The sequence below is a fragment of the Halarchaeum rubridurum genome (assembly GCF_014647115.1).
In the GTDB taxonomy this organism is placed as follows: Archaea; Halobacteriota; Halobacteria; order Halobacteriales; family Halobacteriaceae; genus Halarchaeum; species Halarchaeum rubridurum.
In genome coordinates, this window is sequence record NZ_BMOO01000001.1 from 326,218 (window position 1) to 378,283 (window position 52,066).

The 52,066-nt window shown below is 70.9% G+C and carries 64 protein-coding genes, 3 tRNA genes and 1 riboswitch (2 of these 68 running past the window's edge); of the genes, 34 read left to right on the forward strand and 33 right to left on the reverse strand.

The window, feature by feature from the left end:
- Together IEX84_RS01755 and IEX84_RS01760 are read right to left on the reverse strand one after the other, a co-directional pair.
- Positions 1 to 179: the 5' end (the start) of a TrmB family transcriptional regulator gene (locus tag IEX84_RS01755; RefSeq protein WP_188869254.1), read on the reverse strand. The gene continues 625 nt to the left of window position 1, outside the view; 179 of the gene's 804 nt are visible here — the first part of the coding sequence; the start codon lies at positions 177 to 179; its stop codon lies off the left edge, out of view.
- Between the two features lie 120 nt (positions 180 to 299).
- Entirely contained in the window at positions 300 to 1,919 is a 1,620-nt protein-coding gene (locus IEX84_RS01760; protein WP_188869255.1) for a DUF255 domain-containing protein, read from the reverse strand.
- 129 nt (positions 1,920 to 2,048) lie between these two features.
- Between IEX84_RS01760 and IEX84_RS01765 the strand changes: the two genes are divergently transcribed.
- Together IEX84_RS01765 and IEX84_RS01770 are read left to right on the forward strand one after the other, a co-directional pair.
- A complete protein-coding gene (locus IEX84_RS01765) occupies positions 2,049 to 2,636 on the forward strand; it encodes an FxsA family protein (protein ID WP_188869256.1) in 588 nt (195 codons plus the stop codon).
- Between the two features lie 99 nt (positions 2,637 to 2,735).
- Positions 2,736 to 2,809, forward strand: a tRNA-Ile gene (locus tag IEX84_RS01770).
- Here the strand turns inward: IEX84_RS01770 and IEX84_RS01775 are convergent.
- Positions 2,791 to 3,315 (reverse strand): hypothetical protein, encoded by a 525-nt coding sequence (locus tag IEX84_RS01775; protein WP_188869257.1) that lies wholly within the window; start codon positions 3,313 to 3,315, stop codon positions 2,791 to 2,793. The two genes, IEX84_RS01770 and IEX84_RS01775, sit on opposite strands and share 19 nt — an antisense overlap.
- A 55-nt stretch (positions 3,316 to 3,370) precedes the next feature.
- Here IEX84_RS01775 and IEX84_RS01780 point away from each other — a divergent pair, with 55 nt between their 5' ends.
- Positions 3,371 to 3,616: a hypothetical protein gene (locus IEX84_RS01780; protein WP_188869258.1), complete on the forward strand. Its 246-nt coding sequence runs from the start codon at positions 3,371 to 3,373 to the stop codon at positions 3,614 to 3,616.
- Positions 3,613 to 4,017, forward strand: coding sequence for a PIN domain-containing protein (locus IEX84_RS01785; protein WP_188869259.1), 405 nt, complete (start codon positions 3,613 to 3,615; stop codon positions 4,015 to 4,017). Before IEX84_RS01780 ends, IEX84_RS01785 begins: the two co-directional genes overlap by 4 nt.
- 156 nt (positions 4,018 to 4,173) lie before the next feature.
- On the opposite strand, the gene IEX84_RS01790 is transcribed toward IEX84_RS01785, so the two are convergent.
- Positions 4,174 to 4,425: a hypothetical protein gene (locus IEX84_RS01790; protein WP_188869260.1), complete on the reverse strand. Its 252-nt coding sequence runs from the start codon at positions 4,423 to 4,425 to the stop codon at positions 4,174 to 4,176.
- Between the two features lie 146 nt (positions 4,426 to 4,571).
- Between IEX84_RS01790 and IEX84_RS01795 the strand changes: the two genes are divergently transcribed.
- The 6 genes from IEX84_RS01795 to IEX84_RS01820 all read left to right on the forward strand — a co-directional run bounded on the left by IEX84_RS01795 (position 4,572) and on the right by IEX84_RS01820 (position 7,755).
- A complete protein-coding gene (locus tag IEX84_RS01795) occupies positions 4,572 to 4,769 on the forward strand; it encodes a hypothetical protein (protein ID WP_188869261.1) in 198 nt (65 codons plus the stop codon).
- 49 nt (positions 4,770 to 4,818) lie between these two features.
- On the forward strand, positions 4,819 to 5,886 hold the full coding sequence (locus IEX84_RS01800; RefSeq protein WP_188869262.1) for an anthranilate phosphoribosyltransferase: 1,068 nt from the start codon (positions 4,819 to 4,821) through the stop codon (positions 5,884 to 5,886).
- A 153-nt stretch (positions 5,887 to 6,039) separates the two neighbouring features.
- Positions 6,040 to 6,591: a peptidylprolyl isomerase gene (locus IEX84_RS01805; RefSeq protein WP_188869263.1), complete on the forward strand. Its 552-nt coding sequence runs from the start codon at positions 6,040 to 6,042 to the stop codon at positions 6,589 to 6,591.
- Between the two features lie 37 nt (positions 6,592 to 6,628).
- Positions 6,629 to 6,967: a ferredoxin gene (locus IEX84_RS01810; protein WP_188869264.1), complete on the forward strand. Its 339-nt coding sequence runs from the start codon at positions 6,629 to 6,631 to the stop codon at positions 6,965 to 6,967.
- Between the two features lie 46 nt (positions 6,968 to 7,013).
- Positions 7,014 to 7,096: transfer RNA gene (locus tag IEX84_RS01815), tRNA-Leu, on the forward strand.
- A 227-nt stretch (positions 7,097 to 7,323) separates the two neighbouring features.
- Positions 7,324 to 7,755 carry a universal stress protein gene (locus IEX84_RS01820; RefSeq protein ID WP_188869265.1) on the forward strand — a complete coding sequence of 144 codons (432 nt, stop codon included), beginning with the start codon at positions 7,324 to 7,326 and terminating at the stop codon, positions 7,753 to 7,755.
- Between the two features lies 1 nt (position 7,756).
- On the opposite strand, the gene IEX84_RS01825 is transcribed toward IEX84_RS01820, so the two are convergent.
- Both IEX84_RS01825 and IEX84_RS01830 read right to left on the reverse strand, forming a co-directional pair.
- Complete coding sequence (locus tag IEX84_RS01825) at positions 7,757 to 8,113, reverse strand: fluoride efflux transporter FluC (protein ID WP_188869266.1); 357 nt, start codon at positions 8,111 to 8,113, stop codon at positions 7,757 to 7,759.
- Positions 8,114 to 8,165: 52 nt separating this feature from the next.
- Positions 8,166 to 8,570 carry a CrcB family protein gene (locus IEX84_RS01830; protein ID WP_188869267.1) on the reverse strand — a complete coding sequence of 135 codons (405 nt, stop codon included), beginning with the start codon at positions 8,568 to 8,570 and terminating at the stop codon, positions 8,166 to 8,168.
- Positions 8,571 to 8,574: 4 nt separating this feature from the next.
- Positions 8,575 to 8,639: riboswitch (Fluoride riboswitch) on the reverse strand.
- A gap of 79 nt (positions 8,640 to 8,718) precedes the next feature.
- Between IEX84_RS01830 and IEX84_RS01835 the strand changes: the two genes are divergently transcribed.
- Positions 8,719 to 9,198, forward strand: a complete 480-nt coding sequence (locus tag IEX84_RS01835) for a DUF5813 family protein (protein WP_188869268.1) — start codon at positions 8,719 to 8,721, stop codon at positions 9,196 to 9,198.
- A gap of 13 nt (positions 9,199 to 9,211) precedes the next feature.
- On the opposite strand, the gene tmk is transcribed toward IEX84_RS01835, so the two are convergent.
- A complete protein-coding gene (tmk, locus tag IEX84_RS01840; RefSeq protein ID WP_188869269.1) occupies positions 9,212 to 9,799 on the reverse strand; it encodes a dTMP kinase in 588 nt (195 codons plus the stop codon).
- A 187-nt stretch (positions 9,800 to 9,986) separates the two neighbouring features.
- On the opposite strand from tmk, the gene IEX84_RS01845 reads away from it, so the two are divergent.
- From IEX84_RS01845 to IEX84_RS01885, 9 genes are all read left to right on the forward strand, one after another.
- Entirely contained in the window at positions 9,987 to 10,874 is an 888-nt protein-coding gene (locus IEX84_RS01845) for a complex I NDUFA9 subunit family protein (protein ID WP_188869270.1), read from the forward strand.
- Between the two features lie 186 nt (positions 10,875 to 11,060).
- Complete coding sequence (locus IEX84_RS01850) at positions 11,061 to 12,242, forward strand: tubulin/FtsZ family protein (protein ID WP_188869888.1); 1,182 nt, start codon at positions 11,061 to 11,063, stop codon at positions 12,240 to 12,242.
- Positions 12,220 to 13,005, forward strand: a complete 786-nt coding sequence (locus IEX84_RS01855) for a hypothetical protein (RefSeq protein ID WP_188869271.1) — start codon at positions 12,220 to 12,222, stop codon at positions 13,003 to 13,005. The genes IEX84_RS01850 and IEX84_RS01855 overlap by 23 nt, the downstream gene beginning before the upstream one ends.
- A gap of 46 nt (positions 13,006 to 13,051) precedes the next feature.
- Entirely contained in the window at positions 13,052 to 13,669 is a 618-nt protein-coding gene (gene cofC, locus IEX84_RS01860; protein WP_188869272.1) for a 2-phospho-L-lactate guanylyltransferase, read from the forward strand.
- Positions 13,670 to 13,694: 25 nt separating this feature from the next.
- A complete protein-coding gene (locus IEX84_RS01865) occupies positions 13,695 to 14,105 on the forward strand; it encodes a hypothetical protein (RefSeq protein ID WP_188869273.1) in 411 nt (136 codons plus the stop codon).
- Between the two features lie 68 nt (positions 14,106 to 14,173).
- Complete coding sequence (gene cofG, locus IEX84_RS01870) at positions 14,174 to 15,262, forward strand: 7,8-didemethyl-8-hydroxy-5-deazariboflavin synthase subunit CofG (protein WP_188869274.1); 1,089 nt, start codon at positions 14,174 to 14,176, stop codon at positions 15,260 to 15,262.
- Between the two features lie 201 nt (positions 15,263 to 15,463).
- Complete coding sequence (locus tag IEX84_RS01875; RefSeq protein WP_188869890.1) at positions 15,464 to 17,164, forward strand: nitrite/sulfite reductase; 1,701 nt, start codon at positions 15,464 to 15,466, stop codon at positions 17,162 to 17,164.
- Entirely contained in the window at positions 17,157 to 18,704 is a 1,548-nt protein-coding gene (locus IEX84_RS01880; RefSeq protein WP_188869275.1) for a Coenzyme F420 hydrogenase/dehydrogenase, beta subunit C-terminal domain, read from the forward strand. The genes IEX84_RS01875 and IEX84_RS01880 overlap by 8 nt, the downstream gene beginning before the upstream one ends.
- Positions 18,705 to 18,843: 139 nt before the next feature.
- Positions 18,844 to 19,224 (forward strand): tautomerase family protein, encoded by a 381-nt coding sequence (locus IEX84_RS01885; protein ID WP_188869276.1) that lies wholly within the window; start codon positions 18,844 to 18,846, stop codon positions 19,222 to 19,224.
- Here the strand turns inward: IEX84_RS01885 and IEX84_RS01890 are convergent, their stop codons facing one another.
- From IEX84_RS01890 to IEX84_RS01915, 6 genes are all read right to left on the reverse strand, one after another.
- Positions 19,225 to 19,701 carry a hypothetical protein gene (locus tag IEX84_RS01890; RefSeq protein ID WP_188869277.1) on the reverse strand — a complete coding sequence of 159 codons (477 nt, stop codon included), beginning with the start codon at positions 19,699 to 19,701 and terminating at the stop codon, positions 19,225 to 19,227.
- A 48-nt stretch (positions 19,702 to 19,749) separates the two neighbouring features.
- Positions 19,750 to 20,301, reverse strand: a complete 552-nt coding sequence (locus IEX84_RS01895; RefSeq protein WP_209590274.1) for a metal-dependent hydrolase — start codon at positions 20,299 to 20,301, stop codon at positions 19,750 to 19,752.
- A gap of 36 nt (positions 20,302 to 20,337) precedes the next feature.
- Positions 20,338 to 21,690, reverse strand: coding sequence for a 7,8-didemethyl-8-hydroxy-5-deazariboflavin synthase subunit CofH (cofH, locus tag IEX84_RS01900; RefSeq protein ID WP_188869279.1), 1,353 nt, complete (start codon positions 21,688 to 21,690; stop codon positions 20,338 to 20,340).
- Between the two features lie 78 nt (positions 21,691 to 21,768).
- Positions 21,769 to 22,107, reverse strand: coding sequence for a hypothetical protein (locus IEX84_RS01905; RefSeq protein ID WP_188869280.1), 339 nt, complete (start codon positions 22,105 to 22,107; stop codon positions 21,769 to 21,771).
- A 51-nt stretch (positions 22,108 to 22,158) separates the two neighbouring features.
- Positions 22,159 to 22,473, reverse strand: a complete 315-nt coding sequence (locus IEX84_RS01910; RefSeq protein WP_188869281.1) for a hypothetical protein — start codon at positions 22,471 to 22,473, stop codon at positions 22,159 to 22,161.
- Positions 22,474 to 22,965: 492 nt separating this feature from the next.
- On the reverse strand, positions 22,966 to 23,619 hold the full coding sequence (locus tag IEX84_RS01915; protein WP_188869282.1) for a bifunctional 4-hydroxy-2-oxoglutarate aldolase/2-dehydro-3-deoxy-phosphogluconate aldolase: 654 nt from the start codon (positions 23,617 to 23,619) through the stop codon (positions 22,966 to 22,968).
- Between the two features lie 137 nt (positions 23,620 to 23,756).
- Between IEX84_RS01915 and IEX84_RS01920 the strand changes: the two genes are divergently transcribed.
- Positions 23,757 to 24,791 (forward strand): phosphoribosylaminoimidazolesuccinocarboxamide synthase, encoded by a 1,035-nt coding sequence (locus IEX84_RS01920; protein WP_188869283.1) that lies wholly within the window; start codon positions 23,757 to 23,759, stop codon positions 24,789 to 24,791.
- On the opposite strand, the gene IEX84_RS01925 is transcribed toward IEX84_RS01920, so the two are convergent.
- Positions 24,788 to 25,024 (reverse strand): hypothetical protein, encoded by a 237-nt coding sequence (locus IEX84_RS01925; RefSeq protein ID WP_188869284.1) that lies wholly within the window; start codon positions 25,022 to 25,024, stop codon positions 24,788 to 24,790. The genes IEX84_RS01920 and IEX84_RS01925 overlap by 4 nt on opposite strands.
- A gap of 117 nt (positions 25,025 to 25,141) precedes the next feature.
- Between IEX84_RS01925 and IEX84_RS01930 the strand changes: the two genes are divergently transcribed.
- The 3 genes from IEX84_RS01930 (at position 25,142) to purQ (ending at position 26,968) form a co-directional block, all read left to right on the forward strand.
- Positions 25,142 to 25,960, forward strand: a complete 819-nt coding sequence (locus IEX84_RS01930) for a DUF3891 family protein (RefSeq protein WP_188869285.1) — start codon at positions 25,142 to 25,144, stop codon at positions 25,958 to 25,960.
- A gap of 85 nt (positions 25,961 to 26,045) precedes the next feature.
- Complete coding sequence (purS, locus tag IEX84_RS01935) at positions 26,046 to 26,300, forward strand: phosphoribosylformylglycinamidine synthase subunit PurS (RefSeq protein WP_188869286.1); 255 nt, start codon at positions 26,046 to 26,048, stop codon at positions 26,298 to 26,300.
- Entirely contained in the window at positions 26,297 to 26,968 is a 672-nt protein-coding gene (gene purQ, locus IEX84_RS01940; RefSeq protein ID WP_188869287.1) for a phosphoribosylformylglycinamidine synthase I, read from the forward strand. Before purS ends, purQ begins: the two co-directional genes overlap by 4 nt.
- 470 nt (positions 26,969 to 27,438) lie before the next feature.
- On the opposite strand, the gene IEX84_RS01945 is transcribed toward purQ, so the two are convergent.
- Entirely contained in the window at positions 27,439 to 28,518 is a 1,080-nt protein-coding gene (locus tag IEX84_RS01945) for an archaeosine biosynthesis radical SAM protein RaSEA (protein ID WP_188869288.1), read from the reverse strand.
- Positions 28,519 to 28,614: 96 nt separating this feature from the next.
- Here IEX84_RS01945 and IEX84_RS01950 point away from each other — a divergent pair, with 96 nt between their 5' ends.
- Complete coding sequence (locus IEX84_RS01950; RefSeq protein WP_188869289.1) at positions 28,615 to 29,196, forward strand: CoxG family protein; 582 nt, start codon at positions 28,615 to 28,617, stop codon at positions 29,194 to 29,196.
- Between the two features lie 119 nt (positions 29,197 to 29,315).
- Here IEX84_RS01950 and IEX84_RS01955 read toward each other — a convergent pair whose 3' ends face one another.
- From IEX84_RS01955 to IEX84_RS01965, 3 genes are read right to left on the reverse strand one after another with little or no spacing between them, the layout of a single operon-like run.
- Complete coding sequence (locus IEX84_RS01955) at positions 29,316 to 29,684, reverse strand: VanZ family protein (RefSeq protein ID WP_188869290.1); 369 nt, start codon at positions 29,682 to 29,684, stop codon at positions 29,316 to 29,318.
- The gene (locus IEX84_RS01960) at positions 29,681 to 30,034 is read right to left on the reverse strand and encodes an AzlD domain-containing protein (RefSeq protein WP_188869291.1); all 354 of its coding nucleotides are present in this window, start codon (positions 30,032 to 30,034) and stop codon (positions 29,681 to 29,683) included. Before IEX84_RS01960 ends, IEX84_RS01955 begins: the two co-directional genes overlap by 4 nt.
- A complete protein-coding gene (locus IEX84_RS01965) occupies positions 30,031 to 30,705 on the reverse strand; it encodes an AzlC family ABC transporter permease (protein ID WP_188869292.1) in 675 nt (224 codons plus the stop codon). Before IEX84_RS01965 ends, IEX84_RS01960 begins: the two co-directional genes overlap by 4 nt.
- Before the next feature lie 130 nt (positions 30,706 to 30,835).
- Here IEX84_RS01965 and IEX84_RS01970 point away from each other — a divergent pair, with 130 nt between their 5' ends.
- Together IEX84_RS01970 and IEX84_RS01975 are read left to right on the forward strand one after the other, a co-directional pair.
- Positions 30,836 to 31,351 carry a cation:proton antiporter regulatory subunit gene (locus tag IEX84_RS01970; protein WP_188869293.1) on the forward strand — a complete coding sequence of 172 codons (516 nt, stop codon included), beginning with the start codon at positions 30,836 to 30,838 and terminating at the stop codon, positions 31,349 to 31,351.
- A gap of 1 nt (position 31,352) precedes the next feature.
- Positions 31,353 to 32,528, forward strand: a complete 1,176-nt coding sequence (locus IEX84_RS01975) for a cation:proton antiporter (RefSeq protein ID WP_188869294.1) — start codon at positions 31,353 to 31,355, stop codon at positions 32,526 to 32,528.
- A 16-nt stretch (positions 32,529 to 32,544) separates the two neighbouring features.
- Here IEX84_RS01975 and IEX84_RS01980 read toward each other — a convergent pair whose 3' ends face one another.
- The 7 genes from IEX84_RS01980 to IEX84_RS02010 all read right to left on the reverse strand — a co-directional run bounded on the left by IEX84_RS01980 (position 32,545) and on the right by IEX84_RS02010 (position 40,238).
- The gene (locus tag IEX84_RS01980; protein WP_188869295.1) at positions 32,545 to 32,886 is read right to left on the reverse strand and encodes a hypothetical protein; all 342 of its coding nucleotides are present in this window, start codon (positions 32,884 to 32,886) and stop codon (positions 32,545 to 32,547) included.
- A gap of 4 nt (positions 32,887 to 32,890) precedes the next feature.
- Positions 32,891 to 34,651 (reverse strand): archaeosine synthase subunit alpha, encoded by a 1,761-nt coding sequence (gene arcS / locus IEX84_RS01985; protein WP_188869296.1) that lies wholly within the window; start codon positions 34,649 to 34,651, stop codon positions 32,891 to 32,893.
- A gap of 169 nt (positions 34,652 to 34,820) precedes the next feature.
- On the reverse strand, positions 34,821 to 36,317 hold the full coding sequence (tgtA, locus tag IEX84_RS01990; protein ID WP_188869297.1) for a tRNA guanosine(15) transglycosylase TgtA: 1,497 nt from the start codon (positions 36,315 to 36,317) through the stop codon (positions 34,821 to 34,823).
- A 162-nt stretch (positions 36,318 to 36,479) separates the two neighbouring features.
- On the reverse strand, positions 36,480 to 37,037 hold the full coding sequence (locus IEX84_RS01995) for an NUDIX hydrolase (protein ID WP_188869298.1): 558 nt from the start codon (positions 37,035 to 37,037) through the stop codon (positions 36,480 to 36,482).
- Between the two features lie 117 nt (positions 37,038 to 37,154).
- Entirely contained in the window at positions 37,155 to 37,907 is a 753-nt protein-coding gene (locus IEX84_RS02000; RefSeq protein WP_229732286.1) for a hypothetical protein, read from the reverse strand.
- Positions 37,908 to 37,949: 42 nt separating this feature from the next.
- The gene (locus IEX84_RS02005; protein WP_188869299.1) at positions 37,950 to 38,699 is read right to left on the reverse strand and encodes a histidine kinase; all 750 of its coding nucleotides are present in this window, start codon (positions 38,697 to 38,699) and stop codon (positions 37,950 to 37,952) included.
- A gap of 93 nt (positions 38,700 to 38,792) precedes the next feature.
- Entirely contained in the window at positions 38,793 to 40,238 is a 1,446-nt protein-coding gene (locus IEX84_RS02010) for a sensor histidine kinase (protein WP_188869300.1), read from the reverse strand.
- 198 nt (positions 40,239 to 40,436) lie between these two features.
- On the opposite strand from IEX84_RS02010, the gene IEX84_RS02015 reads away from it, so the two are divergent.
- The 3 genes from IEX84_RS02015 (at position 40,437) to IEX84_RS02025 (ending at position 42,139) form a co-directional block, all read left to right on the forward strand.
- A complete protein-coding gene (locus tag IEX84_RS02015) occupies positions 40,437 to 40,922 on the forward strand; it encodes a type IV pilin (protein WP_188869301.1) in 486 nt (161 codons plus the stop codon).
- A 269-nt stretch (positions 40,923 to 41,191) separates the two neighbouring features.
- A complete protein-coding gene (locus tag IEX84_RS02020; RefSeq protein ID WP_188869302.1) occupies positions 41,192 to 41,656 on the forward strand; it encodes a type IV pilin in 465 nt (154 codons plus the stop codon).
- 6 nt (positions 41,657 to 41,662) lie between these two features.
- Complete coding sequence (locus IEX84_RS02025) at positions 41,663 to 42,139, forward strand: type IV pilin (RefSeq protein ID WP_188869303.1); 477 nt, start codon at positions 41,663 to 41,665, stop codon at positions 42,137 to 42,139.
- Between the two features lie 223 nt (positions 42,140 to 42,362).
- Here IEX84_RS02025 and IEX84_RS02030 read toward each other — a convergent pair.
- The 3 genes from IEX84_RS02030 to IEX84_RS02040 all read right to left on the reverse strand — a co-directional run bounded on the left by IEX84_RS02030 (position 42,363) and on the right by IEX84_RS02040 (position 44,115).
- A tRNA-Pro gene (locus tag IEX84_RS02030) sits at positions 42,363 to 42,435 on the reverse strand.
- Positions 42,436 to 42,485: 50 nt separating this feature from the next.
- Positions 42,486 to 43,082: a tRNA (pseudouridine(54)-N(1))-methyltransferase TrmY gene (trmY, locus tag IEX84_RS02035; protein ID WP_188869304.1), complete on the reverse strand. Its 597-nt coding sequence runs from the start codon at positions 43,080 to 43,082 to the stop codon at positions 42,486 to 42,488.
- A 46-nt stretch (positions 43,083 to 43,128) separates the two neighbouring features.
- The gene (locus IEX84_RS02040; RefSeq protein ID WP_188869305.1) at positions 43,129 to 44,115 is read right to left on the reverse strand and encodes a DUF7544 domain-containing protein; all 987 of its coding nucleotides are present in this window, start codon (positions 44,113 to 44,115) and stop codon (positions 43,129 to 43,131) included.
- An 83-nt stretch (positions 44,116 to 44,198) separates the two neighbouring features.
- On the opposite strand from IEX84_RS02040, the gene IEX84_RS02045 reads away from it, so the two are divergent.
- From IEX84_RS02045 to nucS, 3 genes are read left to right on the forward strand one after another with little or no spacing between them, the layout of a single operon-like run.
- On the forward strand, positions 44,199 to 45,485 hold the full coding sequence (locus IEX84_RS02045; protein WP_188869306.1) for a tRNA pseudouridine(54/55) synthase Pus10: 1,287 nt from the start codon (positions 44,199 to 44,201) through the stop codon (positions 45,483 to 45,485).
- Positions 45,485 to 46,135, forward strand: a complete 651-nt coding sequence (rnhB, locus tag IEX84_RS02050; protein ID WP_188869307.1) for a ribonuclease HII — start codon at positions 45,485 to 45,487, stop codon at positions 46,133 to 46,135. The genes IEX84_RS02045 and rnhB overlap by 1 nt, the downstream gene beginning before the upstream one ends.
- A 34-nt stretch (positions 46,136 to 46,169) precedes the next feature.
- Entirely contained in the window at positions 46,170 to 46,949 is a 780-nt protein-coding gene (gene nucS, locus IEX84_RS02055; RefSeq protein WP_188869308.1) for an endonuclease NucS, read from the forward strand.
- Positions 46,950 to 47,027: 78 nt separating this feature from the next.
- On the opposite strand, the gene IEX84_RS02060 is transcribed toward nucS, so the two are convergent.
- The 5 genes from IEX84_RS02060 to IEX84_RS02080 all read right to left on the reverse strand — a co-directional run bounded on the left by IEX84_RS02060 (position 47,028) and on the right by IEX84_RS02080 (position 51,132).
- Positions 47,028 to 48,617: a preprotein translocase subunit SecD gene (locus IEX84_RS02060; protein WP_188869309.1), complete on the reverse strand. Its 1,590-nt coding sequence runs from the start codon at positions 48,615 to 48,617 to the stop codon at positions 47,028 to 47,030.
- The gene (gene secF, locus IEX84_RS02065) at positions 48,618 to 49,493 is read right to left on the reverse strand and encodes a protein translocase subunit SecF (RefSeq protein ID WP_188869310.1); all 876 of its coding nucleotides are present in this window, start codon (positions 49,491 to 49,493) and stop codon (positions 48,618 to 48,620) included.
- Between the two features lie 76 nt (positions 49,494 to 49,569).
- Entirely contained in the window at positions 49,570 to 50,181 is a 612-nt protein-coding gene (locus IEX84_RS02070) for a metal-dependent hydrolase (protein ID WP_188869311.1), read from the reverse strand.
- Between the two features lie 49 nt (positions 50,182 to 50,230).
- A complete protein-coding gene (locus IEX84_RS02075) occupies positions 50,231 to 50,611 on the reverse strand; it encodes a hypothetical protein (protein WP_188869312.1) in 381 nt (126 codons plus the stop codon).
- Between the two features lie 50 nt (positions 50,612 to 50,661).
- Positions 50,662 to 51,132 carry a DUF5812 family protein gene (locus tag IEX84_RS02080; protein ID WP_188869313.1) on the reverse strand — a complete coding sequence of 157 codons (471 nt, stop codon included), beginning with the start codon at positions 51,130 to 51,132 and terminating at the stop codon, positions 50,662 to 50,664.
- 112 nt (positions 51,133 to 51,244) lie between these two features.
- On the opposite strand from IEX84_RS02080, the gene IEX84_RS02085 reads away from it, so the two are divergent.
- Positions 51,245 to 52,066, forward strand: partial view of a glucose-6-phosphate isomerase gene (locus IEX84_RS02085; RefSeq protein ID WP_188869314.1) — the 5' portion only. Its footprint extends 462 nt past the window's final position; only the first 822 of its 1,284 coding nucleotides appear in the window; its start codon is at positions 51,245 to 51,247; its stop codon lies beyond the right edge, outside the window.

Sequence of the window (52,066 nt, forward strand, 5' to 3'; positions counted from 1 at the left end):
GCGTCCTGGGAGCGCGCGAGCTGGCGGGATTCGATGCTCCCGAGGACGTCGTAGATACGTCCCATCGGGACGTCGCTCGTCTCGGACAACTCGCGTGCGGTTGCCGGGCCGGCGTCGACGAGCGCGCGATAGGCCTCGGCCTCGTACTTCGAGAGCCCGAGGTCCGTCAGGTCCGACATACGGGAATACTGAGTCGGACCGGGGTTAAACCTGTCGAGTGTTTGTATCGCCACGCCCCGCCGGCTCGACGGGCGACGGATGCGGTGGGGCGTGGCGCGGTGTCGCCGGGCAAGTGTGAATCAGACGTGCTCGGCGACGAGCGCCGTCAGCTCCTCGGGGTCGGTCGCGGGGCCGTGGAGGTCGCCGCCGATGGCGACGAACGCGGCGCCGTCCTCGACGCCGTCGGCGTCGGGAACGACGACCTTCTCGTGGTCGGCGACGCGGAGCGCCGCGCGGTGGAGGTCGGTGCCGGGGGCGTCACCCACGCGGACGGTGAGGGGGCGCTCGACGGCGCGGGAGGCGGCGGCGGCGTAGTCCGCGACCTGCACGCCCATCCGGTCGGCCGCGCCGGCGAACGCGCCGATGGCGTCGCGGGCGGCCGCGCGGTACGCGTCGTCGTCCGTGAGCGCCGCGAGGTCGAGGAGACCGTGGGCCATCGTCGCGTTGTCGTCGATGGGGTGGAGCGGCTTGTCGAGGAGACCGACGGCCTCCTCGGGGCCGTCGCGGAACGCCGCGTCCTGCAGGGTCTCGACGGCGTGGTCGGCGACCGCGGTGGCGACGTCGAGGTAGTCGGGGTCGACGGTCTGCGCGCCGCGGGCGAACGCGACCGTGAGCGCCGCGTGGTCCGTGAGGATGCCGCGGGGCGCGTCCGGGTCGTCGTAGCGCGCGACGACGCCGTCCGCCACGAGCGTCTCGGCGAGGTAGTCGAGGGTGCGCTCCGCGTAGCGCTCGGCCGTCCGGTCGTCCGTGTACGCGTAGTAGGTGAGGAGGGCGTCGGCCGCGCGGGCGTTGTTGCCGGCGTACGCCGTCGCGTCGACGCCGGGTTCGTCGTCCGCGGCGCGCTCCGACGGCGGGCGCTCGAAGTAGTCGCCGGGGTGTTGGCTCCCCGCGAACGCCTCGCCCGTCCAGAGCGTCGAGGTGAGGTAGTCGACGGCGTTCGACGCCGGCCCCTCGTACGTCTCGCGGCCCGTGTAGAGGTAGGCGTTGGCGAACGCCCGCAGGAGTCCCGCGTTCGTCGAGAGCAGTTTCTCGCGCTGCGGGTCGCTCCAGTCGCGGGCGTGCGCGAAGCGGTAGAAGCCCCCGTCGTAGTCGTCCGCGAGGTTGCGGCTCACGGCCTCCAGCGTCCGCAGGGCCTGCTGGCGCTCACGTTTCAGCGCGAAGTCGATGGTCCGCGGGAGCGGGAACTTCTCGTTCGTCGCCCACCCGCCGAAGCGGTCGTCGTACTGCTCGCCGAGCTGGCCGGCGACGAGCGCCTCTATCTCGTCGGTGACGGGGCCCGCGGGCGGCTCCTGCCCGCGGAGGGCGCGCGGGACGCGACCCGCCTCCTCGCCCTTCTCGTCCCACGTCTCGCGAACACGGTCGAGGACGCCGCGGAGGCTCTCCGCCTCCAGGTAGGTCGCGCCCGCGATGAGGTCGCCCGAGGGCGTGAGGAACACCGTCGAGGGGAACCCGCCCATGTTGTAGCGCTCGCGGACGCGCGGGTGTCGGTCGGCGTCGGCGCGAACGGGCACGAACTCCTCGTTGACGTTCGCGGCGACGGTGGGCACCGAGAACGCGCCGCGGTCCATCTCCCGACAGCGCGCCGACCACGACGCGACGAGCGAGAGCAACACGGGCGTGCCCGATTCCGCGGCCTCGTCGAACGCCGCCGGCCCCCACGGTCGCCACTCCACCTTCGTCCGTTCGGCGGACTCGTCCATACCGACGCGTCGCGCGGCCCGCGGGAAAGCGCTTCGGAGACGGCGGAACGCGAAGACGGACGCGTCGCGGCGCGACGACGCGAAACCTCGAAAAGCCCATAACGCGCGAGCGGCCTAGTCCGAGCAGAGATGGCAAAGCGCCTCATCGCGGGACTCCTGTTGATCCCGCTCGCGGACGCGCTCCTCCTCGTCGCGTCGAGCGCGTTCCTCGACTGGCGGCTCATCGTCGCCCTCGTCGTGCTCACCGGCCTCCTCGGGATGCTGGCCGTGCGCGCCGAGGGCCGACACACCCTGCGGCGCATCCAGCGCTCGCTCGCGCGGGGCGAGCCGCCGACGGACGAACTCGTCGACGGCGGCCTCCTCGTCGCCGCCGGCGCGTTCCTCCTCACGCCGGGGTTCGTCACCGACGCCGTCGGCTTCCTCCTCGTCTTCCCGCCGACGCGCCGCCTCGTTCGGGGCGTCGTCAAATCCCGGTTCGTCGTCCCCAAGATGGACGAGATGACCGGCGGCTTCGCCACTGGGAACGTCTACACCTTCGGCTTCCCGAACGACGACGGCGGGATGGGCCCGATGGGCGGGAACGGCCCCGAACCCGGCGCGGGCGGCTCCGGTTCGAGTGGAACCGGGAGCGCCGGCGCGGGCCGCGACGGCGACACCGTCGACATCGACGAGGACGCCTACGACGTCGAGTTCGACGACGACGATACGAGAGCGTAGAGAGACCGCCCGACGGCGTGGCAACCGATGTCTCGCTCCCCCCGAAAGGAAACTCTTAACCTTCCCACCCGGCAACGAAGTGATGGACGCAGCGGACGCGGGCTAGTAGCTCAACTAGGTAGAGCGCCACTCTGATAAGGTGGAGGCTTGCGGTTCAAATCCGCACTGGCCCATCCGAAAAGAAGTCGCGGTCGTCGCCGTCGTCGATATTCGCTGTGCTGTCCTCGTCGGTACTCCCGTCTACTGGTGGCTGTGGTGGTGGACTCATCGTGTTCGTCGACTTCGTCGTTTCAGCGAGTAGCTCACTCCGCGTGAGCATGCTCTCGCGCGCTCTCCTGACGTCGTAGTGCTTCCTGATGACCTTCGGCGTCGCGTTCACGCGCTCCGCGAGTTCTTGGATCGGCCAGCCACGTCGGAGGTGGTCGCTAATCGACCCGCGGCGGATGTCGTGCGGTGGCCGGACACTCGGGCATTTCGAGGCGTACTCGCGTCCGTCTGCGGCGTCGCACGTCGCCGGGTCACGGTCGTGGGGACAGTCGCCGATGAGGCAGGGTTGGGTGAGATTGTAGCTCGTCGTTCGAAGCCAGCCCGTGTTACTCGTGGAGAGGTACACGTCGACCGGGAGGAGAAGCGTATTCAGGGTGAGAAGAAGGAGATCGGTTCGACCGGGTCGGGTCATACGTGTTCTTGGGGTTCGAGCATTCTAGTTCTACTGTCCTACTACTGGGGAAGGGGTGAAGTGTGTCGACGGCGTAAACGAGAGTATGGGAACGAGACAGATGCGGGTGAGTGAGGACCTGTACGCTCGAGTGCAGTCCGAGAACCGGGAGGATGAGACGCTGGCGGAGACGCTCGATCGTCTCGTCGGCGGCTACGGCCTCACCGACTTCGCGGACGACGTCGCCGAACTCGACATCGACGTAAGCGTCGAAGAAGCGACCGACGGGTCGGTCGGAGCGACGCCGCCGACCCACGAATGATACTCGACACGCAGTACCTCGGCGCGCTCGCGGATGGGAACGCTGCGGCCCGGGAGAAAGCGGCTGAACTCGACGAGGAGGTCGTCCCCACCCGCATCCCGGCCGCCGTCATCTGGGAGGTGTTCACCGGGATCGGGAACGCGCCGCTCGAAGAGCACGGAAACGAGTTGCGCGCGCTCTACGAGAAGCTGATCGCAAGTCGCTCCACCGTCGCCCTTACGCCCGAAGTGGCGCGTCGCGCGGGCGAGCTGAACGGGACCCACCTGAAGTCGGATGTCGTGACGGAGCTCGATGGCGCTGACTCGGTCGTCGCTGCGCACGGATTACTGCTCGACGAGCCGGTGCTCTCGAACGACGCTGATTTTCTGGATGTCGACGGCCTCGACGTCGAGACGTACTAACTGTCGACGGCTTCAGAAAGAGCGGGGGGTATCTCGCGTCGACGTCGGGGATGTGGACGGCGAGCGAGAGCGACGTCGCCAGCTCGTGCGTTCCGAGCTCGGACGGCGATGGTTCCGACTTCCGCGTCCGCGTCGTCCCCTTTCGCCAGTTGATGGTCAGCCAGCTCTCGATCTGCTTCTCGCGCTCGCTCGTGCCGACCGCCCCCGGTCGTCGGCGACGTCGTCCTCGACGACCGCCTCGGCGTCGACACCGAGGTTCGACTCGAGGACGTCCGTCTTCCCGTTCTTCTCCCGCCGGTCGACGCGGACGCGCCCCGGCCGACTACCGAGGCCGCCCCGGTCGATCACGCCGCGCCCGTACACCGGATGGGGGACCGGCTGGCCGTCCGACCACTCTTCCGCGCTCACGCTGCGACACCTCGGCTGAAGAGCAGTCGACCCCGACGGACCCGCACTGGCCCACTCCTCTTCCCGACGTTCCGTCCGCCGTCGCCGATACGCTTCTGTCGCCGTCGAACCGAACCGTTGACCCTCGGGGCCGTCCAAGCGGTCGTATGGGCGAGACGTACTCGCGGTGGACGCTGGCCGCCCTGGCCGTCGTCGGAATCCTCGGGCCGGGGATGGCGCACTACTACCTCAATCGGGCGGGCTACCCGCTGGTGGCGAACGTCGTCTTCGTCGTCGGCTACCTCGGCGCGGCGTTCCTCCTCTGGAACGGCTGGCTCCGGCACGTCGACATCGGCGCGAACTGAGCCGGCGCGGAGGGGAGCGTTTACGGCCGTCGCGTCCCACTCGGCGTGCATGGCGAGCGAACAGGAGTCGGGGGAGTGGCCGCTGAAGCGACTGATGAGCGAGGTCGTCGGGTCGGGGCCGAAGTCCGCGGAGGACATGACGGGCGCACAGGCGACGGCGGCGTTCGAGCGCATCCTGCGCGGCGAGCCGGACCCGACGACGCTCGGGGCGTTCTGGCTGGCGAACCGCTGGAAGAAGAACACGCCGACGGAGCTCGCGGCGTACCGCGACGCGATGGCGCGGTGCTCGGTGGCGTCGATGGCCCCGGACTGCGACCCCGTGGACTGCGGGGCGAACTACGACGGGAAGGGCCGGACGGCGCTGCTCGGCGTCGCCGCGGGGCTCGTCGCGGCGGGCGCGGGCACGCCCGTCGTCGTCCACTCGGCCGACCGGGTGCCCTCCGGGGAGGGCGTCGCGTACAAGCACGTCCTCGACGAACTCGGCGTGGAGACCGACTGCTCCCCCGGCGCGTCGGCGGCGATGACGGACGAGGTCGGCTTCGGGTTCTACTACCAGCCGAACTTCAACCCGGGCGTCCACGACCTGCTCGACCGGCGCGAGCAGATGGGCGTGCGGACGTTCCTCAACACCGTGGAGACGCTGGCGAACCCCGCGAACGCGGACGTCCACCTCGGGAGCTTCTACCACCTCTCCTTCGCGACGAAGCTCACCGAGACGGTCGCGGCGAGCGAGACCGCGAGCTTCTCGCGCGTCCTCCTCTTCCAGGGGCTGGAGGGGTACGACGACGTCCGGCCGGGCTCGACGACGGTCGCGGAGTGGGACGGCGACGACCTCGACGACTTCACCATCGAGACCGCGGCGTACGGGATGGCGATGGAGGAGGCGGACCTCGAAGTCGCGGACGTCGCCGCGGACTCCGCGCGCATCACGGAGGCGGTGTTGACGGGCGAGCGGACGGACGGCTTCGCGGACGCCGTCGCGCTCAACGCCGCGCTCCGCCTCTACGCCGCGGAGGACGTCGCGGACATCGAGGAGGGCCTCGCCGTCGCGCGCGAGACCATCGAGAGCGGTGCGGCCGCGGACGCGCTCGCCGACCTGCGGGCGTTCGAGGCGTAAGCGGGGGCCACCGAGGGCCGACGAGGACCGAGGGGCCGAGGGACCGAGGACCGCCGCGCCCGCGGGACCGGCCGCGTCCGACCGTCGCCGCGTCCGTGGGCCCGAGCGCCCGCGCACCGGTGGCGTTTTCCGTTCTTGCGCCCACCCTCGGGTATGAGCGACCTGACGGCGACGCTGCACACGAGCGAGGGCGACATCGAGATCGAACTCTACCCGGAGAAGGTGCCGACGACGGTCGGGAACTTCGTCGGGCTCTCGAACGGGAAGATCGCGTGGGAGGACCCCGAGACGGGCGAGGTCGTCGAGAACGAGGCCTACTACGACGACGTGCCGTTCCACCGCATCATCAGCGACTTCATGATCCAGACGGGCGACCGGACGGGAACGGGTCGGGGCGGCCCGGGCTACCAGTTCGACGACGAGTTCCACGAGGACCTCCGCCACGACGACGCGGGGACGGTCTCGATGGCGAACTCCGGGCCGAACACGAACGGCTCGCAGTTCTTCATCACCCTCGACGCCCAGCCGCACCTCGACGACCGGCACGCGGTCTTCGGGCAGGTGGTCGACGGGATGGACGTCGTCGAGGAGATCGGGAACGTCCCGACGGACCGCAACGACGAGCCGATGAAGGACGTCACGCTGGAGTCCGTCTCGATGAACGGCGACACGCGCGACGTCGACTACTCGGGCCTCGGCGTCTAGAGCGAAGCCTCAAGCGCCCGCGGAACGGAGACGACGTATGAGCGACTCGGACGAGCTCGACCCGGCGCGAATCGGCGAGGGGGACGCCCCGCCGGTCGAGGAGGCGCCCTACAAGGTGCTCTTCGAGGCGAACAAGTGCTTCGGCGCGGGGAAGTGCGCCGCCGTCTCGGAGAACTGGGAGATGGACCTGGCGAGCGGGATGGCGCGCCCCGCGACATATTTCTTCGGCGAGGACGACCTCGCACACAACGTCGCCGCCGCGGAGGCCTGTCCCGCGAAGAAGGGCCGCGGCGTCATCCACGTCGTCGACCGGCGGACGGACGAGGAGATCGCGCCCGACCCCGAGGGCGACGGGACGATCACCGTCGACTGGTGAGGGAGTAAGCGAAAACGGTTTGCGACGGCCACGCGAAACGACGGCCGCGAGAGTGGCCGAGTGGCCAAAGGCGGCGGGCTTAAGACCCGCTCCCGTAGGGGTACGTGGGTTCGAATCCCACCTCTCGCATGCTGTCGCGAACGAACGTGAGCGACGCATCGAGGCCGTGGGATTCGAAGCAGTGAGTGAAGCGAAGCGGAACGACCGCGGCTCGAATCCCGCCGCTCGCGGGCTGTCGGGGAAGGTCGCGGTTCGTCCCGCCTCGCATTGGCATCGCTCTCGGCGGCCGTCGACCCCCGCGCCGTCGCCCGCTTCGGGGACCACGTTCTTGTGTGAGGCGGATGAAGCGAGTGTGTATGTACGACCGAATCTTGGTGCCGACGGACGGCAGTCCGGAGAGCGAGGACGCAATCGACGAGGCGATGGAGCTCGCCGAGCTGACGGGCGCGACGGTGGTCGCGCTGTACGTCGTGGACACCCGCGACTACAGTTCGCTGCCGGAGTCGAAGTGGTCGACGCTGCAGGACGAACTCTACGCGGAGGGCGAGGAGGCGGTCGCGGCGGTCGCCGAGCGCGGCGACGAGGCGGGCGTCGCGGTCGAGGAGGTCGTCGCGGAGGGCTCGCCCCACGAGGTCATCCTCGACACGGCGACCGAGGAGGAGTGCGACGCGGTCGTGATGGGGACGCACGGGCGCTCGGGCGTCGAGCGCTTCCTCCTCGGGAGCGTGACGGAGCGCGTCGTCCGCCACGCCGAGATTCCGGTGATGGTCGTGCGAGTCGAGGGGTAGCTCACCCGAGGAGGAGCCACGCGAGCGCGATGGCGAGGCCCGCGCCGACGAGGTTCGCGGCGGCGTTGAACGCGGCGACGACGCGCTCGCCGTCCTCCCAGAGTCGCACGGTCTCGACGGCGAACGAGGAGAACGTGGTGAACGAACCGCACGCGCCGGTGCCGAGGAGGAGGGCGAGGCGGTGCTCCGCGCCGAGGACGGTGAGCGCGGCGAGGCAGAAGCTCCCGAGGACGTTGACGAGGAGCGTGCTCGCCGGGTAGTTCCGGACGGTGATGAGTTCGCCGACGAGCGTCCGGAGGAGCGCGCCGAGCACGCCGCCGAGGCCGACGAGGTAGGCGGGGTCGACGAGTGGGGTCACGCGAGCCACCCCCGGCGGGCGCGACGCGGTCGGGCCGGCGGGCCGGTGTGGCTCACGCGGACGCACCCCCGGCGGTGCGGCGGGCGAGCGCGCGGCCGGCGACGACGGCGGCGAAGCCGAGCGCGTACGTGGCGACGACGTTCCCGACGAGGGGGAGCACCGCGGACTGCGCGCTCTGGAGGGCGAACGTGCTGTACGTCGTGAACGAGGAGAGGAAGCCGGTGGCGACGACGAGGCGTGTCTCGGCGGAGAGCGCGCCGGCGTAGCGGGACTCGTAGAAGACGAAGCCGAGGAGGAAGGCCCCGACGACGTTGGCGAGCAGGGTGCCGCCGAGTCCGGGGACGAGGAGGCTCGCCACGTAGCGGCAGTTCGCGCCGGCGAAGCCGCCGAGGGCGACGAGCGCGAGGGTTTCGAGGCGGGCGAGGAGCGGACCGGAGGTGAGCGTGCCTGTGGACATGACTGTCTGGGCAGGCGTCATCAGCCGGCGTATCCGGCGGTTCGGGCGGACGCCATCGCCGCGGTCACGTCGTCGGTCGTCGCGCACCCACTTACGCTTCGGGATTCGGTAGCGCAACGCCCATTTCCGTCGCGGCCCTTCTCCCCCCATGAGCGACGGAGACATCCGGGGCGCGTTCGCCGCGCACCCGAAGTTCGAGGACGCGGGCGACGACGCGTACGCGCCGACGACGAACGACTGGGACGCGACGGTGACGGTCGCAGAGGGGTCGGTGACGGTGACGGTGCGCGTCCCGACGCTGTCGGCGTCGGTGACCGCGCACGACGAGGTGGCGGACGTCGTCGAGGAGGGGTGGTTCGAGACGCTGGAGCTCCGACTCGACGACGCGACGAACGTGACGCGGGCCGAGGCGAAGGGCGAGCCGATGGTGGAGCGCGACGACGGCGAAGTCGTCTTCGAGGCGACTATCGACGCGCGCCGGGAAAACGTCGCGGACGACGCGCTCGCGGTCGTGAACTACGTCGAGGGGACGTGGTTCGAGGGTATCATCCCGGGGTACGACTACCGCGAGGACGTTCAGGACCTCCGGGACCGGGCGGCCGGGAACGCGCAGGCCGACCGGCTCTGAGGAAGCGAGCGAATCACGCGACGCGCTCGTCGATAGCGGCCGCGACGCGCGCGCGGACCTCGTCGAGGGGGCGTTCGGCGTCGATGCGGACGAAGCGCTCGGGGTCGGCGTCGATGAGGCGCTCGTAGTTCTCGCGGACGCGTTCGAGGAACGCGACCTGCTCGAACTTGTTCGTCGCGCCGGCGCGCTCGGCGGCGACCTCGGGGTCGACGTCGAAGTAGAGCGTGCAGTCGGGGGGGCGAGTCCAGGGCTCGTGGACGCGCCGCACGAAGTCGATGGGGTCCTCGACCGTGCCGTCGAGGGCGACGCCCTGGTAGGCGTAGCGCGAGTCCGAGTAGCGATCCGAGACGACGACGTCCCCCCGTTCGAGGGCGGGCCGAATCGTCCGCGAGAGGTGGGCTGCGTGGTCGGCGGTGTAGAGGAAGGCCTCTGCGAGCGGGTCGGCGTCGTCGTCGCGGACGGAGCGCAGGACGGCCTCGCCGTACCACGAGTCGGTGGGTTCGCGGGTGAACGTGTAGCCGTCGCCACCGCGGGCCTCCCGGAGCGCCCCCCACGCGGTCGTCTTGCCGCTCCCGTCGATGCCTTCGAGCGTGACGAGCATACGCGTCGTTCCCGGCGGGCCGGTTTAGGCGTGCCGTCTCGACCGTCGACCGTCGAGCGCGGAGGAGGGGGACGGACGGGGGCGACGGGACGCGGCAGGCCGGCGAGCGGCGACCGGCGGGGCAGCGGCGATACGCGGCGCCGATACGGGGGGTAGCTTTAGGGTGGCTTCGTGCGAAACGCAGGGTATGAAGGTCCTCGTGACGGGCGGCACGGGATTCATCGGGACGCACCTCTGCCGTGAACTCGACGCGCGCGGCCACGACGTGACGGCGCTCTCGCGCTCGCCTGGCGACGCGGGGCTCGGCGACGGCATCGAGACGGCGACGGGCGACGTCACGGCGTACGACTCCATCGCCGGCGCCTTCGAGGGGCAGGACGCCGTGGTCAACCTCGTCGCGCTCTCGCCGCTGTTCAAGCCCCGCGGCGGCGACGAGAAACACTTCGCGGTCCACCTGGAGGGGACGCGGAACGTCGTGAACGCCGCCGAGGAGCACGGCGTCGAAGCGCTCGTCCAACTGTCGGCGCTCGGGGCCGACCCGGAGGGCGAGACGGCGTACATCCGGGCGAAGGGGCAGGCGGAGGACGTCGTGCGGGAGTCCGACCTCGCGTGGACCATCTTCCGGCCCTCCGTCGTGTTCGGCGAGGGCGGGGAGTTCGTCTCCTTCACGGAGACGCTGACGACGCCGTACGTGACGGCGCTCCCGGGCGGCGGGGAGACGCGCTTCCAGCCCATCTGGGTGGGCGACCTCGTCGGGATGATTGCCGACTCGCTCGACGGCGAGCACGACGGGGAGACCTACGAGGTCGGCGGCCCCGAGGTGCTGTCGCTCGCGGACGTGGCGAAGGCCGTCTACCGGGAGAAGGGCCAGTCGCTGACGGTGCTCTCGGTGCCGATGGCGCTCGCGGGGGTCGGGATGTCGCTCGCCGACCCCCTGCCGTTCGTCCCGTTCGGCTCCGACCAGTACCGCTCGCTGCGCTTCGACAACACCGTCGCGACGAACGACGTGACGGCGTTCGGGCGCGACCCCGACGACCTGAAGCGCCTCGACGACTACCTCCGGGAGCGACGCTGACGCGCGCCTCGCGCGCGGCGACGCGGACGTGGTGAAGCGGTCGCCGTCGGGAGCCGTGCGACTGAGTCACGCTCGCGTATCAGCGCGTGAAACGCCCGGTATCGTCGCGTATCGCCCGACAGTCCGACGGCCGTCACACCAACACTTATCCGTCTGATGGCACTCGATACAGCAACGGCCACCAGCATGAAACTCGCAATGATCGGCTTCGGACAAGCCGGTGGGAAGATACTCGATACGTTCCTCGAACACGACGAGCAGGCGGGGAGCAACATCGTCCGGGCGGCGGTGGCGGTGAACACGGCGAAGGCCGACCTGATGGGGTTGGAGCACGTCCCGGAGGAGAACCGGGTGCTCATCGGCCAGTCGCGGGTGAAGGGCCACGGCGTCGGCGCGGACAACGAGCTCGGGGCGGAGATAGCTGAGGAGGACATCGACGAGATACAGGGAGCCATCGACGACATCCCCGTCCACGAGGTCGACGCCTTCCTCGTCATCACGGGCCTCGGCGGCGGCACCGGCTCCGGCGGGTCGCCCGTGCTGGCGCGCCACATCAAGCGCATCTACACCGAGCCCGTCTACGGGCTCGGCATCCTCCCCGCGGGCGACGAGGGCGGCATCTACACGCTGAATGCCGCCCGGTCGTTCCAGACGCTCGTCCGCGAGGTGGACAACCTCCTCGTCTTCGACAACGACGCGTGGCGCAAGACGGGCGAGTCGATGCAGGGCGGCTACGCACAGATAAACGAGGAGATCGTCAAGCGCTTCGGCATCCTCTTCGGCGCGGGCGAGGTCGAGCAGGGCGGCGAGGTCGCGGAGAGCGTCGTCGACTCCTCCGAGATAATCAACACGCTCGCGGGCGGCGGCGTCTCGACGGTCGGCTACGCCGCCGAGAGCGTCGCCGACGAGAAGGAGAGCGGCGGCATCCTCTCGCGCTTTACGGGCTCGAAGGAGGAGAGTTCGCTCGACTCGGCGAACACGACGAACCGCATCACCTCGCTCGTCCGGAAGGCCGCGCTCGGGCGGCTCACCCTCCCCTGCGAGATCGAGGGCGCGGAGCGGGCGCTGCTCGTCACCGCCGGCCCCTCGAAGTTCCTCAACCGGAAGGGCATCGAGCGCGGGCGCAAGTGGCTCGAAGAGCAGACGGGCTCGATGGAGGTCCGGGGTGGGGACTACCCCGTCGAGGCCTCCGACAACGTCGCGGCCGTCGTCCTCCTGAGCGGCGTGACGAACGTCCCGCGGATCAAGGAGCTCCAGCAGGTCGCCATCGAGGCCCAGGAGAACATCGGCGAGATCGAATCGGAGAGCGAACAGAACTTACAGGAGCTCGTCGAAGACGACGACGATGAACTCGAGCCGCTGTTCTAAACTCGCGCTCGCGGCCGTCGTGCTCCTCGCGACGGCGGCCGGCGGCGCGCTCGCCGTCGACGCGAGCGGCGACGTACCGGGGAGCGTCGAGGTCGGCACACAACAGGAGACGCAGTTCACGTTCACGGAGCCCTTCTCCGGGCAGTACAACGAGTGGACGCTCCGTGGGGAGACGGAGCTGACGGACGTGACGTGGGTCGTGACGACGTACGACAACACCGGCGCGCAGGTCGATTCGCGGGTGTTGAACGGCCAGTCGTTCGACTACGACCTCGACGCGAGCGACGGCGTCACCAGGGTGACCGTCGACCTGACCGGGACGACGCCGCCGGTCGAGCGCTGGAGCTACGCGCCCGCCCAGTCGGTCACGTACGCGGCGTTCACGCAGGCCCAGCCCGGCGGCTCCGCGAGCGTGATAGAGACGTGGGACGGCGTCCGGCCGTACACGCAGGCGAGCCGGGACGCCCGGGGCGAGATAGAGCGCGCGGAGAGCGCCGTCGAGAGCGCGGCGGCCGGGGGCGCGAGCGTCGGCGACGCCCGCGACCTCCTGGAGAACGCGAAGTCCGCGTACAACGCGGGGAACTTCGACAACGCGGTCTCGCTCGCGAACCAGGCGGAGTCGCGCGCGAACGCCGCGTCGTCCTCCCAGCGCACCCAGCGCTGGGCGCTCATCGGCGGCGCGGTCGTCGTGCTGCTCGTGGTCATCGGGGGGGTCGTCTGGTGGTATCTGAACCAGCGCGACACCTACGACCGCCTCGGCTGAGCCGAACCCGCACGCCTTTTTCGCCTCGGACGGGTAGCGGACGACGATGCGGACGCTCGTCCCGTTCGACGCGACGGACCCGAAGACGCGCCTCGAGGGCCTGTTCTCGCCCGCGGAGCGCCGCGACCTCGCCGCGGTGATGCTCGCGGACGTCATCGAGGCGGTGCGCGCGGCGGGCGGCGACCCGCTCGTGGTCGCAACCGCGGACGTCGCGTGCGACGCGCCCGTGCAGGTCGACGAGCGGGCGCTGAGCGACGCCGTGAACGCCCGCCTCGAACCCGGAACGGCGGTCGTGATGGCGGACCTCGCGCTGGCGACGCCGCGCGTCCTCCGCTCGTTCTTCGCGGCGACCGGCGACGTCGTGCTCGCGCCCGGCCTCGGCGGCGGGACGAACGCGCTCGTCGTCCGCGACGACGGGTTCGCCGTCGACTACCACGGCGCGTCGTACCGCGACCACCTGCGCAGCGCCGCGGCGGCGGGCTGTTCGGTGCGGGAGTTCGACGCGACGCGGCTCGCGCTGGACGTCGACGAGCGCGCGGACCTCGCGGACGCCCTGGTGCGTGGCGAGGGACGGACGCCGGGGTGGCTCCGGGACGCGGGCGTCGCGCTCGCCGACGGGTCGGGGCGGGCGAACGTCGCCCGCCGACGGGACGAAAAGCGGTAAGGCGCTCGTGGACGACCCGTCGACGATGGACGCGCGTCTCCTTCGAACCGTCGTCGCCGCCGTCGCGTTGCTCGCACTCGGGGCCGTCGTCGGGGCCGCGACGAACCTCGGCCTGACGCTGCTCGGCGCGCCCGTCGCGCTCGGCACGCCGGTCGGCGTCGCCGTCGCGGTGACGGTCATCCTCCCGCTGGCGGACGCCTACACGCTCCTCGGGCGCGGCGTGGACACGGACACCCTCCGTGAGCGGGGGCGGGCGCGACTCGCCGCGGAGGTCGCCTTCGCGGCCGTCGGGGCGATGGCCGTCTCGGGACTGCTCGCGGCGGGCGTCTACACGGCCGACACGGCGTGGGCGTTCGCGCTCGTCGTGGCGGTCGGCGTCGCCGTCGGCTACGGGACGTTCGTGTTGCGAAACCGGGCGTACTACGCGGCGGCGTGACGCCGGACGAGGGGGCACGCGCTGTCGCCGTAGCAACCCTTTTCGGCACGCGGGCGCTACCGGCGCTCGTGTTTCCGGGCATCGAGGCGTACGACGTCGAGGTGACGGTCGCCGAGCGCGACGTGCGGGAGGCGCTCGCGGTCCGTCCGGACGACGTCGAGGCCGCCGAGGAACTCTCGTTCGCGCGGAACGTCTTCCTCCCGCTGACGACGGCGTGTCGCTACACGTGTACGTACTGCACCTACTACGACCCGCCGGGGCAGGCGACCCTCATGACGCCCGAGGAGGTCCGCGAGACGTGCCGGCGCGGCGCGGCCGCGGGCTGTACGGAGGCGCTCTTCACGTTCGGCGACGACCCGGACGAGCGCTACACCGAAATCCACGACGAGCTCGCGGAACTCGGCCACGACTCCATCCACACGTACCTCCGCGAGGTCTGCGAAATCGCCCTGGCGGAGGGGCTCCTCCCGCACAGCAACCCCGGCGACCAGACGTACGAGGAGATGGCGGCGGTCGCGGACGTGAACGCCTCGATGGGCGTGATGTTGGAGACGACGGCGGAGGTGCAGGCGCACGGCGGGCCGCGCTCGAAGGTGCCGGGCCAGCGGCTGAACACCATCGCCAACGCGGGCAAACACGGGATTCCGTTCACGACCGGCGTCCTCGTCGGGCTCGGCGAGACGTGGCGCGACCGGGCGGAGAGCCTGCTCGCGATCCGCGAACTCGACCGGCGGTACGGCCACGTCCAGGAGGTCATCGTCCAGCCGGTCACGGACAACGAGCGCTGGGACGGCGGGTCGCCCTCGACGGCGACGATGCGCCGCGCGGTGGCGATGGCGCGCGCCGTCCTCCCCGAGAGCGTCTCCGTGCAGGTGCCGCCGAACCTCATGGACGCCCGCGACGTCGTCGACTGCGGAATCGACGACCTCGGTGGCGTCTCGCCGGTGACGGACGACCACGTCAACCCCGAGTACGCGTGGCCGGCGCTGCGCGAACTGGAGGACGTCGCCGACTACGCGGGCGTCCCGCTGCGCGAGCGCCTCCCGACGTACGAGCGCTACCTCGACGAGACGTGGCTCTCGGAGCGCGTGCTCGCGGCCCTCGACGCCTCGGACGAGGCCGGCGAACGCTACCGGGCCGTCCGCGCCGACGCGTAGGAGAAAATTGCCGGTATCTGTGATGGAGTCGTTTGTCTTAAACGACGGGCGTTGTGGCGTTCGGTCGCTTTGAGGCGCGTTTTGCCGCGATTGCCGCCGTCGTCGATGCGGGCGGGATGGGACGAGAGCCGGGAGCAGGGGCACCGCTTGCGGACACAGGTACAAAGAGGGTGGCGCACGTCTAGGGTTGATACAGTGAGTCTGAACACGACCGAACAGTGGAAACAGGAGAAACATCCCCTCGACGTCGTCGATGATCTCCGCGAGTACGCCGAGGAGGAGCTCGGTTTCGAGGAGATCGAGGAGCGGGCGGGCGACGGCGAGTGGGAGCGCCTGAAGTGGGCGGGCACCTACACCCAAAAGCAGGACGGCTACTTCATGATGCGGACGAAGGTCCCCGGCGGCCACCTCACCCCCGAGCAGGCCGAGGTCATCGGCGAGGTTGCCGACGAGTACGCCGTCCAGCCCGAAGAGGAGTACGAGGAGGTCAACGACGACTACTGGGGCGACGCCTACCTCGACATCACGACGCGACAGGACATCCAGATGCACTGGATTCGCGTCGAGGACATCCCCGAGATATGGGACAAGTACGACGAGGTCGGCCTCACCACGATTCAGGGGTGCGGTGACTCCGCGCGCAACGTCCTCGGCTGCCCCGCGGCGGGCCTCGACGACCACGAGTGCTTCGACGCCCAGCCCGTCATCGACGCCGTCAGCGACTACTTCACGGGCAACCGCGAGTTCGGCAACCTCCCGCGGAAGTTCAAGATGACAATCACGGGCTGCAAGCACGACTGTGCGCAGTCCCAGATCAACGACGTCGGTCTCGTCCCCGCGAAGAAGGAACTCGACGGCGAGGGCGCCGGCTACACGTACGGCTTCCACCTCCGCGTCGGCGGCGGCCTCTCCGACGGCCCGCGGATGGCCTCCCAGCTCGACGTCTTCGTGCGCCCCGAGCACGCCGTCGAGCTCTGCCGGGCGATTGCACAGACGTTCAAGGAACTCGGCGACCGGCACAACCGCGGCGTCTGCCGGATGCGCTACCTCGTCCAGCAGATGGGCCCGGAGAACTTCGAGCAGGCAGTCCGCGACCGCTGCGACGTCGAGCTCCCCGAGAGCGGGATCGACCTCACCGAGGGGTACGTCGGCGACCACGTCGGCGTCCACGACCAGAAGCAGGACGGCCTGAAGTACGTCGGCTTCAACGTCATCTCGGGCCGCGTCGGCGGCGACGAGTTCGTGCAGGCCGCACGGGCCGCGAAGAAGTACGGCACGGAGGAGTCCACGGTGCGACTCGCAACCGACCAGAACTTCCTCATCACGCACGTCCCCGAGGAGAACGTCGAGGACCTCGTGAGCGAGGAGTTCGCGGCGGACTACCAGCCCGACCCCGGCCCGTTCTCCCGCGGCGCGGTCGCCTGTACGGGCACCGAGTACTGCAAGTACGCCATCATCGAGACGAAGGCGCGCACGAAGCAGTGGGCGCGCCAGCTCGACGAGCAGATCGACACGCCCGACGACCTCGACGTCGTCCGGATGCACATGTCCGGCTGCTCGGCGTCGTGCGCGCAGCCCCAGATCGCGGACGTCGGCTTCCGCGGCGAGACGGTGAAAGTCGAGACCGCGGACAACTCGGAGGACGACATCGTCGAGGGGATGGACTTCGGTCTCGGGGGAAGCCTCGGTGCCGACAACGCCTTCCTCGACTGGGTGGAGACCGCCGTCCCCGCCGGGAGCGTCACCGACGCCTTGGAGGAGCTGTTCGCCGCCTACACCGAGGAGCGCACGGAAGGCGAGCGCTTCTACGAGTGGACGCGCCGCGTCGACAACGACCGGCTGCGAAGCGTGATGCAACAGGCCGACGCTCCGGTCTCCTCGGGGGTGGCCCACGGTGACTAAGCGTACGCCGGGCGTCCCGAACGCCGGGTCGTCCGACTCGAACGAGAGCGAGAGCGGCGCCTGCGGGACGGACTGCGGCTGTTCGAGCGGCGCGGAGTCGTCCGCGTCGAACGCGTCGGCGGACGTCCGCGCGGACGGTGGTGAGGGACCAGCGGGGTCGCGAGGAACGTCGGAGCTGCGCTCCGACGGTGGTGCGGTGAACGTCGACGAGAACGGCCAGCTCAACGACTTGGAGTTCACCGAGCCCTCGACGGGCAAGAGTCAGGACGTCGACTCGCCGGGCGCGGAGCCCGACAAGCGCGTCGGCGTCCCGGAGGGCGTCGACCTCGACACCCCCGAGTACTCGATTCGCTCGGAGATGAACGACATCGACACGCCCGACGACAAGACGTGGTTCATGGAGCTCGACGAGGCGGTCATCGACGCCGACCGCTGTATCCAGTGCGGGACCTGCGTCGCCGCCTGCCCCTCGGACTCCATCGGCGTCGGCGAGGACGGTCATCCCGAACTCGTCAAGATGTGTACGGGCTGTTCGATGTGTTGGGACTTCTGCCCGCGCGGGGGGATGCGCTACGAGCGCCAGTGGAAGATAACCGGCGGCGACGACAACGTCTCCGGCGCCGGCGACCCCATCACGGAGTTCACGGCACAGGTCCGCGACGACTGGCACGGCGACGCCCAGGACGGCGGCGTCGTCACCGCCGTCCTCTCCACGCTCCTCGAAGAGGGTGAGATCGACGGCGCGCTCGTCGCCACCGAATCCGAGGAGGACCCGTGGAAGGCCGAGTCCTTCCTCGCCACGAGCCACGAGGACCTCGTCGAGAACGCCGGGTCGTTCTACAACCAGACGATGGCGCTCGGCAACCTCGACCCCGAGCAGTGGGAGCACAAGCTCCCCGAGAAGGACCTCGCGGACGTCAGCCTCGCGCTCGTCGGCACGCCCTGCGAGATCGAGGGCATCCGCGCCCTCCAGGACTTCGACTGGTCGAAGGGCGCACAGACGGAGCTCGTCGAGGCCGTCGACTACCGCATCTCGCTGATGTGCACGAAGAACTTCAACTACGAGCGCCTCATCGGCGAGCAGCTCGCCGAGAAGCGCGACATCTACCCCGAGGACATCGGGAAGATGGACGTCATCGAGGGCGAGATGCGCGTCTACGGCAACGACGGCGAGCAGATCATCGCCGAGGACGTCAACGAGTTCCACGACGCCACCCTCAAGGGGTGTGACGAGTGTGCGGACTTCACCGGCATGACCTCCGACATCACCGTCGGCTCCGTCGGCTCCGCGGACGGCCACTCCTCCGTCATCGTCCGCACCGAGCAGGGGATGAAGGCGTGGGAGGCCACCGAGTCCGTCCTCGAACACCGCGACCTCGACTCGCGCAAGGCGGTCGGCAAACTCCAGGGCTGGGACAAGAAGAAGGCCTTCGAGGCGCTCGAACGCCCCTTCGACCCGGACGCCCCGCGCTTCATCGACTACACCGACCACGCCGAGTACTACGGCACGCAGGTCGCGCCCCACGACAAGGGCCACTAGACGCTCGCGGCTCTCCGGTTCTCCTCGTTTCTTCCGTCTCGCTTTTCGTCCCCTCCCGTCTTTCCTCGCGTCGTCGTCACTTCCTCGCCGCCTTCGGTCCCCCGCGGTTTTACGACGACGGCGACCCGAGGAGTCGCGTATGCCGCTGTTGCAGTTCGACACGACGCTGTCGCTCGACGGCGCGGAGACGGAGGCGTTCGCGGCGTTCGTCCGCGAGACGTACGCCGACGTGATGCGGACGGGGACGTCTCACGTCGCGGTGACGGTTCGGACACACGGGGACGCCGCGCTCTCGCTCGGCCGCGACGTCGAGGGGCCGCTGCTCTTCTTGGACGCCGAGATACGGCGCGGGCGCGACGACGGGACAAAACGCGAGTTCGCGCTCGCGGTGATGGAGCACGCTCGCGGGACCTTCGGGGTGCCAGAGGAGAACCTGAAGGTCGTCTTCACCGAGCACGACGGGCCGTCGATGATGGGGTACGACCGCGTCGGCGGCGAGTGGTCGCCCGACGAGGCCTGACTACTCGCGGGCCCACTGGGGGGCGCGGGCGATCTCCTGCTCCGAGAACTCGTCGAGGATTTCGAGGACGTCGTGGACGAAGTCCGTGATGACGGGCGCGCGCGACGGGTCGAGTTCGACGAGCGTCCCGCGCCGGCGGTCCTGCACGAAGTGGACGAGGAGCGCGTCGTCGAAGGCGTGGAGCGAGCAGTAGAGCGAGCCGAACTCGTGGAAGCGCTCCTGAATCGGCCGCCCGAGGTCGCGCAAGCGGAGGTCCTCGACGAGGTCGTGGAGTTCGGCCTCCGTATAGGACGTCCCGACGTCCTCGTCGGCGGCGACGGCGATGGTGTGCGCGTCGTAGTGGACGACGCGCCGGAGGTCGGCGCCGAGCGTCTCGCGGAGGTAGTCGAGCAGTTCGCTCGGGAGGGGGATTGCGTCGCCGTCCGCCCCGTACGTCTCGACGTCGCGCGGCCCGTCGTCCGACTCGTCGTGGTCCATGCCCGAACACGTCGCAGGCGAGGTACATATAGCCCGGGCCGGCCCCGCTCACTCGACCAGCCACGGCGCGAGGTCGGGGAGGCGCTTGCGGAGCGCCGTGTAGGCGACCGAGACCGGGAGCGTCGCCGCGGCGAGCGTCCGGACGTGGCCGTCGGCGGCGAGGAGGACGACGCAGACACAGACGCCACAGAGCGCGAGGTCCTCGGGCGCGCCGTCCCATCGAATCCAGTGGCGCGGGTGGAGCCAGCGCCGCCCGAGGCGACAGTAGACCCCGCGGTGGTCGTCGCTGAGCCACGGTCGCGGGGCGAGACCGCCGCCGAAGGCGTCCGCGACCGAGTGGAGCGCGGCGGCCCCGACGAACGCCGCGACACAGGCGGTGAGCGCGAGCGGGCGGAGGACTGCGAGGCCGGCGAGCGGGAGCGCGCAGAGCGCGTAGTAGTCGGGGTAGTGGAGGGTGCGGCGGTGCTCGCCGACGAGCAGGTCCAGGTCGGGGAAGACGCCCCCGCAGAAGGCGGCGAGCGCGGCGACGCCCGCGAGGCGCGGGGAGAGCGGGAGGAGCGCGACGAGCGCGGCCCCCATCGCCGCGTGCGTCGTGACCATCACGGCCGGGACCTCGCGTGGAACACGTCTCGCGGGCTAGTCGAGGAGCGGCGTGCCGTCGGCCTCGGGGCCGAGTCGGGGGCCGAAGACGTCCGCGTCGGTGTCGATCCGACGGCGCTCCGTGTAGTCGGTGGTGCGCTCGACCGGCGGGCGACCGATGGCCGTGAGCATCTCGACGTAGTCGCGGAAGGAGCGGAACTCGCCGTACTGGCCGCCCGCGCGCTTCGTTATCTCCTCCGAGAGGATGGTGCCCATGAAGTCGTCCGCGCCGCAGTTGAGGAGTTTGAGGCCGAACTCGTCGCCGTACTTCACCCACGAGGACTGGATGTGCTCGACGTTGTCGAGGAAGAGGCGCGCGACGGCGATGAGGAGTTCGTCCTCGGCCTTCGAGGCCCCCGACTCGACGACGCCGTGTTCGTGGAGCGGGGTGTCCTGGTGGATGAAGGAGAGCGGGACGAACTCCGTGATGTTCCCGGTCCTGTCCTGGAGGTCGCGGATGACCTTCAGGTGCTCGACGCGGTGGGCCTCGTTCTCGACGTGGCCGTACATCATCGTGGACGTCATCGGCAACCCCACCTCGGCGGCGGCCGCCATCGAGTCAACCCACTCCTGGGTGGTTATCTTCCCCGGGCAGATGACGTCGCGCACCTCGTCGACGAGGATTTCGGCGGCGGTCCCGGGCACCGTCTTCAGGCCGACGTCCGCGAGTTCGCGGTAGACGTCCGCGTACCCCCAGTCCGCGCCGCGCTGGGCGTGGTCGACCTCCTCGGGCGTCATCGAGTGGACGTGCGCGCCCGTCTCCGCCATCGCCGCGATCTGCTCGCGGTACGTCGTCGGGTCGGTCTCGTAGGCCTCCGGGGGTTTGTAGTTGAGTTCGGGGTCGTCGGGGTCGAGGAGTTCGCGGTGCTCCTCGTTCAGACCGAACGCAGGATGCAGCCCGGAGACGGACGTGACCTCGTAGACGCCGCGCTCGACGGCGTCCGCGACGACGTCACGGGACTCGGCGGGCGTCTTCGTGAAGCCGCCGTGGTCCTGCTGGTACTCCGTCTCGAACTGGTGGGCGGTGTCCTTGAAGTTGCAGAAGAGACAGCCGGTGTTGCACGCCGTCGTGACGTTGTTGTTGACGTTGGCGATGAACGTCACCTCCTCGCCGACGACCTCCGCGCGGCGGCGGTCCGCGGCCTCCAGGACGAGCTCCTTCCGGCGCGGGTCGAGCCCCTCGACGTCGGTGCCGGTCGTGATGAGCTCGATGCCGTCGTCGACGGTGAGGCGAACGCCGTCGCGGGCCTTCGAGAGCGCGTTCTCGAAGGACTGGTCGGTCTCGGGGACGACGTCGAAGCCGAACTCGTCGGCGTCGAGGTCCGCCGCCCGGTCGTCAATCCAAGACATACAACTCGGTTTCGCGTCCACGTGCAAAAGCGGGCGGGTCCCGTCAGGTGAGCGGGGGAATCGGTGACGGACGACGCTTCACGCGAGCCGCGTCGAACGGCCCGTGACGCGCTCGTAGAGGAGGGAAACGACGGACGCGACGCCCGCGAGCGCGAACAGCGCGTCGAAGAGCGAGAGCCCCTCCGCGGCGAGGCCGTATACGCCGACGACCCCGAGCCCGACGGTGAGCAGGCGGTCGTGTTCGGGAATCCGCTCGCGGACGGGGACGAAAATCCCCGTGAGGGCGACGAGGGCGAGCGGGACGTAGGACAGCGATTCGAGGAGCGGCAGCGAGCCGAAGGCGTAGACCCCGACGGCGCCGGCGGCGATCAGCGCGTACGCGGCGCTTCGGTAGTCGAACGAGTCGCGGAGGGCCATGGCCGGCGGGACGCGAGGCGCGAGCAAAAGGGTTCGGTGCGGGACGCGGCGTCACGCCCGCGAGAGGAGGAGTTCGAGGAGCGCGACGCCGCCCGCGACGGCGCAGACGATCCCGTCGAGACGCCACACGCCCATCGCCGCGAGCCGGACGACGCCGTAGACGCCGACGGAGATGGCGGCGAGCCGGTCGTACACCGGGACGGCGTCGCGGAGCACGCGCGGAACACCGACGCCGAAGACCACCGCGACGAGGACGTACGCGCCGGTCAACGCGTCGTGCGTGGCGAGCGCCGCGAGGGCCGCACAGCCGAGCGCGACACACGCCGTGACCGGGCTCCAGCGGTCGAAATAATGAGCAAGTGACACACGCCACCGGACAACACAATACGGCAAAAAAGTACGCGTCGGCTTACACGTCGAGTCGGGCGAACCACACCACGGCGTCGCCCTCCCGTTCGCGTCCTCTCGGGCCCTCGCTCGCCAGCGCTCACTCGGCCCCGCGCCCTGCTCGCGTTCTCGTCGTTCTCCCTCGCTCGCTACCGCTCTCTCTCCGAACGACGCCCTGCTCACGCCTCACTATCGCTCAGCGTTCGCGTCTTCGCGGACCCTCGCTCGCCAGCGCTCACTCGGCCCCGCGCCCTGCTCGCGGGTCGTCCCTCCCCGCTCGCGTCCTCGTCGTTCTCACTCGCTCGCTATCGCTCTCTCTCCGAACGACGCCCTGCTCACGCCTCACTATCGCTCAGCGTTCGCGTCTTCGCGGGCCCTCGCTCGCCAGCACTCACTCGGCCCCGCGCCCTGCTCGCGGGTCGTCCCTCCCCGCTCGCGTCCTCGTCGTTCTCACTCGCTCGCTACGCTCCCTCACTCCGAACGACGCCCTGCTTCCACTTCCGCGACGAGCTCTTCGGCGTTGGCCGTGATGACCTCGAAGTCGCCGCGCTCGATGGCGTCCTCGTCGATGAGCGAGCCACCGGCACCGACGGCGACCGCGCCCGCCTCGATGTACGCCCGGGCGTTGTCGGGGCCGACGCCGCCCGTCGGAACGATGTCGAGCTGGCCGAGCGGGCCCTTCAGCGCCGAGACGTGCGCGGGCCCGACGCTCTTCGCTGGGAAGACCTTCACCGCGCTCGCGCCGGCCTCGATGGCCGAGACCGCCTCGGTGGGCGTCATGATGCCCGGGAAGGAGGCGACACCGTAGCGGTTGCAGGTCTCGATGACCTCCTCGTGGAGCGACGGCGAAACGACGAACTCCGAGCCGGCGCGGAGGGCGGCGTTCGCCGTCTCCTCGTCGACGACGGTCCCCGCGCCGACGTGGACCTCGGTGTCCGCGAAGTGGTCGGCGAGCGCGTCGATCCCCTCGATTGCGCCCGGCGAATCCGCCGTGACCTCGATGGTCGTGACGCCGCCCGCGCGGAGCGCCTCGCCCGTCTCGATCAGCGTCTCCGGTTCGAGGCCGCGCATCACGGCGACGACGCCGCACTCCGTGAGCGCCGACAGCGTCGGGTCTGCTACCATATCCGACCGTGGCGCGCGCCGGGGCATAAAGACGGGTGGAACGCCGACAGCACGGACGTGCATACCTCGGTGTCGAGAGGAGAGGGAGTGGGCACGTCGATGGAAACCCCTTAGTCCCCGGGCGACGCAGGACGCGTATGACGAGCGTCAAGGACCTCCGCGTCGCGGACGCCCCGACGCGGGAGGCACCGGGCCGCGGTCGGTTCGCGTTCACCGACGACTACAGCGTCTTCGACTGGGGGAAGATGCCCGACCAGATTCCGCAGAAGGGCGCGGCGCTCTGCACGATGGGCGCGTACAACTTCGAGTCCCTCGAAGCCGCGGGCGTCCCCACGCACTACCGGGGCGTCGTGGACGGCGGCGACGCCGACCGCGTCGTCGACCTCGATAGCGCGGGCACGGCCCCGACCGAGATGGCCATCGACCTCGTGCAGGTGCCCGACCTCCCCTTCGTCGACGGCGACTACGACTACGACTACGACGCCTTCCACGCCGAGGCGGGGGCGAACTACGTGGTGCCCCTCGAAATCGTCTTCCGCAACACCGTCCCCGTCGGCTCCAGCCTCCGCTCGCGCGGCACGCCCGAGGAGTACGGCCTCGACGTCGCCGAGTGGCCGGCCGAACCCGTCACGCTCGCCGACCCCGTCGTCGAGTTCTCGACGAAGTTCGAGGAACAGGACCGCTACGTCGACGACGCCGAGGCCGACCGAATCGCGGGCGACGCCGCCGTCGCCGACCTCGAATCGCTCGCCCGGCGCGTCAACGACGTCGTCACCGAGCGCGCCGAGGCCGCCGGCTTCGAGCATCAGGACGGGAAAATCGAGTGCGCGGTGGTCGACGGCGAGCTCGTCGTCGCGGACGTCGTCGGGACGTTCGACGAGAACCGCTTCGCCTACCGCGGCCAGCAGGTCTCGAAGGAGGTCGTCCGGCAGTTCTACAAGAGCTACGACCCGACGTGGGTCGAGGCCGTGAGCGAGGCGAAGGCCGAGGCCGACCGGCGCGGCGTCGCCGACTGGCGCGAGCTCTGCGGGGCGTCGCCCGACCACCTCCCCGAGGACGTCGTCGAGACGGTCTCGGACCTCTATCGCGCGGGGACGAACGCCTACACCGATACCGAGTGGTTCGACGCGCCCGACATCGAGGCGGCCGTCGACGCCGTTCGGGACCTCTAGCGCTCGTTCTCTCCAGTCATCGTCACGGGGTCGTCGACGTCGACGGCCTCGGTGTCGTCGCGGCCCAGCAGGACGAGAACACCGTAGACGCACGCGCCGACGACGCCCGAGAGCGCGACGGCGAGGAACCAGAACGGGCCGTTTCGCTCGTGCGTCGCGGCGTGCGCGCCGCAGGCGAGTCCGAGGACGCCCCAGAGCAACGACACGAGCACGAGTACGCCGTCCGCGGCCATAACTAGTGGTACCGAGGCGCGCACGTAGCCGTTGGGGCCGCTTAGGGCAGCGGGGTCGTCCGGTCGGCGAGCCCCCGGCGGGCTACCTCTTTGTAGCACCGGCGCGTTGCGTCACCCATGATCGTCACCGAGGCCGGCGAGCGCTACCGGTTCGTCACCCAACCCGACCACGCGGCGCTCTCCGGGCGCTTCGCGCGCCACTGGGGCGGCGAGGCGGTCGTCGTCCCCGACCCGCGCCTCCCGTTCGTCGTCGCCGCGGAGACCCACGACCAGGGGTGGAGCGACTACGACTGCCGGCCGCGCCTCGACGGCGAGGGCGACCCGGTGGACTTCGTCGCGGTCGACGGAGACGACTGGACCGACTTCTACGCGCGCGGCGTCGACGTCGCCGCCGACGTCCACCCATACGCGGGCCTGCTCGTCTCGCTACACGCCGCCGGCCTCCGCCGCGGCGGCTACGGCGTCCGCACCGAGATCCTCGACCTGAGCGACGAGGAGCCGTACGCGTCGTTCGTCGACGACCAGGAGGCCAGACAGGACGCGTTCGCGGCGGAGTGCGACCTCCCCGAGCGCGACCGCGACGTGCTCGACGCCCTCCACGCCGAGGGAACGGCCCCCGCGGGCGCGGTCCGCAGCGACCTCTGGAAACACTACCTCCTCCTGCAGGCCCTCGACTCCCTCTCGCTCTACACCTGCCACAACGCCCGCTTCGAGCCGGCGGAACTCGGGCCCGTCCCGGTCGGGGGCGACGACACGACGACGCTCGACGTGACCCCCGTCGGCCCCGCGACGCTCCGCCTCGACCCCTACCCCTTCGACGTCGCCGCGCTCTCCGCGACCGTCCCGCGGCGCGTCGTCCCGAACGACGCCGACGACCTCGTGAGCGCCTACTACGACGCCGACGTCCGGCGCTTCGAGGTGACGTTCGTCGCGTGAGTGGCCGCCGACGCGGGCCGCACGAACGTGCAACATCCCCGCATTTTCAGAAGTCTTTTTGACCACGGTCACGCACTCACGGGCGATGAGCGCCTACACCGCGACGGTGACCGTCCGACTCAAGCGCGGCGTCCTCGACCCCGAGGCCGAGACCACGAAGCGCGCCCTCGAACGCCTCGGTTTCGAGCTAGAGGCGCTGCGCTCGACCGACCGCTTCGAGGTCGACCTCGACGCCGCGGACGCGGACGCCGCGGCCGAGCGCGCCGAGGAGATGGCCGAGCGCCTGCTCGCCAACCCGACGATCCACGACTACGACGTGGACGTCGCCGAACGCGAATGATCTCCGTCGTCCGCTTCGGCGGGTCGAACTGCGACCGCGACGCCGCCCGCGCCCTCGACGCCATCGGCGTCGAGGCCGAAATCGTCTGGCACGAGGACGGCCTCCCCGCGGACACGGACGGCGTCGTCATCCCCGGCGGCTTCTCCTACGGCGACTACCTCCGCGCGGGCGCGATGGCGGCGCGCTCGCCCGTCATGGACGACGTCCGCGACGCCGCCGAGTCGGGGACGCCCGTCCTCGGCGTCTGCAACGGCGCGCAGATCGGCTGCGAGGGCGGCCTGACGCCCGGCGCGTTCACGACGAACCGCTCCGCGCGCTTCCAGTGCGAGCACGTCAACCTCCGCGTCGAGAACGCCGAGACGCCGTGGACCCGCGCCTACGACGCCGGCGAGGTCCTCACGATCCCCATCGCGCACGGCGAGGGCCGCTTCGAGATCCCCGACGACGAGCTGGCGACGCTCGAAGACGAGGACCGGATCCTCTTCCGGTACTGCGACGCCGACGGGAACGTCACGGACGACGCGAACCCGAACGGCTCGAAGGGCAACGTCGCGGGCATCGTCGGCGACGCCGAGACGGTCGCCGTGATGATGCCCCACCCCGAGCGCGCCGCGCTCCCGCTCCTCGGCGGGACGGACGGGCGGGGCGTGTTGGAAGCGTTCGCGTAACTGGTAGAGTCAGTTACGCGAGCACGGCGGACGCTGTCCGCCGGAGTTCGCCTGAGCGGGCGCGACGGCGAACGAGGGAACGTCGTTGCGACGGCGACCGTGGGACCGATCGCGGTGAGGACCGCGAGGAGGCCGCCGTCGCCGTAGTAGCCGACGACGACGGCGAACGCGAGCGCGAGGGCGGCGGTGGCGAACGGGAGGTCGCCGAAGACGTAGAACGCGGCGTCGCGGAGCCAGAAGAAGTGGAGCGGCACGGCGGCGACGGTGGCGACGAGAGCAGCGAGCGCGCACTCCGGGCGGGCCGCGGGGTCGCCGAGGAGGGCGCGACGGGCGTGCATGGCCGTGAGAGCGGGGGGACGCGGATACGGCTTGGGGCCGCGTCGCGGCGTCGCGGTGCGTCGCGGCCTCGGAGCGGGGCACCGCGTTGCCCGTTCGTACGTCACGGTGCGTCGCGTCGCCCAGAGCCGCGTTTATTCGGCGAGCGGGAGGTTGTAGCTCGTCTCGCGTTCGAGGACGACCTCGTGGGTCGCCTCGCACTCGCAGGACACCTCGTCGAACACGGAGGGATCCTGTCGGAGGTCGAAGTCCTTGATGGCCTCGTAGACGAGGTCGTCGCACTCGCCGCAGTTGTGCGGGCCGCGGTCGGAGCCGTTCCCGACGGGATCGGAGACGACGATGACGTCCTCGTCGGCGGTGTCCTCCAGGACCTCGGCGACGGACCAGAGCCACGGCGGGCGGTACCCCCCGCGGAAGTGGAGTTGGTCGACCATCGTGTAGCGCTGGACGTTCGTGGGGTTCATCGAGACGGTGTGACAGCCCTCGACGGCCGCACAGCGCGCGATGGAGTCCTTCATGTCGGCGACGGCCTCGGACTCGGAGAGGAAGGGCGGCTTCATCAGGAGGTAGGCCTTGATGCCCGCGCCGACGGAGCGCGCCTCACGAGCCGCGTCCTCGAAGTCCGCGAAGTCGAAGTACTTGTTCACGCAGTCGTGGCGCACGCGGTCGGTCGCGGTCTCCAGGCCGACGGCGACGTCGGTTTCGAGGCCGACGTCCGTGAAGTCGGAGACGCGCTCGGCCTCCACGAAGTCCGGGAGGCTCTCGACGACGATGCGCTCGCGGTCGGCGAAGACGTCCGCGATGGCCTGGCGGGTCTCCGCGGGCACCTCGCGTTCGTCGAGGAACGACCCGGAAGTGTAGATCTTCACGAGCCCCGATTCGTCGTCGGCCTCCTCGGCCTCGTGGTCGAGGCAGGCCTGGATCTGGTCCATGAGGGCGTCGTGGCCGACGCTCCCGCCCTCGACGGATTCGGCGACGTAGCCGCACATGGTGCAGCCGCCGGCGCGCGCCCACCGGCAGCCGCCGGTGTTGAGGATGATGGTGAGGCTCTGGTAGACGCCGTCGGGCGTGTTGTCCTCGTCGAGCCAGACGCGCGTCGGCTCGTGGGGGTCGTACTCCTTGTTCCCCTTCTCGGCGCGGAGTTCGCGCATCACCTGGTTGTGCGCGTCCATCCCGCGCCCCTGCTCGTACACTTCGGGGGACGGCTTGCTCATTACCACGTAGAAGCCCGGGCGCGCGTAAAACCCCCGCGGTCGGCCGGGGTTCGGGACGGCGACAACGCTTACGCGGGCGGCGGGCGACCCTCGGGTATGTCCGAGTCGATGCCGACAGCGGTGACGGTCGAACACGAGTTCGCGGCCGCCCCCGGGCCCGTCTGGGTCGCGCTCTCCGATCCGGTGACGACGCGCGAGTGTCTCCCGGGGTGTACGGCGCTCGAACCCGCGGACGGCCGCGACCTCCCCGCGGGGTCGCTCGCGCACCTGCTCGCCGCGGACGACGCGACGCGCGACGCGCGGACGGTCACGCCCGGCGAACGCTACGACGCGGCGGTCGGCGCGGCCGTCGCCGGGGTCGGCGTCGACATCGACGTGGACGTGGCGGTCACGGAGCGCGACTACCCGGACATGGCCATCGAGGGCGACATCGGCGGCGACGCCGTCGACGCGGCGATGGACGCGACCCTCACCCTCGAAGAGCGCGAGGCGGGCTGTGTCGTGACGTGGCGCGCCGAGGCGGACGTAGAGGGACGACTCGCCACGTACGGCCGGCGCGCCGTCGAGTCGACGGTCGCGCGCGTCGCCAGCGACTTCTTCGAGGCGGTCGAGGAACGCCTCGCGGCCCGCGACGGCCCCGAGAACGAGCGGGCGGTGAAGGACCCGGATTGGGGGTAGCGTGGTGCCGAGCGATAGCGAGGCACCACGGAGAACGAACGCCGAACGCCAGAGAGGCGTGAGTAGCGTCGGCCCCGAAAGGGGCGACGATGAAGCGAACGCCCCACTCTCCCAAGCCGTCACGGGCGTTCGAACACACGGCGGAGGCGGACGGCGAGCGCGCCGAGGCACGCGCCGGCGGCGTCGGCGGCGAAGTCGAGGAGCGAGGGGTCCCGGCCGGGGACGAACGCCTGTGCGAGTTCGACGCCGCCGCCGTAGAGCGACGCGAGGACGGCGAGCGCGAGGAGCGCGCGGGTGTCGTCGCGGCGGAGGGCCCACGCGCCGGCGACGACGAGCGCCGCGCACCCCGCGGCGTGCAGGAGTTTGTCCCACGGGAGGCCGCCGGTCGCGGGCGCGCCCGCGCCGGGGAGGAGGGCGGCGACGGCGAACGCGAGCGCGAGTGCGACCGGGGCGAGGAGGGCGCGGGGGCGGGGGCGAGGCCGGTTCACGCGACCCCCGCGAGCGGGAGGCCGAATCGAATCGTCCAGAGGACGGCCATCCCGACGGCGATGGTGGCGAGGACGTTCTCGGTGTAGTAGGCGACGCCGGCGGCGACGACGCCCGCGACGACCTTCTCCTGGGCGAGCGTGGCGGCGACGGTGGCGTGGAGCGTCACGACGTCGGGGACGACGAGGGCGGCGAGGACGGCGGCGGGGACGAACGCGAGCGCGCGCTCCGCCCAGTCGGGGACGCCGCCGACGCGTCCGAGGAGGCCGATGAAGGAGAAGCGGACGAGGAACGTCGGGACGGCGATGGCGGCGATGAGCGCCCACGTCGTGAGGGCGTCGTACGTCGTCATCGTCGCCACCCCGCGACGACGAACCCGGTGAGGATGCCGGCGAGCGCGCCGACGAGCAGGCCGGCGTTGAACGGCCAGCCCGCACCGTAGACGGCGATGGCGGCGGCGACGACCGCCGCGGCGGCGTGCGGGACGCCCTCGATGGTGGGGACGAGGAGGGCGAGGAAGACGAGCGGCACGGCGAAGTCGAGCCCCCACGACGGCGGGACGTCCGCGCCGACGAGCACGCCGGTGGCGATGGCGAGTTGCCAGACGACCCAGAGCGCGCCCGCGACGCCGACGTAGTACCAGCGGGGGTCGACGTCGCGCTCGCGGTAGGTGGCGAGGGAGATGGCGTAGGCCTCGTCGATGAGGAGGAAGGCGAGGAGTGCGCGCCAGCGGGCGGCGTACTCCTCGAAGTAGGGCGCGATGGACGCGGAGTAGACGCCCATTCGGAGGTTGACGGCGACGGCGGTGGCGACGACGGCGAGGAAGGCGCTGCCCTGCTCGACGAGGGAGAGCGCGGCGAGCTGGGACGCGCCGGCGAAGACGAACGCGGAGAGCCCGAGCGATTGAGCGAGCGTCAGGCCGGCGTCGGCGGACGCGACGCCGGTGACGAGACCGAAGGGGACGATGCCGAGGAGCATCGGGACGGCGTCGCGGGCCCCGCTGACGAACGCGTCACGTTCCATACGTGTCGCTCGGCGGTCGGCGGGGTAAACTCCATCGAACCGGCCGCAGGCGCGGCGTTCCGAGGGCGCGGACGGGCGAGGGCACGCCGATTCGATGGGTTTCTTGACCGGCCCGGGCGTGGGGGCGCGCATGGTCATCCACGAGGTCGACGTCCCGGGCGTCGGCAAACAGTACGAGGTGCCGGCGGGCGGGGAGACGCGCTTCGTCGTCATCGTCCACCACGACGGCCGCCGGGAGGTCTACCGGCGGGAGGGCCCCGACGCGGACGCGGAGAAGCTCTTCGACCTCGACGCGGCGGCGGCGCGCGAGGCCGCGAGCGTCCTGCAGGCGGCCGACTTCCAGCCGCTCGACCTCGACGACGTCGACGTCCCGCTCGGCGACGCGATCATGGAGTGGGTGGAGGTGCCCGCCGACTCCCCGGTCGCGGGCGAGACGCTGTCCGACGCGGGCATCCGGGCGGAGACGGGGGCGACCGTCGCGGCCGTCCAGCGCGGCGCGGAGACGCTCGCCAACCCGGGCGCGGACACCGTCCTCGAACCCGGCGACATCCTCGTCGCCATCGGCTCGCGCGACGAGCAGAAGGCCCTCCAGTCGCTCGTCGCCGCGGGCGAGGGCGGGAGCGACGACGGGAGCGAGACGGCGTAGGATGGCGGGCGTCCTCTTCGAGACCGGGGTCGCGTTCCTCGCGCTCGCGCTCGCCGGCGCGCTCGCCCACCGCCTCGGGCAGTCCGTCATCCCCGCGTACATCCTCGCGGGCGTCGCCGTCGGCCCGTACGTCCCGACGGAGGTCGCGGGCGTCTCGCTCGCGCTCGTGACCCACGGGGAGTTCGTCACCACCGCCGCCGAACTCGGCATCGTCCTCCTGTTGTTCTTCCTCGGGCTGGAGTTCGACATCGGCTACCTCCTCTCGAAGGGCCGCGAGCTCGCGCTCCTCGGCGGCGTCGACTTCCTCGTCAACGGAGCGGTCGGCGTCGCGCTCGCGTACGCCTTCGGTCTCGGCCCGCTCGGCGCGGTGTTCGTCGTCGGCATCGTCTTCGTCTCCTCCAGCGCCATCGTCACGAAGTCGCTGACGGACGCCGGCTGGCTCGCGAACCCCGAGAGCCGCACGATCCTCGGGACGCTCGTCGTCGAGGACATCATCGTCGCCGTCTACCTCGCCGTGCTCGCCGCAATCGTCGGCGGCGGCACGCTCCGCGGCGCGGCGCTCAGCGTCGCCGGCTCCTTTTGCTTCCTCGCCGTCCTCGCCCTCGTTGCCTACTACGGAAGCGACCACGTCGAGCGCGCCTTCGACGTCGGCCCGGACGAGCTCTTCGTCCTCCGTGTCGTCGGCGTCGCCGTCGCGGTCGGCGCGCTCGCGCTCTCCGTCGGCGTCAGCGAGGCGGTCGCCGCCTTCTTCGTCGGCACCGCGTTCAGCACGACGGAGCTCGTCGAGCGCATCGAGCACCTCGTGATGCCGCTGCGCGACGTCTTCGCCGCCGTTTTCTTCTTCGCCATCGGCCTCGACACCGACCTCCGCGTCGTCGCGGGCGTCGCGCTCCTCGTCGCGGTCGGCGCGCTCGCCACGACCGCGAGCAAACTCGCCAGCGGCTACGCGGGCGGGCGACTCACCGGCCTCGACGCCCGGCGCTCCGCGCGCGTCGGCATCGGGCTCCTCGCGCGCGGGGAGTTCTCGCTCATCGTGGCGACGCTGGCCGCGGCGAGCGTCGTCCCCGCCATCAACGAAGTCGTCCCGCCGTTCGCCGTCGGCTACGTGCTCGTCATGAGCATCCTCGGAACGCTCGCCATCGCCCACGAGGGCGTCCTCACCTCGCGGCTCGCGTAGCGCGCAGCGTCCGAGCTCAGCGGCCGAGGACGACCGCCGTTCGCACGTCGAGCGCCGTCTCGAACTCCGCGAGGCGGTCCGCGCGGTCGCCCGCGAGCAAGAGGGTGGCCTCGTGGGCGCGTTCGACCGCCGTCGTCTCCGTCTCGTCGAACCCCAGCGCCTCGCCCGTCCGCTCCCAGAAGGCCGCGTCCGCGAACAGGACGACCCCGTCCGTCGCCGTGATCGCGCACTCGTACCGGCGTTCGAGCGCGCGCTCCTTCCCGCGGAAGTAGTCCGCGACGCGCCCGAGGAGCGCGTCGAGCGTCGCGGGGTCGACGTCCGCGCCCTCGCACGCGGCCGCCGGGATCGGGTGCGTCATCGCGTCACGTCTCCTCGCTGTGTCGGACGTCGACGACGACGCCGCGCGTCGCGTCCGCCATCGCCGACCCGTGGACGGTCGCGCGCCCCACCGCGAACGCCGCGGGGCCCTCAACGACGACCTCGTCGCCCGGCCGAATCGCGTCGTCCGCCTCGACGACGCCCGGCGCGAGGACGTTCCCGCGCGGGACGAACGAGTCGATCTCGACGCGCTTCGTCGGCACGTCGCTCGCCGCCCACTTTCGCGCGCCCGCGAGCGAGAGCGAGAGCGTGCCGTACTGCGGGACGAGCGCCGCGAGCTGCTCGCCGTCGCCGTCGAGCGCCTGCAGTTTCGGATAGCGGCCCTGCAACTCGAAGTCGTCCGGGGCGAAGAGGACGTCGCCCGCGCCCTCGCCGAACTGGTAGTCCGCGACGGCGCGGAGCGTGGCGGCCTCGCGTTCTTGCACCCAAATCTGGTCCTCGCCCTGGAGGGCGGCGTTCAGTTCGCCGAGGGACTCGTCCGTCGTCGGGTGGTCCTCGACGGTGTACGTGACGGGGATGTCGCGTCCCGCGGTCGCGCGCTCGACTATCTCCCGGTAGCCCTCGTCGGGGACGTGCGCGACGATGCGCGGGTAGTCCGTCCGGTCGAGGTAGCGTTCGAGGACCGACGTCACGAAGTCGAGTTCGTTCTCCGTCCACCGGCCCGTCACGACCGAGTCGTAGTGCTGGGCGGGGTAGGTGAGTTCGAGTTCGGTCGGGACGACGCCGATGGGCGAGGTCATCGAGACGACGTGGCCGCGGTAGCTCGCGGCGTCCTGGAACTGCCGGTGGCTCTGGGAGTCCGAGTAGGGTTTGCGCGCCGAGCAGGGCACGAGGAGGAGGGGATAGTCGTCGAGGCGCGGCGTGTAGCGCGCGGTGACGCGCTCGGCGAAGCGCTGTATCTCGACGCGCCGGAGGGTGTCCTCGCTCGCCGCGAGGAGGAGGCTGTCGCGCTCGACTGGCGTCCGCTCCTCGACGTACCCCCACTGCTGGTCGAACTCGCGGAAGGCCGCGGTCGTCCACGCCTCGTGGCGCGCCTGGCCCTCGACGTAGTCGCGGAGGCGGCCCTGTCGGATGCGCCCGCGGACCCGCGCGAGTTCGGCCTCGAGGGCGTTGACGTTGTGCTCGACGCAGTCCTCGCGGTCGAACTCGGCGAGCGGCTGTTGGCACGCCGGGCACGCACAGGGGAGTTCGTCGAGGTCGGCGAGGTCGTGCTCGCCCTCCGTCGTGAGGTAGCGCCCCTGCGTCCCGCGGACGACCGCGCGGTCGCCGTCCACGAGGTCGACGCCCGCGGAGACGAGCGTGGCGACGTTCGACGGCGTGGCGACCCCGGAGAGGTAGAGCGCGGTGTCGTCCGGGACGGCCTCGCGGACGTCGATGACGGCGTCGCGGAACGAGCTCGCGTGGCCGACGAACCCCGGCGCGCCCGAGACGACGTAGACGTCCGCGCCGTGGTTCGCCGCGGTGTCGGGCGAGACGACGGCACCGCTCGGGTAGTCGACGTCGGGATGCTCGACCGCGAAGGACTCCTGGACCTCCGCTGCGGTCCCGCGCGGGAACCCCCGGTGGGGGAGGATGGTCACCCGCGACTCGTCGCCCTCGGGGACCTCGCGCTCCGCGTTCCAGAGGCTCCCCGCGTCCGTCACGACGTCGTCCGCCAGACACGGCGTCGTGACGGGGTCGGCGAGGCGCAACTCGCCGATGCGGGCCGCCGCGTCCCGGCGATGGACTTCGAAGTAGTCGGTCATTGGCGAACGTCGGGGTCGAACCGAGAAGGGTCTTGCCTTAGCGCGCCGGCGGGACGGGACGCCGGGTGCGGCGGGGTGGCGGAACGGCAGGTGCGCGTCGGGTGCGACGGGTGCGGCGGGGTGGCGGAACGGCAGGTGCGCGTCGGGGACAACGGGTGCGGCGGGCCCCTCAGGTCTCGTCGCCGTCGGGACCCGTCAGTCGGTCCTCGCCGAGGTCGAGTGTCTCGACGCGCGGCGGGACGTAGTCGAGGGCGTCCGCCGGCCACGACTCGTGGGCGAGCGTGAAGTCGGCGTCCGGGTGTTCGCCGGCGAGGCGCGCGACGCCCTTCGCGGCCGCCTCGTACCCCTCGCGGTCCATGTTCGACGGCGTCTCCGCGGTGAGCGGGTAGACCTCGGAGAGCGCGGCGGGATACGGGCCGAACGGCGCTTTCACGCGCCAGCACTCGTCGTAGCCGTCGTGGCGCGGCCCCTCCGAGAGGAGGACGTGGCCCTCGGGGGAGAGGCGCGCGAGGCGCTCGCGGTGGCGCAGGACCTCGGGGCGGCGCGCGGACTCCGCGGAGGCGTAGAAGAAGGCGTCCTTGCTCGCGGGGTCGCTCGCCTCGTACTGCGCGGCGTGGTCGAGGAGGGCGCGATAGCCGTCGAGCGTCCGCGGGTGGGCGTGCGCGCGCGCCTCGACGAGTTCGAGCAGGTCGCCGTCGCGGACCGCCTGCTTCACCCGGCGGAGTTCGGTGAACGAGACGTGGAGGTTGTGCTCGGCGAGCAGTTCCTCGCGGGCCGCGTCCGGCATCCGACGCACCTCCTCGGGGGTGTGTTCGGTGCAGATCGGGCAGGCGCAGGGGAAGTGGTGGAGGTCCGCGAGCTGCTCGGTGCCGTGGACGGTGAGGTAGCGGTCGTCGCGGGCGTAGAGGGCGTACGCCGCGGAGTCGAAGAGGTCGCATCCCAGCGCGACGGCGAGCGCGAACATCATCGGGTGGCCCGCGCCGAAGAGGTGGACGGGCGCGTCGGCGCCGAGGCCGCGTTTCGCGCCCGCGACGGCGCGCGCAACGTCGTCGTAGCGATAGTCGTTCATCATCGGCACCGCCGCGCCGACCGGGAAGACGTCGAGGTCCGTCGCGTAGGCGTGCGCGCCCGCCTCCTCGCGGAGGTCGGGGTACGTCGAGCCCTGCACGGGCGCGTTCACGAGCATGTCGCCGACGTCTACCGTCTCCGCGAGTTCGAGGCGCTCCTGGGTGGTTCGGAGTTCGTCCGCCGCGCGCTCTCGGTCCACGTCGGGTGGCGTCGGGATGTCCACGGGCGTCCCGATGTCGCTCCCGATGTCGTGTTGGAAGCGCAGTATTTCCTCCGTGTCCGTGTCGATTTCGCCGTACTCGGAGAGCTGGAAGGAGCCCGAGTCCGTCATGATCGCGCCGTCGAAGCCGAGCAGGTCGTGGAGACCCTCCTCGCGGGCGCGCGCCGCGAGGTCGTCGTCGCGCTTGATGATGTAGGAGTTCGTGATGAGGATTTCCGCGCCGAACTCGTCGAAGCGGGCGGGGTCGACCGTTATCACGTTCGGGTTGACGACGGGGAGGAGCGCGGGCGTCTCCACGGTCACGTCCGCCCGCGGGACGTGCAGGTCGCCGACGCGGCCGCCGGCGTCCTGCGCGCGAATCTCGAAGACGTCTCTCATTAGTGGTGATGGACGGAGCGCGTCACTAAGGGTTGCGTTCGGCGGAGGCCTCGCGCGCCGGACGGCACGGGTGACGACGCGACGCGCGCCCGGACGCTGCGGGGGCGACGAGTCGGACGACGACGACGACGCGAGACACGCCTCGCGCGTCGCGAGGACCGCCTACGCCTCGAAGGCCTCGTAGTAGAGGAGGGCGAGCGCGGTGCGCCCGTCCCGACACGCCCCCTCCCGGACGGCGTCGCGGAGCGCGTCGGGCGTCGTCTCCGCGACGCGGATGCTCTCGTTGAAGTCGAGGTCGCGTTCGCCCGTCGGCGTACACCCCTCGGCGACGAAGAGGTGGTGGACGGCGTTCGAGATGCCGTTGGCGGGCTCGACGGTCGTCAGCGCGTGGAGGCTGTCGGCCTCGTAGCCCGTCTCCTCTTCGAGTTCGCGGCGCGCCGCGGCCGTGAGGTCGGCGTCGTCGGTCTCGACGCCGCCCGCGGGGAGCCCGCGGTTGACGCGTTTGACCGCCTGTCGCCACTCCTCGATGACGACGACGTCGCCGTCGGGCGTGAAGGGGAGGACGACGACCGCGGGGTCGTCGTCGAGGTAGTCGTAGTCGCTCTCGGTGCCGTCCGGGAGGACGACCTCGTCGCGGACGATGTCGAACCCCGGGCAGGTGTAGGCGACGTCGCTCGCCGTCGTCTCCCACGCGAGCGCGTCGTCGGCGTCCTCGGGCATACGGGGGCAGTCGGCGGCCGGCCCCCTCGCCGTTTCGGTTCCGCGTCGCTCGCACGGACCCCGAACGACGGTCGCACGTCTCCCCGCACGACGGCGGCACACGCCGCCCCGCACACCTCAGAGTTCGACGCCGTCGAGGGCGTCGCCGAGTTCGTCGACCTCGGCGTTGAACGCCTCGACGAAGCCCCGGAAGCCGGGCGCGTACGTGCGGACGTCGCCGGGCGACGGCGGCGCGTACTGCGAGACGAGGTAGACGCCGCCCTCGCCGCCCGCGCGGACGTAGCTCGCCCGGTCGGCCTCGCGTTTGAGCTCCCAGCGCGTCCCCTCGACCGTCGCCGCGAACGTCCCGTACTCCGTGGGTTCGACGCGGTGGAGTTCGGCCGCCATCCGGTCGGCGGCCTCGCGCATCCGCGAGACGAGGCGGTCGCGCTCCGCGGCGACGTCGCCCGTCGAGGCGACGTCCGGGACGGTCTCGGGGACGCCGTCGAGGACGCCGCCGAGCGAGTCCACGTAGTCCGCGAAGGCGGCGACGAACGCCTCGTAGTGGTCCATCGCCGCCGCGAGGTCGGGAATCTCGGGGTCGGTCTTCGTCGAGACGACGTAGACGTCGAGGCCGGCGCGCCCCTCGAAGCGGAGGAAGTCGAGGTCGCCCGCCTCGTACTTCAGCGTCCACTCGCCGCCCTCGACGCGGAAGGTCCGCCGGCCGTAGTCGCCGCCCTGGAGGCGCGCGAGTTCGCGCGCGAGGCGACCGGCGTGCTCGCGGACGCGCGCGACGACGCGGTCGCGCTCCGCGGCGGCCGCGTCCGCCGTCGGCACCGGGACCGCGACGCGCTCGGCGTCCGTCTCCGTCTCCGTGTCCGTCTCCGTCATGGGCGAGGAGAGGGCGCGGACGGGGATACGTCCCCCGCTCTCTCAGAGGGTGTACGCGACGTAGTCGGCGATGTCGTCGACGAGGTCGTCGCGGCTCGTCCAGAACCCCGTCCAGCGTTTTTCCTCGGTCCGATAGGCCGCGAGCGCCGACCCGCCGCCGTCCGGGCGATGGTGGACGACGAACCACCCGCGGCGGAAGTCGGAGCCGTACCCCCCGTGAATCGTCACGCCGACGCTCTCCGGCGGAACCCAGTCCGGGACCCCGTAGACGTGGACGTCGAGGTCGCTGTCGCCGAGCGTGTCGTAGACGGCGCGCGTCCCGGACTCGTCGCGGATGCGCGAGAGGTACTGGAAGGCGGAACGCAGCCGACCCTCGCCAGACAGCCACGCGTCGCGCTCGATGGCGCGCGAGACGGCGATGAGCAGGAGTTTGTCCGTCTCCGAGGCGGGGTAGCCCCGGACGTCGAAGCGCGTCTCCTCGATTTCGGTGAGCACGGTCGGGAGTTCGGCGTCGGCGAGCGTGCGCGCTCCCGTCGAGAACAGGTCGGAGTTCACCAGCAACACCGACTGCATCACGTCTTCGAGGGGCGAGGTGGCGACGACGTCGCCGTCCCGCACGAGGAGGACGACGTCGTGTGCACCGTCCGGGATGGCGGACTCCTCGACGTGGACCGGTTGGTCCTCGAAGAGCCGCGAGAGCATCCGCTGGACCGGCCGGGGTTGGTCGCGGTTGACCACGACCAGCGACGACCGGGCCCCCTCGACCCGGTCGAAGAACCGTGCGATGGACATGCCGCCGAGATTTCCAGGTGCAGAGACAAAAGCCGTTCGTGTCGGGTCGTGGGCGGGGTCGCCGGGGGCGCGACACCCGGACGCGACGACGAGTCAGGCGTCGGGCGGGTCGGCCCGCGGGACGCGGAGGTGGACGGTCGTCCCCGTCTCGCAGTCCTCGAAGGAGAGGCGGCCGTCGGCGTCCGTCGCCGCCCACTGCGCGAGCCACAGCCCGAGGCCGTCGAGGTGACCGAGCTGGTCGTGGTCGCGCTCGCCCGTGATGAGCTCGCGCGTCGCCGGGTCGATACCCGGGCCGTCGTCCGTGACGGCGACGTCGACGAACCCGTCGTCGTCGAGGGCGGCCGTCACGCGGACGGCGGGCGCGTCCGCGTCGTTGTGCGTCACCGCGTTCTCGACGAGCGCCTCGATGGCCATGCCGAGCGCGCTCGTCCCCGAGGCGAACAGGTCGGGGCGGCAGGCGACCTCGTAGTCGGCGTGGGGATGGCGAACCCGGACGCTCTCGACCGCGTCCTCGACGAGCGAACCGACGGGCTGGGGGCGCGTCTCGACGTCGTCGGACGCCACCGCGGCCTCGATTTCGTAGGCGCGCTCGCTGAGAGAGACGAGGTCGTCGGCGGCCACGGAGAGGTGTTCGAGCAGTTCCCCGCACTGCTCGACGTCCCGGTCGCGGAGGCTGTCCGCGTTCCCGGAGATTATCGTCAGCTTGTTCCGGAGGTTGTGCCGGATGACGCGTCTGAGGACGTCGAGGCGCTCCTCGCGCTGGCGGTCGTCCGTCACGTCGATGTAGACGTCGACGTCGCGCTCGGCGTCGGGTTCCTCGACGAGCGGCGAGTCGAGGCGGACGAACTCGCGCTGGCCGCCGCGGGTGCGGAAGGTGAGCGACGCCGCCACCCAGTCGGCGTCGGTCGGCGTCTCGCGGGGGAGCGACCCGGTACCGTCGTCGTGCTCGACCGCGAACTCCGCGAGCGGCCGCCCGGCGACGTCCGCCTCATCGACGTCGAGGGCGGCCTCGAAGGCGGGGTTGACGAGTTCGACCCGACGCGCGCCGTCGCGGGAGACGACGCCGAACACCGGGTCGGGGACGTTCTCGAAGAGCGCGGAGAACCGGTCGTGGAGCCGCCGCGAGAGCCGGCGTTCGTGGGCGTATTTCGAGAGGTAGAGACCGAGGAGGGCGCTGATGACGAGCGCGGCGGCGAGCATGCTCGTGAGGATGTAGAGCGGTTGGAAGCCGCGTTGGTACTGCTGGAAGAACGCCTCCCAGAGCGCGATGGCGAGAATCGACGTCGCGCCCGCCGCCATCGACACCAACACGTAGTGCGCGACGTGCGAACAGTCCTCGCAGCGGTATATCCACACGCCGAGGCCGACGAGGACGAGTTCGGCAGCACCCGGGAGGAGGGACTCCAGCACGGAGACGGTCGCGCTGTCGCCGCGCACGAGGACGTTCTCGACGGCGTTGAAGACGGTGATGGAGAAGAACGTCGCGCCGAGTCCCGCGGTAATCGCGCCGGCGACCCGGGCCCCGTTGTCTGACTGCACTACCGGGGGCTTCGTGGCCGGATACTAAAAGCGGAAGGGCTAGTCGCGGGCGACCCGGTACGTCCGCGAGCGGCAGAAACCGCCACGACGCGGTCGTTCAGCGACCGGATTGGCGATTCAGATAAATACCGACCGTGACCAAGTGACGACCAACGCCCGCACGCCGCCGCGGCGGGGCGGGGCGCAAAAGGGAACACGATGCAACTCACACCACTCCTCGACGACGACCGCGGTGTCTCGCCGGTCATCGGCGTCATCCTGATGGTCGCCATCACGGTCATCCTCGCCGCCGTCATCGGCACCTTCGTCCTCGGCCTCGGCAGCAACGTCGGTAACAACGCACCCAGCGCCACCTTCAGCTACGACTACGAGAACTTCAGTACCGCGAGCGACGTCCAGGTCATCACGGTAACCGACCAGGGCGGCGACGCCATCGAGACCGAGACGCTGAGCGTCAGCGTCGGCGGCGCGACGTACTACGCGGCCGGGAGCGACGCCGACGGTAGCGACGACGTCGACGCCACCGGCTGGGACGACACGACCATCAGCGCCGGCGATACGCTCACGCTGACGGAGAACGGCGCGGCGACGAACCCGTTCGACGCCGATGCCGACGTCCGGGTCATCTGGCAGTCCTCGGGTGGCTCCTCGTCCATCATCAGCACCTCGACGACGCCGAACTGACGCCGCGGGCTCGCGGCCGTTTTTCGCGCCCCTCGACGCCGAGACGCGCGCCGACCGTCACACCCCGGACCCGACCCACCGACACCGACACCGACTCTCGCGGCTCGTTTTGGCCGTCCTGTTTAAGTGTCCGGCAGAGTGACGACTCAACAACGTCGGAACATCGCAGAAGGCAGATGTCGACGGAGTCCACGAACGGACTCCACCGACCCACCCGTACGTCACCGGGGCGTGCATAAGACCTCTGCGGCCACTCCGACGCACACACCATGAAACTGACACAGCTCATCGACGACGACCGCGGCGTCTCGCCGGTCATCGGCGTCATCCTGATGGTCGCCATCACGGTCATCCTCGCCGCCGTCATCGGTACCTTCGTCCTCGGTCTCGGCAGCAACGTCGGCAACAATGCGCCGAGTGCGACGTTTAACTACGAGTACGGTCTCGGAGATAGCGACAGCGGCGTTAACGCGACCGTAACGATTACCAGCCAAGGCGGGGACAGCATCACTGGTTCTACATTAGAGAACCAAGTCTCAAACGGCGACGCGACGTACGGCACTACTGATGATTGGCCGGACACCGTGACGGCCGGGTCGAGCTCAACTTTCGAAAAGAGTGCCGGTAACAACACGAACGCCTCGTGGACTGGTGAGACGATTCAGGTCGTCTGGTCGTCCGAATCCGGCGGCTCCTCGTCGATCATCAGTTCCTCGACGGCCCCCAGCAACTAACCACCAATGGACCTGAAACAATTCCTTAGCGACGACCGCGGCGTCTCCCCCGTCATCGGCGTCATCCTGATGGTCGCCATCACGGTCATCCTCGCCGCCGTCATCGGCACCTTCGTCCTCGGCCTCGGTAGCAACGTCGGTAACAATGCGCCTAGCGCGACGTTCAACTACGACTACAGCGCCGCCGATACCTTCGGCGACGGTGAAGATACAAACGCATGGGTGAACATCACCGACCAAGGCGGTGACTCCATCGAAGCGAGCACGCTCTCCGTGTCCGTCGGAGACGTCACCGTCAATGACGTGACAACCGAAGAGAATGTCGTGAATTCGAGTTGGTCGGACCCCGTGACCGCAGGCGATACGCTCCGCCTCAACGAAGAGGAGAACTCGACGTTCGACGCCGATGCCGACGTCCAGGTCGTCTGGCAGTCCTCGGGCGGCTCCTCGTCCATCATCAGCTCCTCGACGACCCCGCAGTAACGAACGAACCGGCCCCCACGGGCTGACTCGCGTTTTTTCTCGCCGCCGCGAAATCCCGACAGCGTGACTCGGGTCCGCGTCGTCGCGCCCGGAGAATACGGACCGGCGGCTCCGCTGGCGTGAAAGCGAAGCGACCATCGCGCACGTCGGCGGCGGGTCGTCACGCAGACCGCCCGAAGCGGCCGCTATCTGTTGATGGATACCCGGAAAGGGATGCGGGAAGTGGGCCGGCGCGAATTCGAATCGCGGTTACGGCCACCCGAAGGCCGAAGGATACCAAGCTACCCCACCGGCCCGCACCTTTTCGAAGGGGTGCGTCGCCTTTAACGCTTCCGAAAGGGCGGACTCAGTAGTGCGTGTAGCCGTCGGTGTCGAGGTAGTTGTGGGCGACGGTAATCGTGTGGTCGGCGTGGAGGACCTCGGGGCCGACGCGGACGCGTTCGTCGCTCGCGTCGGCGAGGAGCGACGCTTCGGCGTCGGTGAAGTCGCGGTGGTCGGAGAGGACGAACACGGGGTCCGCGGGCGGTTCGACGTCGGCGAGCGGCGCGCCGTCTTCGTGGAGTTGGACGACGGTGCCGTCGCGCGCGGCGGCCTCGACGGTCGGTTCGAAGCCGCGCTTCGAGACGTAGACGCCGGGGGAGGGGGCGGCCTCGCGGTGGCCGATGGCCCGCGATTTGGCCTCGATGGCTTTGCGGAGCATCCCGGCGATGTTGCGCTCGTCGGGGTTGAGGTAGCGAATCTCGCTCCCCTCGAAGCGGACGGTGAGTTCGTCGGCGAGGACGAGGCTGACGCGGACGTCCTCGCGGACGCCGTGCGAGAGGAAGAGGGCCGCGCCGACGCAGCGACAGAGGACGTCGAGGCGGCCCGCGCCGCCGGCGAGGTCGGAGAGGTCGAAGTCGGCCGTCGTGGGGGCGTCGTGGCCGTGGACGACGAAGTGGCGCATACGGGGAGTGGCGGCGCTGCGGGCTTGAATCCCGCGGAGTGCGCGTCTACGCCTCGCGCGCGGCGAGGCGCTGGTCGGCGACGAGCGCCAGCGCGGGGGCGGTGTCGCCGAGGAGGAGGAGGGCGTAGTAGCGCAGCGCGGCCTGCACGGGGGCGGTGACGAGGCCGACGCCGAGGAGGAAGGCGAGCGCGCCGAGCAGGAGGCCGACGCCGAGCCACGCCCACGCGAGGACGCCGCTCGCGCCCGCGAGGACGAACGGGAGGCCGAAGACGAGGCCGACCGGGAGGGCGACGGCGAACGCGACGATGGCGACGCCGATGGTGACGAGCACGCCGCCGGCGAGCGAGAGGGCGAAGTTCAGGACGACGAAGACGCCGTACTCGCTCGGGTTCGCGCGGACGACCCCGAGGAGGCGACGCCACGCGGTGAGGACGCCGACGTCTTCGTGGTACATTATCGGGACGACGAACGCGCGCGTGAAGCCCGAGACGACGGACGCGAGGAGCGCGAGGAGGCCGACGACGGGCAGGAGGAGGAGGAAGAGGACGCCGACGGGGAGGCCGGCGAGCAGCGGGCCGACGGTGAGAACGAGCGCGAGGAGGACGACGAGGCCGAGTGCGACCTCGAAGGCGAGGACGCGGACGCCGTCGCGCCAGTGGGCGGCGAACGGCCGGCGGACGGTGACGGCGCGTTCGACGAGCGCGTCGACGAAGACGAACTGGAACGTCGCGGAGACGGCCCCGAGGACGAGAGCGAGGGCGACGAGGGCGGCGACGACGGCGACGACCGTGGCGGCGTCGAGCGCCGGGAGACCGCCGGGTGCCATGCCGGAACCGGGACCGGGACCGGGACCGCCGGTCGGGCCGGGACCGCCGAAATCGGACGACCACGTGAACGAGGACGCTCCGGCGGTGCCGCCGGAGAGCAGGGCTATCAGGGCGAGTTTCAGCCACTCCCGCGGCGCGAGACCGCGGCAGAAGGCGACCGTGACGGAGACCGCGTCGTCGATGTCGTCGACTGCGTGGAGGGACACACGTGGTCGGTTGGGGGCCGACGAGGTAACGGTTTCCCCGCGAAACCGAAGGCTTCCTCCCGGCGCGCGACGATACGGCGCGTATGAGTCTCCTTGAGGACGCGCGGGCCGTCGTCGAGAACGGCCCGGTCTGCGACGCCTGTCTCGGCCGGCAGTTCGCCGACCGGAGTTTCGGGCTGACGAACGCCGAACGGGGCGCGGCGCTGCGGGTGAGCGTCGAGCTCGACGCCGACGACCCGCACGAGGACGTCGCGCCCGCGGACTGCTGGGTCTGTGAAGGCCTCTGTGCGACGTTCGACGAGTGGGCGGAGCGCGCCGTCGCGGCGCTCGACGACGTCGAGTTCGCCACCTACCAGGTGGGGACGCGCGCGCCGCCGCTCGTCGAGGAGAACGAGGCGCTGTTGCGCGAGAGCGCCGGCATCGCGGAGGGCGGCGAACCCTTCAAGTCCGAGTTCAACCGCGAGGTCGGCAAGCGCGTCGGCGAGCGGACCGGCACGGACGTCGACTTCGAGCGCCCGGACGTCCTCTTCGTCCTCGACGTCGACGACGAGTCCGTGGACGCGCAGGTGAATCCGGCGTTCGTCTACGGGCGCTACCGGAAGCTGAGTCGGGAAATCCCGCAGACCGAGTGGCCGTGTCGGGAGTGCAACGGGACGGGGCGACGCGGCGGCGAGCCCTGCATCCACTGCGACGGCACGGGGTACATGTACGAGGAGTCGGTCGAACAGCTCGTCTCGCCGCCGATTCTGGAGGCGATGGAGGGCGACGACTCGTCGTTCCACGGGGCGGGGCGCGAGGACATCGACGCGAAGATGCTCGGGACCGGGCGGCCGTTCGTCGTCGAGGTGAAACACCCCCGAACGCGCTTCCCGGACGTCACGGCGCTCGAAGCGGAGATCAACGACGGGACGGGGAAAGTCGAGGTCGAGGGCCTGCGCCTCGCCACGTACGACATGGTCGAGCGCGTGAAGGAGCTCGACGCCTCGAAGACGTACCGGGCGCGCGTGCGGTTCGACGAGCCCGTGACGGCGGACGACTTCGCGGAAGCGCTCGACGAGCTCGACGGCGCGACCATCGAGCAGGACACGCCCGAGCGCGTCTCGCACCGCCGCGCGGCGAAGACCCGCGTCCGCGAGGCCTACGCGGTGTCGGGCGAGCTGGCGGACGAGACGCACGCGACGGTCGAGATACACGGCGAGGGCGGCCTCTACATCAAGGAGCTCGTCTCCAGCGACGAGGGCCGGACGACGCCGTCGCTCGCCGGCCTCCTCGGTACCCCGTGTCACGTGACGGAACTCGACGTGCTCGCCGTCGAGGGCGAGGACGAGCCCTTCGAGGACCCCGACTTCTTCCTCGACACCGGGGCGTGATGACGCGACGGTTCGGCGTCGACGAGGCCGGGAAGGGGCCCGTCCTCGGGTCGATGTTCGCGGCGGCGGTCGTCTGCGACCCCGCCGTCCTCCCCGAGGGCATCCGGGACTCGAAGCGCCTCCCGCCGGCGCGACGCGAGACGCTCGACGCCGCGATCCGCGACGTCGCGACCGTGGGCGTGGCCGAAATCACCGTCGCGGAGATCGACGCCCCGGCGACGGACATGAACACGCTCACCGTCGCGGCGCACGCGCGGGCGCTCGAAGCAGTGGGCGTCGAGGTCGACCTCGACGGGCTCGCGGGCGTCGTGGACGGCGGCGACGTGGACGCCGAACGCTTCGGGCGGCGGGTCGCAGAGCGCCTCGACGCCGACGTGGACCTCGTCGCGGAGCACGGCGCGGACGACGCCCACGAGATCGTCGGCGCGGCGAGCGTCGTGGCGAAGGTCGCACGCGACGACCACGTCGACGCGCTCGCCGCGACGTACGGTGAGGTCGGGAGCGGCTATCCGGGCGACGCGACCACCCGCGCGTTCCTCCGCGAGCACGTCCGCGAGCACGGGTCGCTCCCGGCGTGCGCGCGCGAGTCGTGGCAGACGTGCGACGACGTGCTCGCGGCCGCATCGCAGTCCGCGCTCGACGACTTTTAACGGTTTTACGCGTGGGCCGCGTCCCACGCGGCGAATGAGTACGGAACGCTACGCGTCGCCGGACGCGGAAACCGTGGCGCGGGTGATCGACGAGGCGCTCCACGCGGGCGCGCTCGTCACCGCGGAGGTGCGCTGCGAGGTCGAGTACGACGGCCGGACGAGCGGCTACCTCGGGCCGGGCGACCGCCTGCTCGTCGCCAAACCCGACGGCACCGTCCTCGTTCACAAGCCGGCGAACCACAAGCCCGTGAACTGGATGCCCGCCGGTGGCACCGTCACGGCGTCCGTCGGCGACGCCTCGGGCGAGCCGGTGGTCGTCGCGCGCCGGACGAACCCCCGCGAGCGCGTCGAGGTGCGCGTCCGCGAGACGTACGGTCTGACGCGCTTCGACGCCGACGACACGGCCGAGTACGAGGAGTCCGGCACCGAAGCCGAGATGCACGACTACATCGCGGCGAACCCCGAGGAGGTGGAGGAGGGCCTGCGGATCGTCGAGCACGAGCGCGAGACGAAGTACGGCTACCTCGACTTCTACGCGAGCGACGCCGAGGGGACGCCGGTCGTCATCGAGGTGAAGCGCGTGCAGGCGACGCTGACGCACTTCGACCAGCTGAAGCGGTACATGGACCTCTTCGCGGGCGACGAGGACGACGTCGACGGGACCGAGCGCGCGGTCCGCGGCATGCTCGTCGCGCCGTCGGCCTCGGCGCGCGTGAAGCGGGCGTGTCGCGACGCCGGCCTGGAGTTCGTCGCGCTCCCCGACTTCGAGACGGAGGCCGCGGGGACGAACGCGTCGCTCGCGGACTTCGAGTAGCGGGGCGGGGAGCGGCGAGGCGGAGGGAAAAAGCGAGCGGCGAAAAGAGCGCGCGTGCGGTGGCTTCGGCGCGGGGCGTCAGTTGTCGTCGGTGAGCAGGTAGCGCAGGATGTCACCGTAGGCGGGCCGCGTGAGCAGCACGCCGACGAGGACGCCGAGGATGGTGACGATGGCGAACCCGCGGAGGTCACCGAGCGAGAGGACGGCGAGCGGGCTCATGGCGACGATGGTCGTCGCGGCCGCACCGCCGATTATCCAGAAGGCCTTGCGGAAACGACTCTGGAAGACCCGGTCGGAGGAGACCTGCTCGGTGGTGACCTCGTCGGCGATGATGACGAGGTCGTCCACCCCCGTCCCGATCACCGCGATGAACCCCGCGATGTGCGAGAGGTTCAAGGAGAGGCCGGCCAGGGAGCTGAAGCCGAGGAGGATGACGACCTCGCTCAGCGCCGTGACGAGCATCGGGGCGGCGATCTTCGCGCGCCCGTAGCGGAAGTAGACGACGAGGCTGACGGCGAGCGCGGCGATGAGCCCCGTGAGGAAGCTGAGGGGCTTGAAGCGCTCGGCGAGCGACGCGTCGATCTGGTAGACGTCACCGCTCTCGATGTCGAGGGAGGCGGGGAGCGCGCCGGCGCGGAGGTCGATGGCGATCTGGCGGGCCTCGCTCATCGAGTTCGTCTGGAGGACGAAGGAGTTCGTCGTCTGGAAGTCGCCGCGCTCGATGGAGCTGGCGAGCGTCTCGCCCATCCCGTACGTCCCGACGACCTCGCTGTCGCGGGTCGTTATCAGGCAGTATTCGTCGCCGGGCGTGCCGTTCGGGTACTGGCAGTTACTGATGCCGGCGCTGCTCGTGTAGCCGTAGCGCTGCATCGCCTCGGCGAAGGACGCCCCGCCCTCCTCGGTGAGGGTTATCGGGACGACCGGCACCGAGCCGAAGGAGCCCTGCTGCATCCGGGCGTCGCTGACGCGCCGGATGTCCTCGTTCGTGAGGACGGTGTCGTTCGTCTGTGCGCTCGCGTTCGCCGGGTGGTAGGCGAGGACGGCGACCTGCCCACGACTACTCACGAGGTCGCGGACCTCGGAGAGGTCGGCGTTCGGCACCTCGACGACGATGTAGTGGGCGTCGCCGCCGACGGTGGACTGCACGGAGACCTGCGCCCCGGAGAACCCGAGGGAGTTCACCTTGTTGGAGAGCGTCTCCACGATTTCGTCCCGCGTGGCGGCGGTGACGCCGTCGCGGACGGTCGCGCTCTCGGCGTCGAGGCCGGCGGCACCGAGCGCGCTGCGGAACTGGCTCGGCGTGACGTTCGCGAACACCTCGACGGTGTCCTCGCCGCCCGCGCTGTCGGCGAGGCGGAGGCGGACGTCGGCCGAGGAGACGTTGTCGAGGTCGTCGGCTATCGTCGTGGCGATGGTCGAGCGTTCACCCGCGTCGCTCGGCAGCGTGACGTTCTCGGCGGTGAGCCCGACGACGGGCGCGCGGACGCGCGTCCCGCCGGAGAGCTGAAGGCCGTACTGGAGGTTCGTCGGGCCGCCGCCGGCGGTCGCGTTCTCCGCGGGGGCGCTTCCGACGACGGGGCCGGCACCGGGGACGAAGAGCGCGCCGAGGCTCCCGAGGACGAGGACGACGAGGAGGGCGACCCGCCAGTTCGAGCGGACGTCGACCATCTACCGGCTCACCCCCTCGAACTTGTACCAGCGAAGCAGACTGAGGTTGAGCATGTAGGTGTTCATGAGGTCGGTGGCGAGACCGAAGACGAGCACGAGCCCGATGCTCGTGAGGAGTTCGATACCGAAGGCGTAGGCGACGACGGCCATGACGGCCATCGCCACGAGCGAGGTGACGGTCATCGTCACACCGGTCTTCATCGCCCGGTCGACGCTCTCGTAGAAGCTCCCGGAGCGTCGGAGGACGTGGTTCGTGAGGAGGATGTCGGAGTCCACGGAGTACCCGATGAGCATCAGGAGCGCGGCGACGGTGCCGAGCGAGAGCTGGATGCCGAAGACGTTCATCAGGGCGACGGGGATGACGATGTCGCCGAACGCGGAGAGGACGACGGCGCCGCTCGGGACGGCCGTCCGGAAGAGGACGAAGACGATGATCGCCATCCCGACGAAGGAGCCGAGCAGCCCGAGGAGCGCGAAGCGCTGGGACTGCGCGCCGAAGGTCGCGGACGTGCTGGTCGTGGAGACGACCTCGTAGCCGGCCGAGCGCGCCTGGCTCTGGAGGGTGCTCGCGTCGGCCCCGGAGCCGAACGTGGCGACGTACGTGTCGGGGCGCGAGGGGATGGAGCGAACCGCGGAGACCGGCGTCGAGAACGCCTGACGAACCGCGTCCTGCGAGGCCGCCTGTGCGGACGTGGCGTGAATCGTGAGTTCCGTCCCGCCCGTGAACTCGAGGCCGAGCGAGACCGGCGTACCGTTGAGGACGTACCACGCGGCGAGCACCAGCAACGCGAGGGCGAGCACGGCGAGTGGCACGCCCGCGAGCTGCCGGTTCGAGTACCGGGTGTAGTCCACCTCCGGAACGTCGAACGAGGGCATATGCGTTCGAATAGCGGTACGGTTTCGGATAAGACTTCGCTTATGTCGGCGGCGTCGGGGCCTGACCTCCCAAGTATCACCGGATGTCGCCGACGAACCGGTCCGGGACGTGATCGACGATACCGTCGGGCGTCGCCGCGACGAGTCGCTCGGCGAGCGCGACCATCGGCTTGCGAACCGCCGCGTACCCCACCGAGACGACGACGCCGGCGACGACGAGCGACCGGAGCGTCCCGGTCGCCGCGAGGTAGCCCGGCACGGCGAGGACGAAGCCGACGAGCGCGTCCTCGGGCGCGCCGTCGTAGCGAATCAGCCGACGGGGACGCCACCAGCGGCCCCGAACGTGGTCGTAGACGGCGCGCTCGCTCGTCCCCTCCCACGGTCGGAGTTCGAGGCCGCCGCCGAGGGCGTCGCTGGCGGCGTGGAGCGCCGCCGCGAGCAGGAAGACCGCGACGGCGAGCGCGAGCGTCGTGCCGAGGAGGGCGTACGCGCCGACGCCGAGGAGCGCCGCGAACGACCCGTAGACCGGGAAGTGCAGCGTCTTTCGGTGGCCGGCGTAGAGGTCGAAGTCGGGGAAGAGGCCGCCGAACGCCCCGGCGGCGAGGACGAGCGGCGCGGCGTCGCCCGTGAGCGTGCTCGCGGCCGCCCCGACGAGCAGGCCGGCGAACGCGTGCGTCGTCGCCATCATGACGGTGTCGTCTACGGGAGGTCAGAACAAAAGCGCGTCGCCACGTCGACTACGGCGCGACGGTGGCCTCGCCGTAGAGGACGACCGAGGGAAGGAGGAGACCGACCGTGAGGAGCGCGAGCGCGCCGAACGCGAGCGCGCGCCGCCGCGTGGTCGACGTGAGTGTCGCGTGGCCGGCTAGCGCGAGGAGCGCGACCTGCACCGCGAGATCGAGGAGACCGGCCGGGCGGCCGGCCGCGCCGTCGACGACGGAGAGCAGCAGAGCGGCCGAGCAGCCGGTCAGCGTCGCCGCGACGGCCGTCGGGCGTGTCCGCGCTCCGGCCGCGGAGACGACGATTCCGGTCAGCGCGACGTTGCAGGCGACGCGGGCGACGACGAGGGCGGCGACGACCGCGGGGTTCGACCAGCCCCCGAGGGGCCACGGGACCATACGTGTGACTCGTCGTATCGCGTCTTCACGGTTCGGGTCGGAGAAGCGCGCTACGGCAGGTACCGGACGTTTATCAGGCCGGGTTCGGAGCGGACCTCGACGCGGCGCGCGCCGACGCGGGCCGCGCGCTCGACCGTCGCCTGGTCGTCGACGACGTCCGCGACGGCGTCCTCGGTGTCCGACTCGGGGACGGCGAGGACGTGAATCTCGCCGTCGCCGGCGCGCTCGGCGGTGGCGAGGTCGCCCTCGGGGAGCCCCTCGGCCAGCTCGCGGGCCTGCTGGGTGGGAGCCTCCTCGCTGGCGAAGACCTCGACGGTGTAGCGCTCGGCCACCTCGACGACGGAGTACGTCACCTCCATCGGGGGGTCGGGCGAGACGGTCGCCTCGACGACCTCGCCGGCCTCGACGCCGGGGTTGTCCGAGAGGGTGTGGACCTGGCCGCCGTGGACGTCCGTGAGCATCGCCGAGGAGTCCTCGGCGTGCGTCACGAGGTACGTGCTCGACTTCTCCTGCTCGCTCATACCCGTCCTTGGCCGCTCGGCCTTTTCCGGGTTTCGCCGCGCGCGGGCCGCAGCGGGCGGCGCACGCCACCGATGGACAACCCTCTTGGCGGCGGCGCGTCCCTGTGCGCGTATGGACATCGACATCGGCAACGCGCTCGACGCGGTCGCCGCGCCCGGCGTCTCCCGGGACTACCTCGACCGGCTGGACGAGCGCGTCGCCGACGCACACGAGCGCATCGAGCGCGGCATGGCCGACGACGAGTTCGGCTACGCGGCGCTGAACCTCCCGGCGCGCGTCGACACGGCGGCGATACGCGACGCCGTCGCGCCGCTCGCGGACGCCGAGACCGTGCTCACGGTCGGCATCGGCGGGAGCGCGCTCGGCGCGGCGACGCTCACCGACGCCCTCGACACCGACGGCGACGCGTACTACCTCGACAACGTCGACCCGGCGCAGGTATCGACGCTCCTCGACGACCTCGACCTCGAATCGACCGCGCTGAACGTCGTCTCCCGCTCCGGGACGACCGCGGAGACGCTGGCGAACTTCCTCGTCGTCCGCGAGGCCTACGAGGAGCGCGGCGTCGACTGGACCGAGCGCACCCTCGTCACGACCGGCGAGTCGGGCAACCTCCGGGACCTCGCGGCCGAACACGACCTCCCAGTTCTCCCCGTCCCCGACGGCGTCCCCGGGCGCTTCTCCGCGCTCTCCACCGTCGGCCTCGCGCCCGCGGCGATACTCGGCGTCGACATCGAGGCCGCCGTCGACGGCGCGCGACGCGAACGCGACGCCCTGACGGGGTCGCTCTACGAGACGCCCGCGTACGCTTACGGCGCGCTCACGTACGCGCTCGCCGCGCGCGGCGCGAACGCGAACGTCGTGATGCCCTACCACGAGTCCCTGGAGACGTACGCCGAGTGGTACGCCCAACTGAGCGCCGAGAGCCTCGGG

What these genes read in the sequence shown, in the direction of transcription:
- IEX84_RS01920 (WP_188869283.1), top strand. Translation starts at nt 23,757, where the DNA reads ATGACGAGCGTCAAGGACCTCCGCGTCGCGGACGCCCCGACGCGGGAG.
- tmk (WP_188869269.1), bottom strand. Translation starts at nt 9,799, where the DNA reads ATGCTCGTCACGCTCGAAGGCATCGACGGGAGCGGCAAGACGACCGCG.
- IEX84_RS01830 (WP_188869267.1), bottom strand. Translation starts at nt 8,570, where the DNA reads ATGTCCACAGGCACGCTCACCTCCGGTCCGCTCCTCGCCCGCCTCGAA.
- IEX84_RS01795 (WP_188869261.1), top strand. Translation starts at nt 4,572, where the DNA reads ATGGGCGAGACGTACTCGCGGTGGACGCTGGCCGCCCTGGCCGTCGTC.
- tgtA (WP_188869297.1), bottom strand. Translation starts at nt 36,317, where the DNA reads ATGAGAGACGTCTTCGAGATTCGCGCGCAGGACGCCGGCGGCCGCGTC.
- IEX84_RS01800 (WP_188869262.1), top strand. Translation starts at nt 4,819, where the DNA reads ATGGCGAGCGAACAGGAGTCGGGGGAGTGGCCGCTGAAGCGACTGATG.
- IEX84_RS01835 (WP_188869268.1), top strand. Translation starts at nt 8,719, where the DNA reads ATGAGCGACGGAGACATCCGGGGCGCGTTCGCCGCGCACCCGAAGTTC.
- IEX84_RS02005 (WP_188869299.1), bottom strand. Translation starts at nt 38,699, where the DNA reads ATGTCCATCGCACGGTTCTTCGACCGGGTCGAGGGGGCCCGGTCGTCG.
- IEX84_RS01820 (WP_188869265.1), top strand. Translation starts at nt 7,324, where the DNA reads ATGTACGACCGAATCTTGGTGCCGACGGACGGCAGTCCGGAGAGCGAG.
- IEX84_RS01975 (WP_188869294.1), top strand. Translation starts at nt 31,353, where the DNA reads ATGGCGGGCGTCCTCTTCGAGACCGGGGTCGCGTTCCTCGCGCTCGCG.
- secF (WP_188869310.1), bottom strand. Translation starts at nt 49,493, where the DNA reads ATGCCCTCGTTCGACGTTCCGGAGGTGGACTACACCCGGTACTCGAAC.
- cofC (WP_188869272.1), top strand. Translation starts at nt 13,052, where the DNA reads ATGCGGACGCTCGTCCCGTTCGACGCGACGGACCCGAAGACGCGCCTC.
- IEX84_RS02000 (WP_229732286.1), bottom strand. Translation starts at nt 37,907, where the DNA reads ATGACGGAGACGGACACGGAGACGGAGACGGACGCCGAGCGCGTCGCG.
- IEX84_RS01970 (WP_188869293.1), top strand. Translation starts at nt 30,836, where the DNA reads ATGGTCATCCACGAGGTCGACGTCCCGGGCGTCGGCAAACAGTACGAG.
- IEX84_RS02070 (WP_188869311.1), bottom strand. Translation starts at nt 50,181, where the DNA reads ATGATGGCGACGACGCACGCGTTCGCCGGCCTGCTCGTCGGGGCGGCC.
- IEX84_RS01960 (WP_188869291.1), bottom strand. Translation starts at nt 30,034, where the DNA reads ATGACGACGTACGACGCCCTCACGACGTGGGCGCTCATCGCCGCCATC.
- IEX84_RS01945 (WP_188869288.1), bottom strand. Translation starts at nt 28,518, where the DNA reads ATGAGCAAGCCGTCCCCCGAAGTGTACGAGCAGGGGCGCGGGATGGAC.
- IEX84_RS01925 (WP_188869284.1), bottom strand. Translation starts at nt 25,024, where the DNA reads ATGGCCGCGGACGGCGTACTCGTGCTCGTGTCGTTGCTCTGGGGCGTC.
- nucS (WP_188869308.1), top strand. Translation starts at nt 46,170, where the DNA reads ATGAGTACGGAACGCTACGCGTCGCCGGACGCGGAAACCGTGGCGCGG.
- IEX84_RS01915 (WP_188869282.1), bottom strand. Translation starts at nt 23,619, where the DNA reads ATGGTAGCAGACCCGACGCTGTCGGCGCTCACGGAGTGCGGCGTCGTC.
- IEX84_RS01850 (WP_188869888.1), top strand. Translation starts at nt 11,061, where the DNA reads ATGAAACTCGCAATGATCGGCTTCGGACAAGCCGGTGGGAAGATACTC.
- IEX84_RS01905 (WP_188869280.1), bottom strand. Translation starts at nt 22,107, where the DNA reads ATGGCCCTCCGCGACTCGTTCGACTACCGAAGCGCCGCGTACGCGCTG.
- IEX84_RS01890 (WP_188869277.1), bottom strand. Translation starts at nt 19,701, where the DNA reads ATGGACCACGACGAGTCGGACGACGGGCCGCGCGACGTCGAGACGTAC.
- IEX84_RS01845 (WP_188869270.1), top strand. Translation starts at nt 9,987, where the DNA reads ATGAAGGTCCTCGTGACGGGCGGCACGGGATTCATCGGGACGCACCTC.
- IEX84_RS01895 (WP_209590274.1), bottom strand. Translation starts at nt 20,301, where the DNA reads ATGGTCACGACGCACGCGGCGATGGGGGCCGCGCTCGTCGCGCTCCTC.
- IEX84_RS01805 (WP_188869263.1), top strand. Translation starts at nt 6,040, where the DNA reads ATGAGCGACCTGACGGCGACGCTGCACACGAGCGAGGGCGACATCGAG.
- trmY (WP_188869304.1), bottom strand. Translation starts at nt 43,082, where the DNA reads ATGCGCCACTTCGTCGTCCACGGCCACGACGCCCCCACGACGGCCGAC.
- cofH (WP_188869279.1), bottom strand. Translation starts at nt 21,690, where the DNA reads ATGTCTTGGATTGACGACCGGGCGGCGGACCTCGACGCCGACGAGTTC.
- IEX84_RS01775 (WP_188869257.1), bottom strand. Translation starts at nt 3,315, where the DNA reads ATGACCCGACCCGGTCGAACCGATCTCCTTCTTCTCACCCTGAATACG.
- purQ (WP_188869287.1), top strand. Translation starts at nt 26,297, where the DNA reads ATGATCTCCGTCGTCCGCTTCGGCGGGTCGAACTGCGACCGCGACGCC.
- IEX84_RS02020 (WP_188869302.1), top strand. Translation starts at nt 41,192, where the DNA reads ATGAAACTGACACAGCTCATCGACGACGACCGCGGCGTCTCGCCGGTC.
- IEX84_RS01930 (WP_188869285.1), top strand. Translation starts at nt 25,142, where the DNA reads ATGATCGTCACCGAGGCCGGCGAGCGCTACCGGTTCGTCACCCAACCC.
- IEX84_RS01785 (WP_188869259.1), top strand. Translation starts at nt 3,613, where the DNA reads ATGATACTCGACACGCAGTACCTCGGCGCGCTCGCGGATGGGAACGCT.
- rnhB (WP_188869307.1), top strand. Translation starts at nt 45,485, where the DNA reads ATGACGCGACGGTTCGGCGTCGACGAGGCCGGGAAGGGGCCCGTCCTC.
- IEX84_RS02060 (WP_188869309.1), bottom strand. Translation starts at nt 48,617, where the DNA reads ATGGTCGACGTCCGCTCGAACTGGCGGGTCGCCCTCCTCGTCGTCCTC.
- IEX84_RS01950 (WP_188869289.1), top strand. Translation starts at nt 28,615, where the DNA reads ATGTCCGAGTCGATGCCGACAGCGGTGACGGTCGAACACGAGTTCGCG.
- IEX84_RS01865 (WP_188869273.1), top strand. Translation starts at nt 13,695, where the DNA reads ATGGACGCGCGTCTCCTTCGAACCGTCGTCGCCGCCGTCGCGTTGCTC.
- IEX84_RS01765 (WP_188869256.1), top strand. Translation starts at nt 2,049, where the DNA reads ATGGCAAAGCGCCTCATCGCGGGACTCCTGTTGATCCCGCTCGCGGAC.
- IEX84_RS01965 (WP_188869292.1), bottom strand. Translation starts at nt 30,705, where the DNA reads ATGGAACGTGACGCGTTCGTCAGCGGGGCCCGCGACGCCGTCCCGATG.
- IEX84_RS02015 (WP_188869301.1), top strand. Translation starts at nt 40,437, where the DNA reads ATGCAACTCACACCACTCCTCGACGACGACCGCGGTGTCTCGCCGGTC.
- arcS (WP_188869296.1), bottom strand. Translation starts at nt 34,651, where the DNA reads ATGACCGACTACTTCGAAGTCCATCGCCGGGACGCGGCGGCCCGCATC.
- IEX84_RS01760 (WP_188869255.1), bottom strand. Translation starts at nt 1,919, where the DNA reads ATGGACGAGTCCGCCGAACGGACGAAGGTGGAGTGGCGACCGTGGGGG.
- IEX84_RS02080 (WP_188869313.1), bottom strand. Translation starts at nt 51,132, where the DNA reads ATGAGCGAGCAGGAGAAGTCGAGCACGTACCTCGTGACGCACGCCGAG.
- IEX84_RS02045 (WP_188869306.1), top strand. Translation starts at nt 44,199, where the DNA reads ATGAGTCTCCTTGAGGACGCGCGGGCCGTCGTCGAGAACGGCCCGGTC.
- IEX84_RS01810 (WP_188869264.1), top strand. Translation starts at nt 6,629, where the DNA reads ATGAGCGACTCGGACGAGCTCGACCCGGCGCGAATCGGCGAGGGGGAC.
- IEX84_RS01885 (WP_188869276.1), top strand. Translation starts at nt 18,844, where the DNA reads ATGCCGCTGTTGCAGTTCGACACGACGCTGTCGCTCGACGGCGCGGAG.
- IEX84_RS01980 (WP_188869295.1), bottom strand. Translation starts at nt 32,886, where the DNA reads ATGACGCACCCGATCCCGGCGGCCGCGTGCGAGGGCGCGGACGTCGAC.
- purS (WP_188869286.1), top strand. Translation starts at nt 26,046, where the DNA reads ATGAGCGCCTACACCGCGACGGTGACCGTCCGACTCAAGCGCGGCGTC.
- IEX84_RS01995 (WP_188869298.1), bottom strand. Translation starts at nt 37,037, where the DNA reads ATGCCCGAGGACGCCGACGACGCGCTCGCGTGGGAGACGACGGCGAGC.
- IEX84_RS01855 (WP_188869271.1), top strand. Translation starts at nt 12,220, where the DNA reads ATGAACTCGAGCCGCTGTTCTAAACTCGCGCTCGCGGCCGTCGTGCTC.
- IEX84_RS02075 (WP_188869312.1), bottom strand. Translation starts at nt 50,611, where the DNA reads ATGGTCCCGTGGCCCCTCGGGGGCTGGTCGAACCCCGCGGTCGTCGCC.
- IEX84_RS02025 (WP_188869303.1), top strand. Translation starts at nt 41,663, where the DNA reads ATGGACCTGAAACAATTCCTTAGCGACGACCGCGGCGTCTCCCCCGTC.